55 protein-coding genes and 6 tRNA genes are annotated in these 57,671 nt (G+C 40.8%); 57 read left to right on the plus strand and 4 right to left on the minus strand.

The features are described 5' to 3' along the window. Positions 1 to 161: 161 nt before the first annotated feature. From H4J65_RS03585 to tuf (H4J65_RS03695), 23 genes are all read left to right on the plus strand, one after another. Positions 162 to 671 carry a polysaccharide biosynthesis/export family protein gene (locus H4J65_RS03585; protein ID WP_182195636.1) on the plus strand — a complete coding sequence of 170 codons (510 nt, stop codon included), beginning with the start codon at positions 162 to 164 and terminating at the stop codon, positions 669 to 671. Continuing rightward, on the plus strand, positions 668 to 2,827 hold the full coding sequence (locus tag H4J65_RS03590) for a polysaccharide biosynthesis tyrosine autokinase (protein WP_182195640.1): 2,160 nt from the start codon (positions 668 to 670) through the stop codon (positions 2,825 to 2,827). The genes H4J65_RS03585 and H4J65_RS03590 overlap by 4 nt, the downstream gene beginning before the upstream one ends. A gap of 70 nt (positions 2,828 to 2,897) precedes the next feature. After that, positions 2,898 to 3,932, plus strand: a complete 1,035-nt coding sequence (gene murB, locus H4J65_RS03595) for a UDP-N-acetylmuramate dehydrogenase (RefSeq protein WP_182195643.1) — start codon at positions 2,898 to 2,900, stop codon at positions 3,930 to 3,932. Continuing rightward, positions 3,929 to 4,903 (plus strand): bifunctional biotin--[acetyl-CoA-carboxylase] ligase/biotin operon repressor BirA, encoded by a 975-nt coding sequence (birA, locus tag H4J65_RS03600; protein WP_182186345.1) that lies wholly within the window; start codon positions 3,929 to 3,931, stop codon positions 4,901 to 4,903. The genes murB and birA overlap by 4 nt, the downstream gene beginning before the upstream one ends. After that, complete coding sequence (locus tag H4J65_RS03605; RefSeq protein ID WP_182195646.1) at positions 4,900 to 5,634, plus strand: type III pantothenate kinase; 735 nt, start codon at positions 4,900 to 4,902, stop codon at positions 5,632 to 5,634. Before birA ends, H4J65_RS03605 begins: the two co-directional genes overlap by 4 nt. Positions 5,635 to 5,768: 134 nt before the next feature. Next, positions 5,769 to 5,844, plus strand: a tRNA-Thr gene (locus H4J65_RS03610). Between the two features lie 34 nt (positions 5,845 to 5,878). After that, positions 5,879 to 5,963: transfer RNA gene (locus H4J65_RS03615), tRNA-Tyr, on the plus strand. Between the two features lie 29 nt (positions 5,964 to 5,992). After that, positions 5,993 to 6,067, plus strand: a tRNA-Gly gene (locus tag H4J65_RS03620). A gap of 16 nt (positions 6,068 to 6,083) precedes the next feature. After that, positions 6,084 to 6,159: transfer RNA gene (locus H4J65_RS03625), tRNA-Thr, on the plus strand. Between the two features lie 77 nt (positions 6,160 to 6,236). Next, positions 6,237 to 7,421, plus strand: a complete 1,185-nt coding sequence (gene tuf / locus H4J65_RS03630) for an elongation factor Tu (protein ID WP_182137223.1) — start codon at positions 6,237 to 6,239, stop codon at positions 7,419 to 7,421. A 385-nt stretch (positions 7,422 to 7,806) separates the two neighbouring features. Beyond that, a tRNA-Trp gene (locus tag H4J65_RS03635) sits at positions 7,807 to 7,883 on the plus strand. A 108-nt stretch (positions 7,884 to 7,991) separates the two neighbouring features. Next, positions 7,992 to 8,375 (plus strand): preprotein translocase subunit SecE, encoded by a 384-nt coding sequence (gene secE, locus H4J65_RS03640; protein WP_182137224.1) that lies wholly within the window; start codon positions 7,992 to 7,994, stop codon positions 8,373 to 8,375. Positions 8,376 to 8,384: 9 nt separating this feature from the next. Further along, on the plus strand, positions 8,385 to 8,963 hold the full coding sequence (gene nusG, locus H4J65_RS03645; protein WP_126667296.1) for a transcription termination/antitermination protein NusG: 579 nt from the start codon (positions 8,385 to 8,387) through the stop codon (positions 8,961 to 8,963). A gap of 480 nt (positions 8,964 to 9,443) precedes the next feature. After that, positions 9,444 to 9,872 carry a 50S ribosomal protein L11 gene (gene rplK / locus H4J65_RS03650; RefSeq protein WP_182137225.1) on the plus strand — a complete coding sequence of 143 codons (429 nt, stop codon included), beginning with the start codon at positions 9,444 to 9,446 and terminating at the stop codon, positions 9,870 to 9,872. A 2-nt stretch (positions 9,873 to 9,874) separates the two neighbouring features. Continuing rightward, entirely contained in the window at positions 9,875 to 10,570 is a 696-nt protein-coding gene (gene rplA / locus H4J65_RS03655; protein ID WP_182137226.1) for a 50S ribosomal protein L1, read from the plus strand. A gap of 311 nt (positions 10,571 to 10,881) precedes the next feature. Next, positions 10,882 to 11,376, plus strand: coding sequence for a 50S ribosomal protein L10 (rplJ, locus tag H4J65_RS03660; RefSeq protein ID WP_182137227.1), 495 nt, complete (start codon positions 10,882 to 10,884; stop codon positions 11,374 to 11,376). Between the two features lie 100 nt (positions 11,377 to 11,476). Continuing rightward, a complete protein-coding gene (rplL, locus tag H4J65_RS03665; protein ID WP_146877795.1) occupies positions 11,477 to 11,839 on the plus strand; it encodes a 50S ribosomal protein L7/L12 in 363 nt (120 codons plus the stop codon). A gap of 198 nt (positions 11,840 to 12,037) precedes the next feature. Next, positions 12,038 to 16,066 (plus strand): DNA-directed RNA polymerase subunit beta, encoded by a 4,029-nt coding sequence (gene rpoB, locus H4J65_RS03670; RefSeq protein ID WP_182137228.1) that lies wholly within the window; start codon positions 12,038 to 12,040, stop codon positions 16,064 to 16,066. 105 nt (positions 16,067 to 16,171) lie between these two features. Further along, a complete protein-coding gene (gene rpoC, locus H4J65_RS03675) occupies positions 16,172 to 20,377 on the plus strand; it encodes a DNA-directed RNA polymerase subunit beta' (protein ID WP_182137229.1) in 4,206 nt (1,401 codons plus the stop codon). A 213-nt stretch (positions 20,378 to 20,590) separates the two neighbouring features. Next, positions 20,591 to 20,965, plus strand: a complete 375-nt coding sequence (gene rpsL / locus H4J65_RS03680) for a 30S ribosomal protein S12 (RefSeq protein ID WP_011045492.1) — start codon at positions 20,591 to 20,593, stop codon at positions 20,963 to 20,965. 96 nt (positions 20,966 to 21,061) lie between these two features. Next, a complete protein-coding gene (gene rpsG / locus H4J65_RS03685) occupies positions 21,062 to 21,535 on the plus strand; it encodes a 30S ribosomal protein S7 (RefSeq protein ID WP_182137230.1) in 474 nt (157 codons plus the stop codon). A gap of 141 nt (positions 21,536 to 21,676) precedes the next feature. After that, complete coding sequence (fusA, locus tag H4J65_RS03690) at positions 21,677 to 23,773, plus strand: elongation factor G (RefSeq protein ID WP_182137231.1); 2,097 nt, start codon at positions 21,677 to 21,679, stop codon at positions 23,771 to 23,773. 68 nt (positions 23,774 to 23,841) lie between these two features. Then, positions 23,842 to 25,026, plus strand: coding sequence for an elongation factor Tu (gene tuf, locus H4J65_RS03695; protein ID WP_182137223.1), 1,185 nt, complete (start codon positions 23,842 to 23,844; stop codon positions 25,024 to 25,026). Positions 25,027 to 25,459: 433 nt separating this feature from the next. Here the strand turns inward: tuf (H4J65_RS03695) and H4J65_RS03700 are convergent, their stop codons facing one another. Beyond that, positions 25,460 to 27,463: a methyl-accepting chemotaxis protein gene (locus H4J65_RS03700; protein ID WP_182195651.1), complete on the minus strand. Its 2,004-nt coding sequence runs from the start codon at positions 27,461 to 27,463 to the stop codon at positions 25,460 to 25,462. A gap of 235 nt (positions 27,464 to 27,698) precedes the next feature. Beyond that, a complete protein-coding gene (fusA, locus tag H4J65_RS03710) occupies positions 27,699 to 29,804 on the minus strand; it encodes an elongation factor G (RefSeq protein WP_182137233.1) in 2,106 nt (701 codons plus the stop codon). Positions 29,805 to 31,001: 1,197 nt separating this feature from the next. On the opposite strand from fusA (H4J65_RS03710), the gene rpsJ reads away from it, so the two are divergent. The 29 genes from rpsJ to H4J65_RS03855 all read left to right on the plus strand — a co-directional run bounded on the left by rpsJ (position 31,002) and on the right by H4J65_RS03855 (position 45,888). Next, positions 31,002 to 31,313, plus strand: coding sequence for a 30S ribosomal protein S10 (gene rpsJ, locus H4J65_RS03715; protein ID WP_070375080.1), 312 nt, complete (start codon positions 31,002 to 31,004; stop codon positions 31,311 to 31,313). A gap of 13 nt (positions 31,314 to 31,326) precedes the next feature. Then, on the plus strand, positions 31,327 to 31,965 hold the full coding sequence (gene rplC, locus H4J65_RS03720; protein ID WP_182137234.1) for a 50S ribosomal protein L3: 639 nt from the start codon (positions 31,327 to 31,329) through the stop codon (positions 31,963 to 31,965). Positions 31,966 to 31,980: 15 nt separating this feature from the next. After that, positions 31,981 to 32,586, plus strand: a complete 606-nt coding sequence (gene rplD / locus H4J65_RS03725) for a 50S ribosomal protein L4 (RefSeq protein ID WP_146877787.1) — start codon at positions 31,981 to 31,983, stop codon at positions 32,584 to 32,586. Then, positions 32,583 to 32,885 (plus strand): 50S ribosomal protein L23, encoded by a 303-nt coding sequence (gene rplW / locus H4J65_RS03730; protein ID WP_182131657.1) that lies wholly within the window; start codon positions 32,583 to 32,585, stop codon positions 32,883 to 32,885. The genes rplD and rplW overlap by 4 nt, the downstream gene beginning before the upstream one ends. Positions 32,886 to 32,897: 12 nt before the next feature. Continuing rightward, positions 32,898 to 33,722, plus strand: coding sequence for a 50S ribosomal protein L2 (gene rplB / locus H4J65_RS03735; protein ID WP_182137235.1), 825 nt, complete (start codon positions 32,898 to 32,900; stop codon positions 33,720 to 33,722). Between the two features lie 28 nt (positions 33,723 to 33,750). Then, on the plus strand, positions 33,751 to 34,026 hold the full coding sequence (gene rpsS / locus H4J65_RS03740; protein ID WP_146877784.1) for a 30S ribosomal protein S19: 276 nt from the start codon (positions 33,751 to 33,753) through the stop codon (positions 34,024 to 34,026). A 10-nt stretch (positions 34,027 to 34,036) separates the two neighbouring features. Continuing rightward, positions 34,037 to 34,369, plus strand: a complete 333-nt coding sequence (rplV, locus tag H4J65_RS03745) for a 50S ribosomal protein L22 (protein ID WP_126667308.1) — start codon at positions 34,037 to 34,039, stop codon at positions 34,367 to 34,369. Positions 34,370 to 34,380: 11 nt separating this feature from the next. Then, complete coding sequence (rpsC, locus tag H4J65_RS03750) at positions 34,381 to 35,079, plus strand: 30S ribosomal protein S3 (protein ID WP_146877782.1); 699 nt, start codon at positions 34,381 to 34,383, stop codon at positions 35,077 to 35,079. Between the two features lie 11 nt (positions 35,080 to 35,090). Continuing rightward, on the plus strand, positions 35,091 to 35,504 hold the full coding sequence (rplP, locus tag H4J65_RS03755) for a 50S ribosomal protein L16 (RefSeq protein WP_146877781.1): 414 nt from the start codon (positions 35,091 to 35,093) through the stop codon (positions 35,502 to 35,504). After that, the gene (gene rpmC / locus H4J65_RS03760; RefSeq protein WP_182131655.1) at positions 35,504 to 35,695 is read left to right on the plus strand and encodes a 50S ribosomal protein L29; all 192 of its coding nucleotides are present in this window, start codon (positions 35,504 to 35,506) and stop codon (positions 35,693 to 35,695) included. The genes rplP and rpmC overlap by 1 nt, the downstream gene beginning before the upstream one ends. Next, positions 35,695 to 35,946 (plus strand): 30S ribosomal protein S17, encoded by a 252-nt coding sequence (gene rpsQ / locus H4J65_RS03765; RefSeq protein WP_182137236.1) that lies wholly within the window; start codon positions 35,695 to 35,697, stop codon positions 35,944 to 35,946. The genes rpmC and rpsQ overlap by 1 nt, the downstream gene beginning before the upstream one ends. 363 nt (positions 35,947 to 36,309) lie before the next feature. Further along, positions 36,310 to 36,678, plus strand: a complete 369-nt coding sequence (gene rplN, locus H4J65_RS03770; RefSeq protein WP_182137237.1) for a 50S ribosomal protein L14 — start codon at positions 36,310 to 36,312, stop codon at positions 36,676 to 36,678. 12 nt (positions 36,679 to 36,690) lie between these two features. After that, on the plus strand, positions 36,691 to 37,005 hold the full coding sequence (gene rplX, locus H4J65_RS03775; protein ID WP_182137238.1) for a 50S ribosomal protein L24: 315 nt from the start codon (positions 36,691 to 36,693) through the stop codon (positions 37,003 to 37,005). A gap of 12 nt (positions 37,006 to 37,017) precedes the next feature. Continuing rightward, positions 37,018 to 37,563 (plus strand): 50S ribosomal protein L5, encoded by a 546-nt coding sequence (rplE, locus tag H4J65_RS03780; protein ID WP_182137239.1) that lies wholly within the window; start codon positions 37,018 to 37,020, stop codon positions 37,561 to 37,563. Positions 37,564 to 37,567: 4 nt separating this feature from the next. After that, positions 37,568 to 37,873: a 30S ribosomal protein S14 gene (rpsN, locus tag H4J65_RS03785; protein ID WP_146877776.1), complete on the plus strand. Its 306-nt coding sequence runs from the start codon at positions 37,568 to 37,570 to the stop codon at positions 37,871 to 37,873. A gap of 19 nt (positions 37,874 to 37,892) precedes the next feature. Further along, the gene (gene rpsH, locus H4J65_RS03790; RefSeq protein ID WP_404842454.1) at positions 37,893 to 38,282 is read left to right on the plus strand and encodes a 30S ribosomal protein S8; all 390 of its coding nucleotides are present in this window, start codon (positions 37,893 to 37,895) and stop codon (positions 38,280 to 38,282) included. Between the two features lie 12 nt (positions 38,283 to 38,294). Beyond that, positions 38,295 to 38,828: a 50S ribosomal protein L6 gene (gene rplF, locus H4J65_RS03795; RefSeq protein WP_182137240.1), complete on the plus strand. Its 534-nt coding sequence runs from the start codon at positions 38,295 to 38,297 to the stop codon at positions 38,826 to 38,828. A 9-nt stretch (positions 38,829 to 38,837) separates the two neighbouring features. After that, entirely contained in the window at positions 38,838 to 39,191 is a 354-nt protein-coding gene (rplR, locus tag H4J65_RS03800; RefSeq protein ID WP_182137241.1) for a 50S ribosomal protein L18, read from the plus strand. Between the two features lie 9 nt (positions 39,192 to 39,200). After that, positions 39,201 to 39,710 carry a 30S ribosomal protein S5 gene (gene rpsE, locus H4J65_RS03805; RefSeq protein WP_146877772.1) on the plus strand — a complete coding sequence of 170 codons (510 nt, stop codon included), beginning with the start codon at positions 39,201 to 39,203 and terminating at the stop codon, positions 39,708 to 39,710. A 6-nt stretch (positions 39,711 to 39,716) separates the two neighbouring features. Further along, positions 39,717 to 39,896 (plus strand): 50S ribosomal protein L30, encoded by a 180-nt coding sequence (gene rpmD, locus H4J65_RS03810; protein WP_182137242.1) that lies wholly within the window; start codon positions 39,717 to 39,719, stop codon positions 39,894 to 39,896. Positions 39,897 to 39,898: 2 nt separating this feature from the next. After that, on the plus strand, positions 39,899 to 40,333 hold the full coding sequence (rplO, locus tag H4J65_RS03815; protein ID WP_182131650.1) for a 50S ribosomal protein L15: 435 nt from the start codon (positions 39,899 to 39,901) through the stop codon (positions 40,331 to 40,333). Positions 40,334 to 40,341: 8 nt separating this feature from the next. Then, positions 40,342 to 41,667 carry a preprotein translocase subunit SecY gene (gene secY, locus H4J65_RS03820; RefSeq protein ID WP_182137243.1) on the plus strand — a complete coding sequence of 442 codons (1,326 nt, stop codon included), beginning with the start codon at positions 40,342 to 40,344 and terminating at the stop codon, positions 41,665 to 41,667. A 30-nt stretch (positions 41,668 to 41,697) separates the two neighbouring features. After that, positions 41,698 to 41,811, plus strand: coding sequence for a 50S ribosomal protein L36 (gene rpmJ, locus H4J65_RS03825; RefSeq protein ID WP_182137244.1), 114 nt, complete (start codon positions 41,698 to 41,700; stop codon positions 41,809 to 41,811). 133 nt (positions 41,812 to 41,944) lie between these two features. Beyond that, on the plus strand, positions 41,945 to 42,301 hold the full coding sequence (gene rpsM, locus H4J65_RS03830; protein ID WP_182137391.1) for a 30S ribosomal protein S13: 357 nt from the start codon (positions 41,945 to 41,947) through the stop codon (positions 42,299 to 42,301). Positions 42,302 to 42,314: 13 nt separating this feature from the next. Continuing rightward, complete coding sequence (gene rpsK, locus H4J65_RS03835; RefSeq protein WP_076420861.1) at positions 42,315 to 42,704, plus strand: 30S ribosomal protein S11; 390 nt, start codon at positions 42,315 to 42,317, stop codon at positions 42,702 to 42,704. 33 nt (positions 42,705 to 42,737) lie between these two features. Further along, positions 42,738 to 43,358 carry a 30S ribosomal protein S4 gene (gene rpsD, locus H4J65_RS03840; RefSeq protein ID WP_146877767.1) on the plus strand — a complete coding sequence of 207 codons (621 nt, stop codon included), beginning with the start codon at positions 42,738 to 42,740 and terminating at the stop codon, positions 43,356 to 43,358. A gap of 24 nt (positions 43,359 to 43,382) precedes the next feature. Further along, a complete protein-coding gene (locus H4J65_RS03845) occupies positions 43,383 to 44,372 on the plus strand; it encodes a DNA-directed RNA polymerase subunit alpha (RefSeq protein WP_146877766.1) in 990 nt (329 codons plus the stop codon). 41 nt (positions 44,373 to 44,413) lie between these two features. Then, positions 44,414 to 44,821, plus strand: coding sequence for a 50S ribosomal protein L17 (rplQ, locus tag H4J65_RS03850; RefSeq protein WP_182137245.1), 408 nt, complete (start codon positions 44,414 to 44,416; stop codon positions 44,819 to 44,821). A 167-nt stretch (positions 44,822 to 44,988) separates the two neighbouring features. Continuing rightward, positions 44,989 to 45,888, plus strand: coding sequence for a phosphoribulokinase (locus H4J65_RS03855; protein ID WP_182137246.1), 900 nt, complete (start codon positions 44,989 to 44,991; stop codon positions 45,886 to 45,888). A 325-nt stretch (positions 45,889 to 46,213) separates the two neighbouring features. Here the strand turns inward: H4J65_RS03855 and H4J65_RS03860 are convergent, their stop codons facing one another. Then, positions 46,214 to 46,618: an OsmC family protein gene (locus tag H4J65_RS03860; RefSeq protein ID WP_182137247.1), complete on the minus strand. Its 405-nt coding sequence runs from the start codon at positions 46,616 to 46,618 to the stop codon at positions 46,214 to 46,216. A 287-nt stretch (positions 46,619 to 46,905) separates the two neighbouring features. On the opposite strand from H4J65_RS03860, the gene H4J65_RS03865 reads away from it, so the two are divergent. Continuing rightward, a complete protein-coding gene (locus H4J65_RS03865; RefSeq protein WP_182195657.1) occupies positions 46,906 to 49,449 on the plus strand; it encodes a TonB-dependent receptor domain-containing protein in 2,544 nt (847 codons plus the stop codon). Between the two features lie 153 nt (positions 49,450 to 49,602). On the opposite strand, the gene H4J65_RS03870 is transcribed toward H4J65_RS03865, so the two are convergent. Continuing rightward, a tRNA-Arg gene (locus H4J65_RS03870) sits at positions 49,603 to 49,679 on the minus strand. Positions 49,680 to 50,138: 459 nt separating this feature from the next. Here H4J65_RS03870 and H4J65_RS03875 point away from each other — a divergent pair. The 4 genes from H4J65_RS03875 to prsR are packed head-to-tail and all read left to right on the plus strand — an operon-like array spanning position 50,139 to position 57,605. Then, on the plus strand, positions 50,139 to 51,131 hold the full coding sequence (locus H4J65_RS03875; RefSeq protein ID WP_182195662.1) for an efflux RND transporter periplasmic adaptor subunit: 993 nt from the start codon (positions 50,139 to 50,141) through the stop codon (positions 51,129 to 51,131). Positions 51,132 to 51,136: 5 nt separating this feature from the next. After that, positions 51,137 to 54,181 (plus strand): efflux RND transporter permease subunit, encoded by a 3,045-nt coding sequence (locus H4J65_RS03880; protein WP_182195666.1) that lies wholly within the window; start codon positions 51,137 to 51,139, stop codon positions 54,179 to 54,181. 3 nt (positions 54,182 to 54,184) lie between these two features. Next, entirely contained in the window at positions 54,185 to 56,242 is a 2,058-nt protein-coding gene (prsK, locus tag H4J65_RS03885; protein WP_182195669.1) for an XrtA/PEP-CTERM system histidine kinase PrsK, read from the plus strand. A 13-nt stretch (positions 56,243 to 56,255) separates the two neighbouring features. Beyond that, positions 56,256 to 57,605 (plus strand): PEP-CTERM-box response regulator transcription factor, encoded by a 1,350-nt coding sequence (gene prsR / locus H4J65_RS03890; protein ID WP_182195672.1) that lies wholly within the window; start codon positions 56,256 to 56,258, stop codon positions 57,603 to 57,605. Positions 57,606 to 57,671: the final 66 nt, after the last annotated feature.

A 57,671-nucleotide genomic window follows, 5' to 3' on the forward strand; every position in this document is an offset into this window, starting at 1 on the left:
ATGTTGGTTACTCATTGTTTTGAACTCAGTACTTGTTGAACTCAGTACTTGTTGAACTCAATACTTTTTTAACTCAGTAATAGTAATAACAATGCGAGTTTATCTATCACTAATAAGTAGTTTACCTGTGATGTAATAGTTTTAACCTAGTTGGATGAAATATGCGAATTTTGATGTTTTGTTTGTTGTTTTTTCTCGGCCATGCAACAGGCGATGATTATAAGTTAGGTGCTGGGGATCAAATTCAGATAATGGTTTATGGCGAAGCAGATTTAACCACCCAAGTTAAAGTCAATAAATCAGGTGTTATTTCATTTCCGTTTTTATCTGATCTTGTCGTTACGGGGATCTCATCAAAAAATTTAGCAAATAAAATAACTAACGGCTTACGCGGTGATTATTTAATAGATCCTCAAGTAATGGTGTCTATTGTTCAATACCGGCCCTTTTTTATTCACGGACAAGTTAAGCGCCCGGGTGGTTATCCCTTTCAGGAAGATTTAACCTTAGATAAAGCCATTGCTATTGCTGGTGGATTGGCCGCGCGAGCGTCAAAGTCGTCGTGGAATATCACCAGATTAATTGCAGGCAAAAAAATAGTTCTTGAGGGCAATGTTGCTAGCGTGATCTTGCCTGATGACATCATAGAAATTGAGCAAAGTTTTTTTTGAAAACACTAGAAAATGAACATTTGCTATCAACAAATGATGAAATAGATTTAAAAGAAATTTTAACGCCACTTTGGGTGGGCCGTTGGAAAATTTTATTTTTTACTCTAGTGATCACTTGTTTGACCACCTTTTATACTTCATTACTCAAGCCTTCATATCGTGCTAGCGCTATTTTGCAAATCGGTACCAATAAGCCAGCCAATACATTGTCTATTAACAATGCCTTTAATGAATCAAACGCTAGTAAGGAGCAGATTCAAACACAGTTCGAATTATTACGCTCGCGTAAGTTCGCCGAACGGGTAATATCTCAGTTGGATTTGGTGCAACATCAAGCATTTAATAGTGGGAAATATAATGACAAACTGGCCATTTTTGCTCGAATTGGCCAGCGCAGTGCGACGGCGTCAGTGAGTGATCTTGTTGGCCAATTTCAACAAAACTTAAGTATTGCTCCTATTGTCGGTACTGAGCTAGTGAATATATCTTATGGGTCTTATTCGCCCCAGTTGTCACAAGAAATAGCCAATCAGGTGGGTATTACTTACCTGGAGTATCAAGACGAAATTCATAGTGCCTCAAAAGAAACCACCTCTGATTGGTTGGTTAATCAACTTGAAGAACTGGGAAAAAAGTTGCAAAACTCAGAGCTGTCGTTACAAGCCTATCGAGAAGCTGAGGGTATTGTTGATATCCATGGCGTTGTTGGTCTAGTTGGCGCTAAATTAACCGAGTTAAGCTCTGCAGCACTTAAAGCGACAAAAGTAGCAGACGACCTCGCGATTTCTTATCAAGAGATTCAACAGCACAAGGGGGATATTAAAAAATTAAGCGATTTACCTGAAATTAGTAGTCATTCCACGCTAATGCAATTACGTCAAACTAAAGAAAAAATTGAACGTAAAATGTTTGAACTATCGCAGCGTTACGGCCCCAAGCATCCTAAAAAAATTGCTGTTCATGCCGAATTAATCGCCCTTAACAAAGGCATTGTGGAACAAGTTTTCGATATTGTTATTGCCATAGAAAAAGAATATTTTAGTGCGGTAGAAAGAGTCAATGGCACAAAGCAGCGGTTGGCGACTGCGAAAAAAGATTACTTACGTTTAAGTCGTTTACAAAATAAATTTTCGCAGCTCAGCCGTGAAGTTGACACTAACAAAGAGCTTTATAGCAATTATTTGGTGCGCTTGAAAGCAGCTGATGCTATGGATAACTACAAAGCGAATTTTTATGTGCGCTTTATTGATAAGGCAATTGTGCCCAAAAGCCCGTTTGCTCCTAAGAAGTCTTTGATGATAGTGCTGGCGTTTCTCCTCGCCATTATGTTGAGCTCTATTATTATTATTATGCGTGAATTCTTAATGGATACACTTAACTCTCGACACAAACTGGATAATTTCAATGAAGCACCAATTATTGCGGTTTTACCAAAAATTCAGGCGAGTTCACAGGCACTAAAAGACGACAGTTACAGCACTGACAATCGCTTTACAGAAGCTATTCGCACCTTACGAACCGCCTTACTATTTAACAGTGAAACCACCCCAGCTAAAATAATTGCCGTTACCTCTTCAGTGCCCAGTGAAGGCAAGTCTACTGTTGCTCTTCATCTTGCTCGCTCGTTTAGTGAGATGGAAAAGGTGCTACTTATTGAAGCGGACATGCGCCACCCGACCATAGCTAAAAATATGAATTTGAATGAATATCGTCCAGGTCTTTCAAATTTGTTGGCCAACACACATCAAATTCATGAATGTATTATTCGTGATAAAAACGTCAAATTAGACATTTTGACTTCGGGCATTACCCCGGCTAACCCGCTGGTTTTTCTTTCTATGAAGCGCTTTAATACGCTAATAAAGGTTTTTGGTAATTTTTATGACCGTATTATTATTGAAACTCCGCCGGTTAATGTCGTCAGTGATGCAGTGATTATCTCTAAATTAGTCGACAGTGTCTTATATGTTGTCCATGGTAATAAAACCAAGCGAGAACAAATATCGGCGGGTCTTAAAATGCTGAAACAGGTTAATGCACCTATTGAAGGTGTGGTGATTAACCACAGTGAAAATATTGTTACCGACGAATATCAGAATAAATATTACACTCAAGGTAATAATATCATCAATCTTTCAGCAAGAAAGCGCGGTTAACTGCACCTAATAGAGTTTATGCGAAGGCTATTTTTGCGTACAATAAGACAAATTTTTTATAGTCACTGTTATGAAAACACGCGCTAACTTCCCTCTACAAGCATTAAATAGTTTAAATGTGCCAGCCGTCACCGCTGAGATACTGTTCCCATCTACCGTTAAAGAGCTGTTTGAAATAAGCACAGATAAAGCGCTCAGGTCTTATATTCTTGGTGAAGGTACTAACACCTTATTCTGCCAAGCGAAGGCGCCAACCATTATTAAGCCCAGCTTAATGGGTATTGAGGTCACTGAACACGATGAATATTTTCAGGTCAGTGCCGCTTGTGGTGAAAATTGGCATAACTTGGTTTTGTTTTGCAGTAATAGCGCTATATACGGTTTAGAAAATTTGGCCTTAATCCCTGGCAGTGTGGGGGCCGCGCCAGTACAAAATATCGGTGCTTATGGTATTGAGGTGAGTGACTTTATTGAACGTGTTACTTGGTTTGATTTTGCCACGAAAAAGTTGATAGATTATAGTAACGCCGCCTGTCAATTTGGCTATCGTAACAGTATTTTTAAGCAGGCATTAAACGGCAAAGGTATTATTACCCAGGTGCATTTTTTATTGCCAAAAGCTTGGCAGCCGGTCGACAGTTATCAGGGCTTAAACACTATTATTGCCCCGGTGACTCCGCAGGCTATTATGGCAAAAGTTATCCAGTTACGTCAGGCAAAACTACCTGAGCCTAAACTACTGCCTAATGCCGGCAGCTTTTTTAAAAATCCGCTGGTGAGTGAAGATTTTTTTCATGCTTTACAGCAGCAGTATCCGAAGATGCCTTATTATCGACAACACAGTGGTGAAATAAAGTTAGCCGCAGGTTGGCTGATTGAGCAAGCCGGTCTTAAAGGTTTTCGTGACGGGGGTGTGGGGGTACATGAAAACCAGGCCTTAGTGATCATTAACTATGACAGTAAGCAGGGTGAGCATATTGTCGCCTTGTCAGTCTATATTCAGGAAACAATCATGGCCAAATTTAATCTTCAATTGATACCAGAAGTTAGATTTATTGGCGCTGATGGTGAGCTAAGTCGTATCAACACAGGGTGTCAACAATGAAAGCAATTCGTGAGCAGTTGATTAAAAAATTGGTTAAAGGTGAGTTTTTGTCGGGGCAAGCCATAGGCGAAGAACTCGGCGTCAGCCGCGCGGCTATTTCAAAGCATATTAGTGCATTACAAGAAATGGGCTTTGATATTTTTAGTGTCACCGGCAAAGGCTATCGATTAGCCGAACCCATTGAACTGCTCAACGAAAGTCTCATCGTTGCAGAATTGGCCGAGCAAAATACTAGTGCCAAGGTAGAAGTTCATAACTTAATCGACTCAACTAATAGTTATTTAATGCGCCGTTTGCCCAACCAAAATGTTATCGGGCAAGTGTGTATTGCTGAATATCAAAGTGCTGGTCGAGGACGCAGGGGGCGACAATGGATTTCACCTTTTGGCTCACACATTTACTTGTCAATGTATTGGTATCTAGAACAAGGTATGTCAGCAGCCATGGGGTTAAGCGTTGTGGCGGCATTGGCGGTGAGTGATGCAATAAAAGCACTTTATCAAGTGGAAGTTGAATTGAAGTGGCCAAATGATATTTATTTCAATGGTGTTAAACTTGCTGGCATTTTAATTGATCTTGAAGGTCAAGCGATGGAGCCTTGTCATTGTGTTATTGGCATTGGCCTCAATATTAAAATGCCCGCCAAGAGTGCTGTATTAGTCGATCAACCTTGGATTGATTTGTCGAGCGCTATAGGTGTTGATATTGATAGAAACATGTTAGCGGCCAACATCATTGCAGCCTTACATAGGCGTTTAAAAGTGCATAGCGAAACGGGCATCAATACTATGGTGACTCAGTGGCATGCACAAGATTTCTACATTAACAAACCTGTTGCTTTGATTACGGGTGAGAAAGTCACTCGGGGTATTTGTCGCGGTATTAACGGCCAAGGGGCATTAATGTTGGAGGTAAATGGCCAAGTAAGTCCTGTGTATGGTGGTGAAGTTAGTCTAAGGGCTGGGTTATGAGGCTGTTAATTGATGTCGGTAATACCCAGGTAAAATATGTTTTTCAAGCCTCTGGTGTTTCTGCGCCACTTTCTGACATTGTTTATCTCAACTATCACGCTTTTCAAGCACAGTTATCGCAAGGTAAATTTTCACAGGTGAGCGAAGTTATTCTTGCTAACGTGCATGGTAACCAAGTGCATGATGCGATCGAAAAGTGGGTAACAGACTATAATATTGCTTTTGTACAAGTACAGAGTTCAGCAAGCGCGTTTGGAATATGCTCGTCTTATCAGCAGCCAGAAAGCCTAGGCGTTGATCGTTGGCTGGCTATGATAGGGGCGAAACAGCTTTATCCACAAAATAACTTACTTATTATCGATGCTGGCACTGCGACAACGGTTGATCTGTTAGCGGCGAATGGTCAGCATTTTGGTGGCTGGATCATGCCGGGCGTACAAACCCTATTTGATAGTTTATTAACCCGTACCACTAAAATTATCGCCACACCTAAAGTTACCGCAAGTATATCTTTTGGTCAGGACAGCTCAAATTGTTTGAACCATGGTAGTTGGGCGATGACCATAGGGGCGGTTAAAGAAGCTATTATTCAAGCAAATAGTTTGTTAACACTCGACAAGGTACTGATAACTGGCGGCAATGGTGAACAGATTGCAAAGCTAATGGCTGAGCACTGTCAACTTGAACCCAAGTTAGTTTTTCTTGGTTTAAGCTGTTTTCAAGCGCGTTAAGATCTGTGTTTATAGTTAAAAATTTGTGATTGTGGGTAAAAAACCATCAAACGCATAAAAACATGCTTATTATTTGCATTTTGCTGTTGCAAGCACGAAAACATTACTCTAGAATTCGCACCACTTAATGTAGTGCCGACTTAGCTCAGTTGGTAGAGCAACTGACTTGTAATCAGTAGGTCGCCAGTTCGACTCCGGCAGTCGGCACCATTAATACATTACTTGTAATGTGATATTAAAATTTGGAGGGGTTCCCGAGTGGCCAAAGGGATCAGACTGTAAATCTGACGGCTCAGCCTTCGGTGGTTCGAATCCACCTCCCTCCACCATTTTAACAGAGATAATCTGATAGAATTTAGCGGGTGTCGTATACTGGCTATTACCTCAGCCTTCCAAGCTGATGAAGCGGGTTCGATTCCCGCCACCCGCTCCAGTCTTTATAGAGAAATGCTGATATGGCTCAGTTGGTAGAGCGCACCCTTGGTAAGGGTGAGGTCGGCAGTTCGAATCTGCCTATCAGCACCACTTCTTTAGGCCTTCTATAGATTAATCAATGTTGACTAAGAAATTAATAGATTTAATCTACCCAGAGGTACTTTAAGATGGCTAAAGCAAAATTTGAACGTTTAAAACCGCATGTTAACGTTGGTACTATCGGTCACGTCGATCACGGTAAAACAACTTTAACAGCCGCTATCTCTGCGGTATTAACTAAAGTTCACGGCGGTGAAGTTAAAGACTTCGCACAAATCGATAACGCTCCTGAAGAACGTGAACGTGGTATTACCATTAATACTTCTCACATTGAGTACGATACAGCTGCACGTCACTACGCGCACGTAGATTGTCCTGGTCACGCCGATTACATCAAAAACATGATCACCGGTGCTGCACAAATGGATGGCGCTATCTTAGTAGTTGCTGCTACAGATGGTCCTATGCCACAAACACGTGAGCACATCTTGTTATCACGTCAAGTTGGCGTACCTTTCATCATAGTATTCATGAACAAATGTGATGTTGTTGATGATGATGAATTATTAGAATTAGTAGAAATGGAAGTTCGTGAACTTCTTTCTGAATATGACTTCCCAGGTGATGATTTACCGGTAATTCAAGGTTCAGCACTTGGCGCTCTTCAAGGCGACGAGAAATGGGAAGCGAAAGTAATCGAACTTGCTGATGCATTAGATAACTACATTCCAGAGCCAGAGCGTGCAATCGACGGAGCATTCATCATGCCTATCGAAGATGTATTCTCAATCTCAGGTCGTGGTACGGTTGTAACAGGTCGTGTTGAACGCGGTATTGTTAAAATCGGCGACGCAGTTGAAGTTGTTGGTATTCGTGACACACAAACATCTACTTGTACTGGTGTTGAAATGTTCCGTAAGCTTCTTGACGAAGGTCGTGCTGGCGAGAACTGTGGTGTTCTTCTTCGTGGTCTTAAGCGTGAAGACGTTGAACGTGGTCAAGTACTATGTAAGCCTGGTTCAATTTTACCTCATACTAAGTTTGAGTCAGAAGTTTATGTACTAAGCAAAGATGAAGGTGGTCGTCATACGCCATTCTTTAAAGGCTACCGTCCACAGTTTTACTTCCGTACAACGGATATTACTGGTGCAGTAGAGCTTCCTGAAGGTGTTGAAATGGTAATGCCAGGCGACAACTTGAAGTTTGTTGTAGAGCTTATCAACCCAGTTGCGATGGACGAAGGTTTACGCTTCGCTATCCGTGAAGGTGGTCGTACAGTTGGTGCTGGTGTTGTATCTAAAATTATCGCTTAATTTTAGAAGACATTAACACGATAAAAAAAAGACGCTTAGGCGTCTTTTTTGTTTTCTAGTTGAGCTATAGTGAAGTGGCAATAGGTCAATAGTTGTTGGTCTGGTATCTGCTATTACCTTAACGAATCGTTGCTTGATTTTAGAACGGATTAAGGCGATAAAAAAGCCGCTTAGGTGTCTTTTTTTTGCAGATTGTTGAGTATCAATGTTATTTATAAAAGCCAATAAGCAGGGTGAAAAATCAAGGCTGATACAGCATCTAGTTAAAACTCGAAAATAGTCCTTGAGTAAAATATTTTGATTAGTATAATAGCGCCTCACTTCTAGAGTCTCTCTTAATTCCCAAACAACTAAGAATCACTCGGTAAGTGTAAGTACAGATTGAAGGGGTATAGTTCCAATTGGTAGAACAGCGGTCTCCAAAACCGACGGTTGGGAGTTCGAATCTCTCTACCCCTGCCATTTTTGAGTAAAGTGCTTATTAATAAAATAATAGGGGCTTTAGATTTTAACTCCGATTGTATCGGGGTGCTTTGTCTTAGATTAGACATGTAATTACGGGTAGTAGATATGAATGCAAGTACTGAAGCTGAACCAAGTGGTTCATTTGATTTTTTAAAGTGGAGCGTAATCGTTTTACTTCTAGCTGGCGCTGTTTTTGGTAATTACATTTTTGCTGAACAATCAGTTCTCGTGCGCGCTATAGCGGTAGTTGCTGCTATTGTTATTGCAGGGCTTATTGCTATGCAAACAGTTAAAGGCCGTACAGCTGTAGCATTTGCTAAAGAGTCTCGTACTGAAGTACGCAAAGTGGTTTGGCCAACGCGTCAAGAAGCCGTGCAAACAACGGGTATAGTATTAGTAGCAACATTAATTATGTCTTTATTACTTTGGGGTTTAGATTCAGTTCTGTTCTGGGTTGTTGGATTAATTACTGGATTAAAAGTAGGTTAAGGTACCGTCATGACTGAAGAAATTACAATTACAGATACGCCTGAAAAAAATAACAATCCTAAATTACGTTGGTATGTAGTCCAAGCGTTCTCTGGCTATGAAGGCCGTGTACAAAAAACATTGCTTGAGCATATTGGTATTCATGGTTTAGAAGAAAAGTTTGGTGAAATTCTTGTGCCGACTGAAGAAGTTATTGAAATGCGCGCCGGGCAAAAGCGTAAAAGTTCACGTAAATTCTTTCCAGGCTATGTCTTAGTTCATATGGAATTAGACGATGAATCATGGCATTTAGTTAAAAGTGTGCCGCGTGTGTTAGGTTTTATTGGTGGCACTAAAGAAAGACCAGCACCTATTTCACAAAAAGAGGCGGATCGCATTTTACAGCGCCTTGAAGACACTGACAAACCTAAACCTAAAACATTGTTTGAACCAGGCGAAGTGGTACGTGTTATTGACGGTCCATTTGCTGACTTTAATGGTGTGGTTGAAGAACTTGATTACGAGAAAAATCGTATTAAAGTCTCTGTGCTTATTTTTGGTCGTTCAACACCTGTTGATTTGGAATTTGGGCAAGTCGAAAAAGGCTAGCAATAAATATTCCCAAAAAAGCCAGAGTTTTTACTCTGGCTTTTTTATATCCTCTGATCTATGCCTTCTCCTTCAGTCCTGTCTTTTTTCTTCCTGTGCACTATTTTATTTATGTTTTTACAGGGAGGAAACAATGAGAAGGGAATGAGTAGAGACTGAAAAAATTTAAAGATGCCCTGATTTATACTTTCTCCTTTGTCCTTCTTCTTTTCTTCCTGTTAATTATTTTATTATATTTTTACAGTGAGGAAACAATGAGAAAAGAAGGCGTAGATCCCCCCTTGGCTTACTGATAGCGCATTTCGGTCTTTTTTTATACAAATCAAGCATCATGTCTTGCACTACCACCTTGTAATAATATATAATCCGCTGCCGATTTTATCTGATGATTTTATCTGATGAATAAAAAATCGATTTTTTGTTAACGGGGAGCTGTTTTAAATCATCAGCGTTTGAACCCATACTAAAGGTATTAAAACCATGGCTAAAAAAGTCACAGCTTTAATTAAGCTACAAGTTGCTGCTGGTGCAGCAAATCCGTCACCGCCAGTTGGTCCTGCACTAGGTCAACACGGTGTAAATATCATGGAATTTTGTAAAGCGTTTAACGCAAAAACTGATTCTTTGGAAAAAGGCGCTCCAGTACCAGTAGTTATTACTGTTTATGCTGACCGTTCTTTCACATTTGAAACAAAAACTCCACCCGCTGCTTATTTACTTCTAAAAGCTGCTGGTGTTAAGAGTGGTTCAGGTCGTCCTAACACTGATAAAGTTGGTACTGTTACTACAGCACAACTTGAAGAGATTGTTAAGATGAAAGAAGCCGATCTTACTGCTGGTTCTTTGGAAGCTGCAGTGCGTACCATTGCGGGTTCTGCTCGTTCAATGGGTTTAGTGGTAGAGGATTAATTATGACTAAATTATCAAAACGCACTCGTCTTATCCGTGAAAAAGTAGACGTACTAAAAGAATATGACATCGCTGAAGCACTTTCTTTATTAAAAGAATTAGCTACTGCTAAATTTCGTGAAAGCGTAGATGTTGCTGTTAACCTTGGCATTGATGCTCGTAAATCAGATCAAAACGTACGTGGCGCGACTGTATTACCAAATGGTACAGGCCGTGACGTTCGTGTTGCTGTATTTACGCAAGGCGCTAACGCTGATAAAGCGAGAGAAGCCGGTGCTGACATCGTAGGTATGGAAGATTTAGCAGAACAAGTTAAAGCCGGTGTAATGGACTTTGACGTGGTAATTGCTTCTCCAGATGCTATGCGTGTTGTTGGTCAACTAGGTCAGATTTTAGGTCCACGTGGTCTAATGCCTAACCCGAAAGTTGGCACAGTTACACCTGACGTTGTTACTGCAATAAAGAACGCAAAAGCGGGTCAAGTCCGCTACCGCAATGACAAAAACGGTATCATCCATACTACCATTGGTAAGGCTGATTTCGACGATGCTAAATTGCAGGAAAACCTTGAGTCATTATTGGAAGCGCTTAAAAAAGCAAAACCAGCTAATGCTAAAGGCCAGTACATTAAGAAAATTTCTGTTTCAACTACTATGGGTGCCGGCGTTGCCGTTAACCAAGCTAGCTTGACGCTGTAGTTTTCAATAAAGTGTCGGTAATCGATGCTTTACAGGGGTTAAATTGTAGACTATAATTTCGCCCCTTAAATTTTGGTAGGTGTTGTCTACTTAATTCGCGTAAATTAGCGTTAATTAATTTTAGACAACCCCGTCAAAGACCGTAGGAGCCGAGACGATTCTTCGTTGAAAGCTTAATTTTTCCTACGTAGATGGTGATTACCCAGTATTTCCTAATTCTGGTCCTCGCCGTAACGGCCTAAGCGGATCTTAGTTTGCTTAGGGATAGTAAATACCGGTTTTTTATTACCGGTGAACCAGGAGTAAAGCCAATGGCTATCAATCTTGATAACAAAAAAGCAATAGTTGCTGAAGTTCAAGAAGCTGCTAATGGCGCTCAATCAGCTGTAATCGCGGATTCTCGCGGTGTTGCAGTTGAAGCAATAACGACTTTACGTAAAGAAGCTCGTGCAAATGGTGTATGGATGAAAGTTATCCGTAACACGTTAGCACGTCGTGCTTTACAAGGTACTGACTTTGAATGTGTCGCTGACACATTGGTTGGTCCATCGTTAATTGCATTCTCAAACGAGCATCCAGGTGCAGCAGCGCGTTTATTTACAGACTTTGCGAAGAAAAATCCATCGTTTGAATTAAAAGCCGCCGCATTTGAAGGCAATTCAGTAGACGTAAATATGTTAGCTAAGCTACCAACTTACGACGAAGCAATTGCCCGTTTAATGAGCGCAATGAAAGAAGCATCTGCAGGCAAATTGGTCCGCACGATTGCTGCAGTACGCGATCAGAAAGAACAAGAAGCTGCTTAATAATTGTTTATCTCTTAAATTTAAGAGCACAATTTGCACTTTTTGTATTTATAGTTATTTATAACAGCCAACAGGTTGTTAATTGAACAGGAAATTTAAAATGTCTATTTCTAAAGACGATATCCTAAACGCAGTTGCTGAAATGTCAGTAATGGACGTTGTTGCACTTATTGAAGCAATGGAAGAAAAATTTGGCGTATCTGCATCAGCTGCTGTTGCCGCTGCTGGACCTGCTGAAGCTGTTGAAGAACAAACTGAATTTGATGTAGTGATGACTAGCTTCGGCGAGAAGAAAGTTGCTGTAATCAAAGCAGTTCGTGGCGCTACAGGTCTTGGCTTAAAAGAAGCTAAAGATTTAGTTGAGTCAGCTCCAAAAGCAATTAAAGAAGGCGTTGATAAAGCTGAAGCTGAAGCGCTTAAGAAAACTCTTGAAGAAGCAGGTGCTTCTGTTGAGATCAAATAGTCTGTTTTTAAACAGATTATTTGCCTGAAAAGGCAATGGCTGGTGATTTAAACGTCACCGGCCTTTTTGCGCTAAAGAAAGTGGTTTTTTTTTAAACCAAAACAGTGCATTATTTGATGCTTGATAAAAAAAGTATCACTGCTATATCCTGTCTTTTTTAAGACAGATTCGGCCATAACCAGCAAGCTGAGGAACCCCATGGTTTACTCTTACTCTGAAAAGAAACGTATTCGTAAGGACTTTGGTAAAAGTGTTCAAGTAATGGATTATCCATTCTTGTTATCAATCCAACTCGAATCTTTCCGTAAGTTTATTGATATTGATCCAACAGGTGAAACAGGCCTAGAGGCTGCATTTCATTCTATTTTTCCAATTAAAGCTTATTCTGGTAGCTCAGAATTACAATTTGTAAGCTATCGTTTGGGCGAACCGTTATTTGACGTCAAAGAATGTCAAATCCGCGGTATCACCTACTCTGCGCCATTACGCGTTAAATTGCGTTTAGTCGTTTATGATAAAGAAGCGGCGGCAGGCACAGTAAAAGATATCAAAGAACAAGAAGTATACATGGGTGAAATACCATTAATGACTGACAACGGTACGTTTGTCATCAATGGTACAGAGCGTGTTATTGTTTCACAATTACACCGTTCTCCAGGTGTGTTTTTCGATCACGATAAAGGAAAAACGCATTCATCAGGTAAAGTGTTATATAACGCTCGTGTTATACCTTACCGTGGTTCATGGTTAGATTTCGAATTTGATCCAAAAGATAACTTATTTGTTCGTATTGACCGTCGTCGTAAATTACCTGCGTCGATAATTTTGCGTGCTTTAGAGTATTCAACGGAAGAAATTTTAGATATCTTCTACGATACAACAGAATTTTCTATTAAAGGCGATAAGCTAGTAATGGATTTAATTCCAGAACGCTTACGTGGTGAAACGGCTACTTTCGACATAAAATTACCTAAAGGTGATGTTTTAGTTGAGCAAGGCCGACGTATCACTGCTCGTCATATTAAATCGCTAGAAAAAGCTAAGCTTGAAAAATTAGAAGTACCTGCTGAATATATCGTTGGTAAAGTACTGTCTAAAGCTTACATTGACAAATCTACGGGTGAAGTCATTGCTGAAGCGAATGCTGAAATCACGCTAGAAATGTTAGCTGAGTTAAGCCAAGCTGGCCATAAAGTACTTTCTACTTTATATATGAACGAATTTGATGTTGGTTCATATATGTCAGACACACTACGTGTTGACAATTCAACTAACCGCTTAGAAGCGTTAGTGGAAATTTATCGTATGATGCGTCCAGGCGAGCCGCCAACAAAAGACGCAGCCGATACGCTATTTAACAACCTATTTTTTGCATTAGAGCGTTATGACCTGTCAACAGTAGGTCGTATGAAGTTCAACCGTCGTGTTGGCAATGCTGATGATATTGGTACTGGTGTTTTATCTAAAGAAGACATCATTTCAGTGATGAAAACCTTAATCGGCATACGTGACGGTAAAGGTGAAGTTGATGATATTGATCACTTAGGTAACCGTCGTATTCGCTCTGTAGGCGAAATGGCAGAAAACCAATTCCGTGTTGGTTTAGTTCGTGTTGAACGTGCTGTTCGTGAACGTTTAAGTCTTGGTGACTTAGATGCGATCATGCCACAAGATTTAATTAACGCTAAGCCGATTTCTGCTGCCGTTAAAGAATTCTTTGGTTCATCACAATTGTCACAATTTATGGATCAAAACAACCCGTTATCAGAAGTGACGCATAAGCGTCGTATTTCTGCTTTAGGGCCAGGTGGTTTGACACGTGAACGTGCTGGTTTTGAAGTACGTGATGTACATCCAACTCACTATGGTCGTGTTTGTCCAATTGAAACACCGGAAGGTCCAAACATTGGTTTGATCAACTCGTTATCGTGTTATGCACGTACTAACGATTTCGGTTTCTTGGAAACACCTTACCGTAAAATTGTTGATGGTTTAATCACTGACGACATAGATTACCTTTCTGCTATTGAAGAAGGTAACTTTGTTATTGCACAAACCACTGCTGAAGTTGATGCAGAAGGTAAATTAGTTGCAGGCTTAGTGGCTTGTCGTCATAAAAACGAATTTACTTTGATGTCTGCTGAACAAGTTCAGTATATGGATGTTTCTCCACAGCAGATCGTTTCTGTTGCAGCGTCACTTATCCCATTCCTAGAGCACGATGATGCGAACAGAGCCTTGATGGGCTCGAACATGCAACGTCAAGCAGTACCGACACTAAGAGTGGATAAACCACTTGTGGGTACCGGCATGGAGAAAATTGTTGCTGTTGACTCTGGTGTAACTGTTGTTGCTAAACGTGGTGGTGTTGTTGCTTACGTTGATGCCTCACGTATTGTCGTTAAAGTTAATGAAAATGAAATGCACGCTGGTGAAGCGGGTATTGATATTTATAACCTAACTAAATACACCCGTTCAAACCAAAACACTTGTATCAACCAACGTCCAATTTGTCGTATGGCTGAGCCTGTAGTTCGTGGTGATGTGCTAGCCGATGGTCCTTCAACGGACATGGGTGAACTAGCCCTTGGTCAGAACATGCGTATTGCATTTATGCCTTGGAATGGTTACAACTTCGAAGATTCAATGTTGTTATCTGAGCGTGTAGCTACTGAAGATCGTTTTACGACGATTCATATTCAAGAGCTAACTTGTATCGCTCGTGACACTAAGCTAGGCAGCGAAGAAATAACGGCTGATATTCCAAATGTTGGCGAGTCTGCATTATCTAAACTAGATGAAGCGGGTGTTGTTTATATTGGCGCTGAAGTTAATGGTGGCGACATCTTAGTGGGTAAAGTTACTCCTAAAGGTGAAACACAGTTAACGCCAGAAGAAAAACTATTACGTGCCATCTTTGGTGAAAAAGCGGCTGACGTTAAAGACAGCTCTTTACGTGTACCTAACTCAGTGTCTGGTACCATCATCGATGTACAAATCTTCACCCGTGACGGTGTAGAAAAAGATGCTCGTGCTGTTGAAATCGAAGAAATGCAACTTAAACAAGTTAAGAAAGACTTGGGTGATGAGTTTAGTATTTTAGAAGATGGTATTTATGCACGTGCGAAAAAATTATTGCTAGGCTCAGGTTTAAATGAATCTGATCTTAACAGCATGTCTCGTGATAAGTGGTTAGTTCAAAACTTAGCTGATGAAGGTCAACAGTCAGAGCTTGAGCAAATTGCTGAACAATACGACAACATTAAAGCAGACTTTGATAAAAAGTATGAAGTTAAGCGTCGTAAAATCACTCAAGGTGCTGATTTAGCGCCAGGCGTGTTAAAAATTATTAAAGTGTATTTAGCGGTTAAGCGTCGTATCCAGCCAGGTGATAAAATGGCCGGTCGTCATGGTAACAAAGGTGTTATTTCAAACGTAGTACCAGTTGAAGACATGCCTTATGACCAATACGGTGTTCCTGTTGATGTAGTACTTAACCCGTTGGGTGTACCATCACGAATGAACATTGGTCAGATCCTAGAAACACATTTAGGTATGGCTGCACGTGGTATCGGTGAAAAAATTAACCGTATGTTGGAAGCTCAATTAGAAATTCACAAATTACGTGAATTCTTAAAGGAAGTTTACAACCTAGGTGAATCTCGCCAAGAAGTTGATATTGATTCATTCTCAGATGATGAAATCATGCGCTTAGCGGGTAACTTACGAGCAGGTCTTCCGATTGCGACACCAGTATTTGATGGTGCCAGCGAGAAAGAAATTAAAGACTTATTTAAACTTGCTGATATGCCTGAAAGTGGTCAGTTTACGCTGACAGATGGCCGTACTGGTCGTAACTTTGAGCGTCCTGTGACGGTTGGTTACATGTATATGTTAAAACTAAACCATTTAGTTGATGACAAAATGCATGCACGTTCTACGGGTTCATACTCGCTAGTAACGCAACAGCCTCTAGGTGGTAAAGCACAGTTTGGTGGTCAGCGTTTCGGTGAGATGGAAGTATGGGCACTTGAAGCATACGGTGCTGCTTACACCTTGCAAGAAATGTTAACGGTTAAATCTGATGATGTTAACGGTCGTACTAAGATGTATAAAAACTTAGTTGACGGTGATCATCGCATGGAGCCGGGTATCCCTGAATCATTCAACGTATTGTTGAAAGAAATTCGTTCGTTGGGTATCAACATCGAATTAGATCAGGACTAAGCTACCTCAAGCTACATTGCTGACTTTTAGCATCAGCTGAAGTCAGTACAGGGAGAGAACAGATAACTGTTCTCTCCGGTATTTAACTCCGACAGGAGAGAGTGTGTGAAAGATTTACTTAAGTTTCTTAAGCAACAAAATCAAACAGAAGAGTTCGATGGTATTCGCATCGGACTAGCTTCACCTGACATGATTCGTTCATGGTCATTTGGTGAAGTAAAGAAACCTGAGACGATTAACTATCGTACTTTTAAGCCGGAACGTGATGGTTTGTTCTGTGCGCGTATTTTTGGCCCAGTTAAAGACTACGAATGTCTTTGTGGCAAATACAAACGCCTTAAGCACCGTGGTGTAATTTGTGAAAAATGTGGCGTTGAAGTTACATTAACTAAAGTTCGTCGTGACCGCATGGGTCATATCGAACTAGCAAGTCCAGTTGCCCATATTTGGTTCTTAAAGTCATTACCATCTCGTATCGGTCTATTATTAGACATGACGTTACGTGATATTGAGCGTGTGCTTTATTTTGAATCTTACGTTGTTACCGAACCTGGTATGACAACATTAGAGAAAAGCCAAATTCTAACCGAAGAAGAATATCTTGATGCGTTAGAAGAGCACGGTGACGAATTTGACGCCCTAATGGGTGCTGAAGCGGTACTTGCGTTATTACAACAGATTGATCTTGATGGTGAAGTAGCGCAAATGCGTGAAGAGTTACCTGAAATTGGTTCTGAAACAAAGCGTAAGAAAATCACTAAACGTTTGAAATTAATGGAAGCATTCGCGGCATCAGGTAATAAGCCTGAGTGGATGATCATGAACGTTTTACCAATTTTGCCACCAGATTTACGTCCGTTGGTACCATTGGATGGCGGTCGTTTCGCGACGTCTGATCTAAACGATTTATACCGTCGTGTTATTAACCGTAACAACCGTTTAAAACGTCTTCTAGATCTAGTAGCACCAGATATTATCGTACGTAACGAAAAGCGTATGTTGCAAGAATCTGTTGATGCATTATTAGATAACGGTCGTCGTGGTCGCGCTATTACTGGTTCTAACAAACGTCCTCTTAAATCTCTTGCCGATATGATCAAAGGTAAGCAAGGTCGTTTCCGTCAGAATTTATTGGGTAAACGTGTTGATTATTCTGGTCGTTCAGTAATCACTGTTGGTCCAACGCTACGCTTACATCAGTGTGGTTTACCTAAGAAAATGGCACTTGAATTATTCAAACCATTTATTTACGGTAAATTAGAAGCACGTGGTTTAGCAACAACAATTAAAGCCGCTAAGAAATTAGTTGAACGTGAAGGCGCTGAAGTTTGGGATGTACTTGACGAAGTAATTCGTGAACATCCGGTTATGCTTAACCGTGCACCAACACTTCATAGATTGGGTATCCAAGCGTTTGAACCTGTATTAATTGAAGGTAAAGCGATTCATTTGCATCCATTAGTTTGTGCGGCCTATAACGCCGATTTCGATGGTGACCAAATGGCGGTACACGTACCGTTGACAATCGAAGCACAAATGGAAGCACGTACGTTGATGATGTCAACGAACAACGTACTTTCTCCAGCGAACGGTGATCCAATCATCGTACCATCACAGGATGTTGTATTAGGTCTATATTACCTAACGCGCGATCGTGTGAATGGTTTAGGTGAAGGTATGGTTTTTACCGACATCAAAGAAGTTGAAAAAGCTTACCGTACAGGTTTTACTGAACTTCATGCCCGCGTGAAAGTTCGTATTACTGAACATGTTCGTAACAGTGATGGTGTTTTTGAACCGGTAACTAAGCTGCGCGATACCACTGTTGGTCGTGCAATCTTATGGCAAGTATGTCCAGATGGCATGCCTTATGATCTTATTGATCAGCCACTAGGTAAAAAGCCAATTTCAAAACTGATTAACCATGCGTACCGTAACTTAGGTCTTAAAGATACCGTTATCTTTGCTGACCAAATTATGTACACAGGTTTCCACTACGCGATGATCGCGGGTGCTTCAGTTGGTATCGACGACATGGTTATTCCAGAAGCGAAATACACCATCATCGAAGATTCAGAAGAAGAAGTTAAAGAAATTCAAACTCAGTTCGAGCAAGGTCTTGTAACTCAGGGTGAAAAATACAACAAAGTTATTGATATCTGGTCATCTGCCAACGAGAAAATCTCGAAAGCTATGATGGACAACTTATCAAAAGAAACTGTTATTAACCGTCATGGTGAGCCAGAAGAGCAAGACTCTTTCAACTCAATCTACATGATGGCCGATTCAGGTGCTCGTGGTAGTGCTGCGCAGATTCGTCAGCTTGCAGGTATGCGTGGTTTGATGGCTAAGCCAGATGGTTCAATCATCGAAACACCAATTACCGCTAACTTCCGTGAAGGTTTGAACGTATTACAATACTTCATCTCTACTCATGGTGCGCGTAAAGGTTTGGCCGATACGGCATTGAAAACAGCTAACTCGGGTTACTTAACTCGTCGTTTAGTTGATGTTGCACAAGATTTGGTCGTAACCGAACATGACTGTGGAACATTAGACGGTTTACAAATGACGCCATTGATTGAAGGTGGTGATGTTGTTGAGCCGTTACGCGAACGTGTGCTCGGTCGTGTTGTAGCTGAAGATGTTGTCAAGCCAGGTACTGACGAAGTTCTATTACCTCGTAATACGCTAATTGACGAAGCTTTATGTGATTTCATTGAAGAAAATTCAATTGATCAAATGAAAGTACGTTCAATCATTACCTGTAAAACCGATTTTGGTATTTGTGCTCATTGTTACGGCCGTGATTTGGCTCGTGGACATATGATCAACCAAGGTGAAGCGATTGGCGTTGTGGCAGCACAATCTATCGGTGAACCAGGTACACAGTTAACTATGCGTACGTTCCATATTGGTGGTGCGGCATCTCGTGCATCAGCAGAGAACAACGTACAGGTTAAGAATACAGGTACACTGAAATTACAAAATGCTAAATTTGTAACTAACTCTGAAGATCACTTAGTGATTACCTCTCGTTCATCTGAGCTAACCGTAATTGATGAGCTTGGTCGTGAGAAAGAGCGTTATAAAGTACCTTACGGTACCATTCTTAATAAGAAAGATGGCGAAGTACTAAACTCAGGCGATATCATTGCCAACTGGGACCCGCATACGCATCCTATTATCACAGAAGTAGCCGGTAAGGTGCAGTTTGTTGAGCTTATTGATGGCGTAACTATGGTTCGCCAAACTGATGATCTTACGGGTTTATCAAGTATCGTAGTCACAGATGTTGGTCAACGTAATACTGCGGGTAAAGAAATGCGCCCAGCAGTTAAATTGGTTGATGCTAAAGGCAACGATGTGATGATCGCGGGTACTGAAATTCCAGCACAATACTTCTTACCAGGTAATGCAATTGTTAACCTAGAAGATGGTGCAGAAGTTGGTATTGGTGATGCGTTAGCGCGTATTCCTCAAGCGTCGTCGAAAACGCGTGATATTACGGGTGGTTTGCCACGTGTAGCTGATTTATTTGAAGCGCGTAAGCCAAAACTTCCAGCGATATTAGCTGAGAAGACAGGTATCATCGCCTTTGGTAAAGAAACTAAAGGTAAAGTGCGTTTATTAATCACACAACCCAGTGGTGAAGTATACGAAGAGATGATCCCTAAAATGCGTCAATTAAACGTGTTTGAAGGTGAATCTGTACTTAAAGGTGAAGTTATTGCCGATGGTCCAGAGTCTCCACATGACATCTTACGTTTACGTGGTGTAGCGCCAGTCGCTAACTATATTGTTAACGAAGTACAAGAAGTGTACCGTTTGCAAGGTGTTAAGATTAACGATAAGCATATTGAAGTTATCGTGCGTCAAATGATCCGCAAGTGTGAGATCTTAGATGCCGGTGATAGTACCTTCCTTAAAGGCGAAATCCTGGAAGTTGCCCGTGTCAATATCTCTAATCGTGAATTAGAAGCTGCAGGTAAACAACCGGCTGAATACGAAATGCAAATGATGGGTATTACTAAAGCATCATTAGCTACTGAGTCATTCATCTCGGCAGCCTCTTTCCAAGAAACGACGCGTGTACTGACTGAAGCAGCGGTAGCTGGTAAGAAAGATAAACTTCGTGGCTTAAAAGAGAATGTTATTGTTGGTCGCTTAATCCCAGCAGGTACAGGTTATTCTTATCATCAGGAACGAGCGCGTGCTAAAAACGCCGTTCCTGTAGAAGAAGTAACAGTATCAGCTGACGACGCAGCGCAAGCATTAACGGATGCTTTGAATGCAGATTTGTCTTCTTAGGCAATCGTATTGAAAAAGTGGTTAAAGCAGATGATTAACCTGTCTATTGCGAGTAAAGCTTGACAGGTTAAAGCTTGACCTATAGAATTCCGCGACCCTGTATTCCCTACTTTTAAGTATTGAATATGAGGTCGCGGATTTTCACGTTTATAAGGGTGTAAATTTCCCCATTGATTGGAATTTACACAAATTTAACTAATCGGGAGCTATTTAATGGCAACTATTAACCAATTAGTACGTAAACCACGTGTAAGACAAGTAACTAAAAGTAACGTACCAGCGTTACAAGCTTGTCCACAACGTCGTGGCGTATGTACTCGTGTGTATACAACTACACCAAAAAAACCTAACTCAGCATTACGTAAAGTAGCTCGTGTTCGTTTAACTAACGGCTTCGAAGTAACTTCATACATCGGTGGTGAAGGTCATAACTTACAAGAGCATAGTGTTATCTTGATTCGTGGTGGTCGTGTTAAAGATTTACCAGGTGTGCGTTACCACACCGTTCGTGGTGCACTTGATTGTTCAGGTGTAAGCGACAGAAGACAAGGCCGTTCTAAATACGGTGCTAAACGACCTAAATCTTAAGCTATTTTATTTCTTTAATTAGAGATAGAAAGCGTTAAGTAAGGCCAAATAAAATATTAAATTTTGGGTTATACCTGAAAACAACGGAGAATTAAGATGCCAAGAAGACGCGTCGTAGGGCAACGTAAGATATTGCCAGATCCTAAGTTCCATAACGAACTTTTAGCAAAATTCATCAACATCCTTATGGTTGATGGTAAAAAATCTACTGCAGAAAAAATTGTTTACGGTGCATTAGACATTTTAACTGAGAAAGACACTGAGAAGACTCACCTTGAGTTATTCGAAACAGCGTTAGACAACATCCGCCCACAAGTGGAAGTAAAGTCTCGTCGTGTTGGTGGTTCTACTTACCAAGTTCCAGTTGAAGTTCGTCCTGTGCGTCGTAATGCACTAGCCATGCGTTGGTTAGTTGAAGCATCTCGTAAACGTGGTGAAAAATCAATGGCTCAGCGCCTAGCTAACGAAATGTTAGATGCGTCTGACAGCAAAGGTTCAGCGGTTAAGAAACGTGAAGACGTTCACCGTATGGCCGAAGCTAACAAAGCATTCGCTCACTACCGTTGGTAGGCACTATGAATTAGCAAGCTTTGCTAATTTTATAGTAACAAGCGTAATGCCGTGGTTATCACCGTGTATCAACATTGATATAAAGTGATAACCACAACTGTTTTATAATCTGAGATAAAGTCTCAGAAAGAGGAAGTAATTGTGGCACGTATAACCCCTATTGAGCGTTACCGAAACATTGGTATTTGTGCTCATGTCGATGCCGGTAAAACGACAACAACAGAAAGGGTACTTTTCTACACTGGTCTTTCACATAAGATCGGCGAAGTTCATGATGGCGCAGCCACTATGGACTGGATGGAGCAAGAGCAAGAGCGTGGTATAACCATAACTTCTGCGGCAACAACTTGTTTCTGGAAAGGCATGCAAGCCCAGTTTGAAGACCATCGCATTAATATCATCGACACCCCTGGTCACGTAGATTTTACGATTGAAGTAGAACGCTCATTACGTGTATTAGACGGTGCGGTATTAGTATTATGTGCTTCTTCAGGAGTTCAACCACAAACAGAAACTGTTTGGCGTCAAATGGAGAAATACTCTGTTCCACGGCTAGTTTTTGTTAATAAGATGGACCGCACAGGTGCAGACTTCTTATTAGTAGTTGAGCAACTTAATTCTCGCTTGAAAGCTAATGCAGTGCCTATTCATTTAGCAATCGGCGCTGAAGATGACTTTACTGGTGTTGTCGACTTAATCAAGATGAAAGCCATTAACTGGAACGAAAGTGACCAGGGTATGACTTTTACTTATGAAGATATCCCAGCAGAGATGCTAGAGCAAGCCGAACATTGGCATGAACATCTGGTCTCTGAAGCTGCAGAAGCCTCTGAAGAATTAATGGATAAATACCTTGAAGAAGGTGACTTATCCGAAGCAGAAATAAAATCTGCGCTGCGTACCCGTACGCTAAACAATGAAATTGTCCTTTGTGCTTGTGGCTCAGCTTTCAAAAACAAAGGCGTTCAAGCAGTACTTGATGCTGTTGTAGAATTTTTACCTTCGCCAACTGATGTTGAAGCGATAAAAGGTATTAATAACGACAAAAACGAAACTGAAGGTTTTCGCGAAGCTGATGATAAAGCGCCATTTGCTGCTTTAGCATTTAAAATCGCCACTGACCCATTTGTCGGTACGTTAACGTTCTTTCGCGTCTATTCAGGTGTAGTAAAAACTGGTGACAGTATATACAATCCTGTGAAAGGTAAAAAAGAACGTTTAGGTCGTATTGTGCAAATGCATGCAAATGACCGTCAGGAAATTAAAGAAGTAAGAGCGGGCGATATAGCTGCGGCTATTGGTCTTAAAGATGTCACTACAGGTGATACTTTATGTGATGTAAATCATGTGATCACGCTCGAACGAATGGAGTTTCCTGAACCAGTAATTTCTGTAGCAGTTGAGCCAAAAACTGTCGCTTCCCAAGAGAAAATGGGCATAGCGTTAGGTAAATTGGCCGCAGAAGATCCGTCATTTAGAGTAGTCTCTGATGAAGAAACGGGTCAAACCATCATTTCAGGTATGGGGGAATTACACCTCGATATTCTAGTTGAACGTATGAAACGTGAATTTGGCGTTGAATGTAATGTCGGTAATCCACAAGTGGCTTATCGCGAAACCATTCGTTCAGCAGTTGAAGTGGAAGGTAAATTTGTTCGTCAATCAGGTGGTCGTGGTCAATTTGGTCATGTTTGGTTGAAAATGGAGCCCTTGCCAAAAGGTGAAGGCTTCGAGTTTGTCAATGAAATTGTCGGTGGTAGTGTTCCAAAAGAATTTATCCCCTCAGTTGAACAGGGTTGTAGAGAGCAAATGGACAGTGGTGTGTTGGCGGGTTACCCGTTATTAGACATCAAAGTCACACTCTTCGATGGCTCTTTTCATGAAGTTGACTCAAACGAAATGGCGTTTAAAGTCGCTGCATCGATTGGTTTTAGACAAGGGGCGCTAAAAGCGTCACCGGTAATTCTTGAGCCTATGATGAAAGTCGAAGTTATTACGCCAGACGCAAACATGGGTGATGTTGTTGGTGACTTAAACCGTCGCCGTGGCATGATCGATGGCATGGACGAAGGTCCAGCTGGTTCGAAGATAGTGAATGCATTTGTACCGCTATCTGAAATGTTTGGTTACGCTACTGCATTGCGTAGTGCAACTCAAGGTCGCGCATCATATTCAATGGAGTTTCACGAATACAGTGAAGCACCAAAGGCTGTTGCCGACAAAATAATTGAATCTTAGTAAGGCTTTTTGAAAGTCTGGCTCGGTCTTTTGGCCGGGCTTTTAATAAACTTTAAGGTAATTGAAAAATGGCTAAAGCAAAATTTGAACGTTTAAAACCGCATGTTAACGTTGGTACTATTGGTCACGTCGATCACGGTAAAACAACTTTAACAGCTGCTATCTCTGCAGTATTAACTAAAGTTCACGGTGGTGAAGTTAAAGATTTCGCACAAATCGATAACGCTCCTGAAGAACGTGAACGTGGTATTACGATTAATACTTCTCACATTGAGTACGATACAGCTGCACGTCACTATGCACACGTAGATTGTCCTGGTCACGCCGATTACATCAAAAACATGATCACCGGTGCTGCACAAATGGATGGCGCTATCTTAGTAGTTGCTGCTACAGATGGTCCTATGCCACAAACACGTGAGCACATCTTGTTATCACGTCAAGTTGGCGTACCTTTCATCATAGTATTCATGAACAAATGTGATGTTGTTGATGATGATGAATTATTAGAATTAGTAGAAATGGAAGTTCGTGAACTTCTTTCTGAATATGACTTCCCAGGTGATGATTTACCGGTAATTCAAGGTTCAGCACTTGGCGCTCTTCAAGGCGACGAGAAATGGGAAGCGAAAGTAATCGAACTTGCTGATGCATTAGATAACTACATTCCAGAGCCAGAGCGTGCAATCGACGGAGCATTCATCATGCCTATCGAAGATGTATTCTCAATCTCAGGTCGTGGTACGGTTGTAACAGGTCGTGTTGAACGCGGTATTGTTAAAATCGGCGACGCAGTTGAAGTTGTTGGTATTCGTGACACACAAACATCTACTTGTACTGGTGTTGAAATGTTCCGTAAGCTTCTTGACGAAGGTCGTGCTGGCGAGAACTGTGGTGTTCTTCTTCGTGGTCTTAAGCGTGAAGACGTTGAACGTGGTCAAGTACTATGTAAGCCTGGTTCAATTTTACCTCATACTAAGTTTGAGTCAGAAGTTTATGTACTAAGCAAAGATGAAGGTGGTCGTCATACGCCATTCTTTAAAGGCTACCGTCCACAGTTTTACTTCCGTACAACGGATATTACTGGTGCAGTAGAGCTTCCTGAAGGTGTTGAAATGGTAATGCCAGGCGACAACTTGAAGTTTGTTGTAGAGCTTATCAACCCAGTTGCGATGGACGAAGGTTTACGCTTCGCTATCCGTGAAGGTGGTCGTACAGTTGGTGCTGGTGTTGTATCTAAAATTATCGCTTAATTTTAGAAGACATTAACACGATAAAAAAGACGCTTAGGCGTCTTTTTTGTTTTCTAGTTGAGCTATAGTGAAGTGGCAATAGGTCAATAGTTGTTGGTCTGGTATCTGCTATTACCTTAACGTATCGTTGCTTGATTGTAGAACACGTTAACACGATAAAAAAAAGACGCTTAGGCGTCTTTTTTGTTTTGTAGCTGAGTATAGTTAAGTGCGAATAGCTCAATAGTGGCTAGTATGGTATCTACAATTGCCTGCACAAATCATAGATAGGTATTGACCTATCAGCGTTACTTTCATCACAAGTCTAAAGCGGTGATGACGATAATGCTGAAGCAAGTAACTGTAGCAGAAAGTTAGCGTCTTAGTAGTGTGTTAACCGCAGCATGAATTCACACCACGGCGGTTTTCTGTCTGTAAGAGGTTTCCGCTTAGGCTAAACGTTAAATTGGTTGACGACTTTTGACAATGAATTAGCTTGATCAGATAAATTGGCCAGACTAGTTTTCATCGTTGTGGAGACATCAACAGTATCGTCAGTTAACACTCTAACGTTCTCAATGTTTTTCGATACTTCTTCGGCGACATTGGCTTGTTGTTCTACTGCATGGGCTACTTCAAACGTTTGGCTTTGAAACTGACCAATAACCTCTGCAATATCAGCTAATACTTGCTGTACTTGCTGTGTTAGCTGGACACTATTTTCTGCCTGCAAGCAACTAGACTCCATCACTCCTACGGCATTTACCGCGGTTGCTTGTAGCTCTTCAATTATGCGTTGGATATTAGCGGTAGATTCTTGGGTACGTGACGCAAGGGTGCGAACCTCGTCAGCAACAACAGCAAAGCCTCGGCCTTGTTCTCCGGCTCTAGCCGCTTCAATGGCTGCGTTTAACGCCAATAAATTTGTTTGTTCTGCGATACTGCGTATTACGGTGACAACATCACCAATGGTTTGCGTGCCTGTTTTTAGCTGATGCACAACCTGTGATGCGTCATCAACATTATTTGAAAGTTGTTGAATGCCAATGGTAGCTTGGTTAACAACATCAGAGCCTAAGGCCACTTTCTCTTCAGCTTTCGTCACCAATTGTTTTGAATAATTTGTGTTGTTAGATATCTCGATGCTGGTTTGAGCTAATTCGGTGGCTGCGGTGGCGACAAGATCTATTTCTCGTTTTTGCGCTTCAACAATATGAACTGTTTTTTTGCCGATTTTCTCTGCGGCACCACTTGAAGCTGACACTTCTCTAGTAATAACGATAGTTTGACTGACCAGTTGTTGAATTGAATCAACAAAGAGATTGAATTCATCAACCAACTTGCCAATTTCATCATTCTTTAACGGCGCTATTCTTTGGGTTAAATCACCATCGCCATCGGCAATGTCTTTCATGGCATTTCTAAGGCTTGTTATGCGCTTAACAAAAGGTAATACGCTTAGCCACACAACAATAGCAATCATAATAATAATCGCGATAACAATAGCCACAGAAGACCTAAAAGCTGCTTCAACCGGCTTTGCTATTAGTTGCTCAGGGACCAGAAAGCCAAGTTTCCAATTCATTAGCGGATAGTCACTTTTGACTTGATTAAAAATGACTTGATAGTCTATGCCACGCAGAGATACCTGGGTAATGCCACTATCGTTCTGAGCAAGAGTCGTTTGCAATTGTGAAAAGCCCGATGTGTTTGAGAATTGGCTATCTACACTGGCCATAGTATCTCCAGGTTTGAAATTATCATCAAAGCCAGGGAAGAAGACTAATTTTCCTGTGTCTGTCATTAAGAAGGCTTCTCCTTCGTTTTTATATTTAATAGGGGCGAGTAAATCATGTCCTATGGTGGTAATTAGAATGTCCATACCACCAATACCTAATAATTGTCCATCGGGTAAATAGTAGGGTGAAGTAATAGTGGCTGAAATTGAACCGTCGTTATTGTCTACTGCGGGTTCAGTGACATACATTGTTGCTGCGCTAAGACTGCTCGACCACCAAGGTCGCTTATTGGTGTAATATTTATCATCGTCATAACGACCATTTAAGTCGAAATATTCATGGGTATTTTCGCTACCAAAAAATACACTTTTTATCGCAGGGTCTTTTTCTGAAAAGAATTTAAAATACCGGGTTACATCTTGGTATTGCTTATTATCACTGATATCGGAAAGTCGTTTATCGTAGTTGTTAAACCAATCAATAACCAAGGGGTTAGCAAATACACTATGATTTATTTGGCCTTTTGCGACAAAAAATTCTTTCACTTTGGTTGATTGCAAAGTAACAATATTCTCTATATCAGAGATAAGTTGCTCTCTGGTATTATCACTCACATTGGATAAAATAAAGAATGAGGTAATGACCAGTAGTATGGCAACTGCGCTTGATATGGTAATCACCAATTTTCGCATTATTGATTGACTAAAAAAAATGAACATACTATTTAATACCTATTTGAGAAATCTTATTATTAAGAGGGTAAATCGTACTAACATCAGTAATAACGTCAGTAATAACAAATGGATGAAACATTCATAAAACATCAGCACTTAAAGAAAATAGTATCACGTGCTTTATCTCATGGCTATATTTTGCGCGCGCTTGCTGAGGATGTTTTAGGTAATAAAAAAGGATGCCGAAGCATCCTTTTATTAAAAGACTAAAGTAAGTGAATTACTTTTTAGCTTTAGCTTTAGCTTCTTTCATTTCTTTTACTTCAGCAATAACGGCTTCTGCCACGTTGCTTGGACATGGAGAGTAGTGAGAGAATTCCATAGAGAATTGACCACGACCTGATGTCATTGTACGTAAAGTTCCGATGTAACCAAACATTTCTGAAAGTGGTACATCAGCTTTAATACGAACACCAGAAACACCAGCATCTTGACCTGCGATCATGCCACGACGACGGTTTAAATCACCAATAACATCACCAACGTGATCATCAGGCGTAAACACATCAACTTTCATGATAGGTTCGATTAACTGGGCACCAGCTTTTGGAATTGATTGACGGAAAGCACCACGAGCAGCGAGTTCAAATGCAACAGCAGATGAATCGACAGCATGGAAGCCACCATCGTATAATTCAATTTCAACGTCAAGTACAGGGAAACCAGCAAGAACACCAGTATCCATCATGCCTTTGAAGCCTTTTTCAATAGCTGGGAAGAATTCTTTTGGTACATTACCACCAACAACTTTTGATGAGAATGTAAAACCAGAATTTGGTTCACCTGGACGGATGATATAATCAATTTTACCAAATTGACCAGAACCACCCGATTGTTTCTTATGCGTATAGCTATCATCAATTTCTTGAGTAATAGTTTCACGGTAAGCAACTTGTGGTTTACCAACAGCTAATTCAACACCGTAAGTACGTTTTAGAATATCTACTTTGATATCTAAGTGAAGTTCACCCATACCAGATAAGATTGTTTCACCTGAATCTATGTCAGTTTCAACTTGGAATGTTGGATCTTCAGCAACCATTTTACCGATAGCAATACCCATTTTTTCCGTTGAACCTTTATCTTTTGGTGTCACAGAAATTGAAATTACAGGCTTAGGGAATACCATAGCTTCTAGGATGATTGGGTGCTTTGGATCACATAATGTGTGACCTGTCTGAACGTTACTTTTCATACCAACAATCGCGATGATATCACCGGCTTGTGCTGAAGTAAGTTCGTTACGGTCATCGGCTTGCATTTCACACATGCGACCAACACGCTCAGTTTTTCCTGTTGCAGCATTAAGAATGCTATCGCCTTTCTTCAACGTACCTGAATAGATACGTACGAAAGTTAATGTACCAAAACGGTCATCAGTGATTTTGAATGCTAACGCTTTGAATGTTTCATCTGCAGAAACGATTGCGTATTTACCATTAGGCTCACCTTCTTCATCAGTAAGTGGTTGTGGATCAACATCCACTGGTGATGGTAAGTAATCAACAACGGCATCAAGAATGTTTTGAACACCTTTGTTTTTAAACGCAGAACCACAGTAAGTAGGGAAGAAGTCCATAGTACGTGTGCCTTTACGGATACAACGTTTGATGTCTTCCATAGATGGCTCTGTGCCTTCTTCTAGATAGGCTTCGAAAAGATCATCATCTTGCTCAAGAGCAGTTTCAAGAAGCATTTCGCGGTATTCTTCTACTTTATCAACCATGTCTGCAGGTACATCAGTGATTTCGAAGTTTTCTGGAAGACCGGTTGCATCCCATATCCATGCTTTGCGGGTAAGTAGGTCAACAACACCAACAAACTCATCTTCTTCACCAATTGGCAACACCATGATAAGTGGGTTAGCACCAAGTACTGTCTCAGTTTGTTTAACAACACGATAAAAATCAGCACCTAAACGGTCTAATTTGTTTACAAAGATAATACGGGCAACTTTTGAGTCATTCGCATAACGCCAGTTAGTTTCTGATTGTGGCTCAACACCACCAGAGCCACAAAATACACCAATACCGCCATCAAGTACTTTAAGTGAACGGTAAACTTCAACGGTGAAATCAACGTGACCAGGAGTATCGATTACGTTAAAACGGTGATCGTCCCAAAAACAGCTTACCGCAGCAGACTGGATGGTAATACCGCGCTCAGCTTCTTGTTCCATGAAGTCAGTCGTAGATTCACCATCATGTACTTCACCTGTTTTATGGATCTGACCGGTAAGTTTAAGGATACGTTCAGTTGTTGTGGTTTTACCAGCATCAACGTGAGCGAAGATACCAATGTTTCTGTATTTAGATAAATCTGCCATTACTTTACTCTATTTAAGTCGCTACTAAAAAAGCGGAATTGTTGAAAATTTGCGCGCGAGTATACCATTACTCAAGACGAATCGACATAAAAAATCATTTAAGTTTGCTAATTTTTGCTCAGCGCAGTTAAAAAGCTCAGTTGTGAAACATATTTGGTGGTATTGAGATAATAAATAAAAAAATAACAAACCAATAGCTCTGCTTATATATGGCTATTAAATATAGCGATTGAAAACTGCAATGAAATTGGAATCAAGGCCATATGGCTTTAAATATTGTTTTGACATTGTGTTGATAGTGTTTTGACATTATCTATACCGCTTGAGTGAATATTTTTAGCCTAGTTTAAACCATCTAATATTAGTCTCTATTGAGCAAACACCATCATAATGTCATAAGACTATACCCGACATACTGCAATATACTATTTTAGCACTAAACTAGGCAATCAGATTAAAGGACAATTCGAAGGTAAGTGCCATTTTCAGTAATTAGGTTCAGTGCTGCTTTAATAGCAACAGTGGCGAGACAGCTTAATTGATGAAGAAATAAATCATCGACGCGAGCAGAAAACCATTCCTCTTGTTTATTAAAGCTATTTATAGAAGGTTTTGCTTGCTGGCCCAAGCTTATTGAGTGTTGTTCAGACTCAACATTTATACACCCTTACAGACTAAATTCACTTGCCTGCAGGGAATATAAGACGCCTGATAGCATTATCTCTATCAGCATTTGATTAAGTATGATGGTAAGAGGCGATTTTGCTAGCGTTAAGATCAACTTCTTACAGACAAGTTATTAAAGGCTCATTTGTTATATTATTGATTGCAAGAAAAGCACAATTATTGCTGATGAGGATAGCCTACTTTACACAGCACTTATCATCGATAGTCTACTCTTCAATCCATATATAGCTAAGCCTTTCTAGACTTGCAAGCCTGTATTTAAAAGCGAAAAGGTTATAGGTGTTAAAGCGGTTAAATAAATAGTTGAAATTATCATCGCTCTCTGTATAATACGCCTCCACGTCGAGCTAGTCTCAACGTGTTTATCAGTTAACGTATTAGTTTAAATTATTAATAGTTAACACACAGCAATTCCGATATGGAGTTGAATGTTATAGCGATACTCCCCCCTTTTATATAAAAAGGTGATGGGCAGTATTTTGTTGTTCTTTAAAATGGGGATTTGTCTTAATGTCAAATCAAAGAATTCGCATTCGTTTGAAAGCGTTCGATCATCGCTTGATTGATCAATCAACAGCTGAAATCGTTGATACTGCTAAACGTACTGGCGCACAGGTTCGTGGTCCAATTCCACTTCCTACACGCAAAGAACGTTTCACTATCTTGACTTCACCACACGTTAACAAAGATGCACGTGATCAGTACGAAATTCGTACTCACAAACGCATGATTGATATCGTAGAACCAACTGAGAAGACTGTAGATGCATTAATGCGTTTAGATCTTGCAGCTGGTGTTGACGTTCAAATCAGCTTGGGTTAATAGGAGTTTTAACATGACTATAGGTCTAGTTGGACGTAAAGTGGGCATGACTCGCATCTTCTCTGAAGATGGCGTATCTACTCCTGTCACCGTCCTAGAAGTTGAAGCGAACCGTGTTGCTCAGGTTAAAACTGTTGACAACGATGGTTATTCGGCGCTTCAAGTTACTACGGGAAGCAAAAAAGCTAACCGTGTTAACAAGCCAACAGCTGGTCATTTTGCGAAAGCTGGTATCGAAGCAGGCCGTGGCCTGTGGGAATTCCGCTTAAATGCAAATGAAGGCGAAGGTCTTGTAGCTGGCAGTGAAATCACTGTTGAGCTATTTAATGACACGAAATTAGTAGATGTTACTGGCACCTCAAAAGGTAAAGGTTTCCAAGGTGGTATTAAGCGTTGGAATTTTTCAATGCAAGATGCAACTCATGGTAACTCACTATCTCACCGTTCAAACGGTTCGATAGGTATGTGTCAAACACCAGGTCGTGTTTTCAAAGGCAAAAAAATGTCTGGTCACATGGGTGCTGCAAAAGTTACAACGCAAAACCTTGAATTGGTTCGTGTTGATGTAGAACGTAACTTGCTCCTTATTAAAGGTGCGGTTCCGGGTGCAATCAACGGTAGCGTAATCATCAAACCAGCTGTTAAAGCCTAGTCCAGGAGATTTGTGATGGAATTAGCATTAAAAGACGCTTCAGGCGCTCTTGAAGTTTCTGAAACAACTTTTGGACTTGAGTTTAATGAAGCTCTTGTACACCAAGTAGTAGTTGCTTATGCAGCTGGTGCTCGTGCAGGTACTCGTGCTCAAAAAACTCGTTCAGAAGTTAGTGGTGGTGGCGCAAAACCATGGCGTCAAAAAGGTACTGGCCGTGCACGTGCTGGTACTAGTCGTGGTCCAATCTGGCGTACAGGTGGCGTAACATTCGCTGCTAAGCCACAGGATCACAGCCAAAAAGTAAACCGTAAAATGTACCGTGGTGCGATTAAAAGCATCCTTTCTGAGCTTGTTCGTCAAGAACGCTTGATCGTGGTAGAAAATTTTACAGTTGAAACACCAAAAACTAAAGAGTTAGTAGCTAAACTAAACGCATTGGAGCTAAAAGACGTATTAATCGTTACTCCAGATGTTGATGAGAACTTGTTCTTATCAGCGCGCAACTTGTATAAAGTTGACGTGCGTGACGTAGACGGTATTGACCCAGTTAGCTTGGTAGGTTTCGAAAAAGTTTTGATGACTGCATCAGCAGTTAAGCAACTTGAGGAGATGTTAGGATGATAAACGAAGAACGTTTACTGAAAGTGCTTTTAGCACCGAACATTTCTGAGAAAAGCACAATGGCTGCTGAAGTTAACAACACAGTTGTTTTCAAAGTTGCCACTACTGCTACTAAAGCTGAAATCAAAGCTGCTGTTGAGAAACTTTTTGAAGTTTCAGTTGATGGTGTTCGTACATTAAATGTCAAAGGTAAAGTGAAACGTACTGGTGCTCGTTTTGGTCGCAGAAGCGATTGGAAAAAAGCATACGTTACACTTGCTGAAGGCAGCGACATCAACTTCGTTGGCGCGGAATCATAGGAGTTTACGAAAATGGCTATAGTTAAATGTAAACCTACTTCTCCGGGTCGTCGCCACGTTGTTAAAGTGGTAAACACGGAGTTGCATAAAGGTAAGCCTTACGCACCATTGTTAGACACTAAGTCTAAATCTGGTGGTCGTAACAATAATGGTCGCATTACTGTTCGTCACATTGGTGGTGGACACAAGCAACATTATCGTATGGTTGACTTTAAACGTAATAAAGATGGTATCCCTGCTAAAGTAGAACGTTTGGAATATGATCCAAACCGTAGTGCAAATATTGCACTAGTACTTTACGCTGATGGTGAACGTCGTTACATCCTAGCCCCTAAAGGCTTAAGCGCTGGAGATTCAATCCAGTCTGGTGTCGATGCTCCTATTAAGCCAGGTAACACTTTACCACTTCGCAACACACCATTAGGTAGTGTTGTTCACGCAATCGAACTTAAACCAGGTAAAGGTGCTCAAATCGCACGTGCTGCTGGTACTTACGCTCAATTAGTTGCGAAAGACGGTGCTTATGTCACTTTACGTCTTCGCTCTGGTGAAATGCGTAAAATAGAGTCAGATTGTCGTGCTACTTTAGGTGAAATCGGCAACGCTGAACACATGCTTCGCTCTTTGGGTAAAGCTGGTGCTTCACGCTGGCGTGGTGTTCGCCCAACTGTTCGTGGTGTTGCCATGAACCCAGTTGATCACCCACACGGTGGTGGTGAAGGTAAAACATCAGGCGGTCGTCACCCGGTATCACCTTGGGGTGTACCAACTAAAGGTTACAAGACTCGTTCTAACAAGCGTACCGATAAATTTATCGTACGTCGTCGTGCTAAATAATAGTACTTTTAATTAAAGAGGAATCACCATGCCACGTTCTCTCAAGAAAGGTCCATTCATAGACCTACACTTGTTGACGAAGGTAGAGACAGCGGTGGAAAGCGGGATTAAAAAGCCAATTAAGACTTGGTCTCGTCGTTCAATGATCATCCCTACGATGATCGGATTGACCATTGCCGTCCATAATGGCCGTCAACACGTACCTGTATTTGTAACTGATGAAATGATCGGTCACAAATTAGGTGAATTTGCACCAACTCGTACTTACCGTGGCCATGTCGCGGATAAGAAAGCGAAGAGATAGGGGAAATTAGATGGAAGCTATTGCTACACATAAATTTGCCCGTGGCTCTGCACAAAAAGCACGCTTAGTTGTGGATCAGATCCGCGGCTTGCACGTTGAAAAAGCACTTGAGATCTTAACATTCAGCAATAAATCTGCTGCTGTTTTGGTTAAAAAAGTACTTGATTCAGCTATTGCTAACGCAGAGCACAACGAAGGTGCAGACATTGACGAGCTTATCGTAAAAACTATTATGGTTGACGATGGTCCAACAATGAAACGTATTAAGCCTCGTGCGAAAGGTCGCGCGGATCGAATCCTTAAGCGTACAAGTCACATTACTGTGATTGTATCTGATAGCTAGGAGATATTAGAATGGGTCAAAAAGTCCATCCAAATGGTATTCGCTTAGGTATCACGAAACCTTTCGCGTCTACTTGGTTTGCAAGTACTAAAGATTTCGCAGCTAATTTACACGGTGACCATTTGGTTCGTGAATATTTAACTGAAAAGCTTAAGCGTGCTTCATTATCAAAAATTGTAATTGAACGTCCAGCTAAATCTATCCGCGTTACAATCCACACGGCTCGTCCGGGTGTTGTAATCGGTAAGAAAGGCGAAGATGTTGAGAAACTACGTTTAGCGGTTTCTAAAATTGCTGGTGTTCCTGCTCAAATCAACATTGCTGAAGTACGTAAACCAGAAATGGATTCGCAGCTTGTTGCTGATAGCATCGCTAGTCAATTAGAACGTCGTGTAATGTTCCGTCGTGCGATGAAACGTGCTGTACAAAATGCTATGCGTTTAGGCGCAAAAGGCATCAAAGTACAAGTAAGTGGTCGTTTAGGCGGTGCAGATATTGCACGTGCTGAATGGTATCGTGAAGGTCGTGTTCCATTACACACTTTACGTGCTGACATTGATTACTCAATTGCGCGTGCTGATACCACTTACGGTGTTATCGGTATCAAAGTATGGATCTTTAAAGGCGAAGTAATTGGCAACATGCCATTACAAGTAGAGCAACCAGCTGCTAAGCCTAAAAGAAAACCTAACCGCAAGACCAGTAAGTAGGGGAATAAGTAATGTTACAACCAAAACGTACTAAGTTCCGCAAGCAATTTAAAATGCGTAACCGCGGTCTTGCACATGTAGGTAGTTCAGTAAGCTTCGGTACTTTCGGGTTAAAATCAATGGAACGTGGTCGTATGACTGCGCGTCAAATTGAAGCGGCTCGTCGAGCAATGACTCGTCACGTGAAGCGTCAAGGTAAAATCTGGATCCGTGTATTCCCTGATAAGCCAATTACTAAAAAACCTCTTGAAGTTCGTATGGGTAAAGGTAAAGGTTCAGTGGAATATTGGGTATGCCAAATTCTACCTGGTCGTGTTCTTTATGAAATGGAAGGTGTTTCGGAAGAGATTGCTCGTGAAGCATTTGCTTTAGCAGCAGCTAAACTTCCGTTCAAAACAACTTTCGTAACTAGAACGGTGATGTAATGAAAGCTAGTGAATTGAAAGAAAAAAGCATTGAAGAGCTAAACGCTGAATTGCTTGAGTTGTTACGCGAACAGTTTAACTATCGCATGCAAGCAAGCACAGGTCAGTTAACGCAAACTCATTTGCAAAGAAATGTACGCCGTAACATCGCGCGTGTTAAGACTATCATAACTGAGAAGGCAGGTAAGTAATGAGCGAAGCAAAAATTCGTACACTACAAGGTCGTGTCGTCAGTGACAAAATGGATAAGTCTATCACTGTCCTGATCGAACGACGTGTTAAGCACCCTATGTACGGTAAGTACATGACGCGTTCAACTAAGTTGAAAGCGCATGATGAAACTAACCAATGTGCAGCTGGTGATTTAGTATCTATTCGTGAATGTGCACCAATTTCTAAGACTAAGTCTTGGACTTTGGTAGCCGTATTAGAGAAAGCTTAATCGCCTGATCTAATTCACAATAAGAACTTTGAAAAGGCTCTGCTTCGGCAGGGCCTTTTTTTTCAACAAAAAATTATAGATAGATTTTAAACGTCATTTTTTAAATGTGATATTAATACGGGATAATTAAGTGAATTATACCCTTGGTATAGTGCATTTTTCGGAGACTGTGGCAGCAATCCTCCTACAGACCCCTCCTAGCATAGTGGTTACTTTTTAGCTAAATAAAGTATCACTTTTAAATCACCGGTGTTATAATCTCGCGCCCGCTCGTTGTGAGTGGGATTTAGAAGGCAGTGACGGGTCAAATTTCTGGCCTTGAATTTAATCTTTTATAAAGATAATTTAGCGGAGACATATTAAATGATCCAAATGCAATCACAACTGAACGTAGCTGATAACAGCGGCGCTCGACGTGTACAATGTATAAAGGTTCTTGGTGGTTCGCACCGTCGCTACGCACGCATTGGTGACATCATTAAAATTGCAGTGAAGGAATCAACTCCTCGCGGCAAAGTTAAAAAAGGTGATGTCCTAACTGCAGTAGTGGTGCGCACTAAGAAAGGTGTTCGTCGTTCAGATGGTTCTACCATCCGTTTTGATGAAAATGCGGCTGTAATGTTAAATGCTAACTTACAACCAATTGGTACTCGTATTTTCGGTCCTGTGACTCGTGAACTTCGTAATGAAAAATTCATGAAAATTGTTTCACTTGCACCAGAAGTACTATAAGGAGTCACGATAATGGCATCTAAGATTCGTCGTGATGATGAAGTAATCGTACTTGCAGGTAAAGACAAGGGCAAAACTGGTAAAGTGACCAAAGTTCTTGTTGAAGACGGCAAAGTATTTGTTGAAGGTATTAACTTAATCAAGAAGCACACTAAGCCTGTACCTCAGTTACAGCAGCCTGGTGGGATTGTTGAAAAAGAAGCACCTTTAAATGTATCCAACGTTGCGATTGTTAACCCAGCTACTGGCAAAGCAGATCGTGTTGGTTTTAGAGATGAAGACGGCAAAAAAGCCCGTTTTTTCAAATCTAATAACGAATTAATTTAATTGGAGTAAACGATGGCGAAACTGCATGATTTATATAAAGATACAGTTGTAGCTGAATTGCAAAAGCAATTTGGTTATAAAAGTGTCATGCAAGTCCCTCGGATTGAAAAGATCACCCTTAACATGGGCGTTGGCGAAGCTATTTCTGATAAAAAAGTTTTAGAACACGCCACAAATGATCTTACTGCAATCTCAGGTCAAAAGCCGGTCACGACAGTAGCACGCAAATCAGTTGCGGGCTTCAAAATTCGTGAAGGCTATCCTATAGGCACAAAAGTAACTCTACGTGGCGAACGTATGTGGGAATTTTTAGAGCGTTTAATCTCTATTTCTATTCCTCGTATCCGCGATTTCCGTGGCTTAAATCCTAAGTCATTCGATGGTCGTGGTAACTACAGCATGGGCGTACGTGAGCAAATCATTTTCCCTGAAATCGAGTACGATAGAATCGATAAAATTCGCGGAATGGATATCACTATCACTACAAGTGCGAAGAACAATGAAGAAGGTCATGCATTATTGACTGCCTTCAACTTCCCATTTAAGAAGAAGGTGTAGAGTTATGGCAAAAACGTCAATGAAAGCTCGTGAAGCTAAAAGAACCAAGTTAGTTGCACAATATGCTGAAAAGCGTAGTGCACTAAAAGCTATCATCTCTGGTGCTGATTCTTCTGAAGAAGATCGCTGGGATGCTGTATTGAAACTTCAAAGTTTACCTCGTGATTCGAGTAGTAGTCGTCAACGTAACCGTTGTAATATTACTGGCCGTCCACATGGTTTCTTACGTAAATTTGGTTTAAGCCGTATTAAATTACGCGAAACTATGATGCGCGGTGAAGTTCCAGGTCTTAAGAAAGCTAGTTGGTAATTCACGGGAGTAAATGGTTATGATGACTGATCCTATCGCGGACATGTTTACACGCATCCGCAACGGTCAATCTGCAGCAAAAACTGCAGTAAAAATGCCATCTTCTAAGGTAAAAGTTGCACTTGCCAACTTGCTTAAAGAAGAAGGTTACATTTCAGAGTTTACAGTTTCAAGCGATGCAAAGCCTGAATTAACTGTTGAATTGAAATATTTTGAAGGTAAAGAAGTAATTGAAGTGATCAAACGTGTTTCACGTCCAGGTCTTCGCGTATACAAAGGTGCTCAAGAGCTTCCTAAAGTATTAGCGGGCATGGGTATCGCAATTATTTCTACTTCTAAAGGTCTAATGACTGATCGCGCCGCTCGCAATGCGGGTCTTGGCGGTGAAGTTCTTGGTTTCGTAGAGTAAAGGAGCAGAATTATGTCTCGTGTTGCAAAAGCACATGTCGCAATCCCTGCTGGCGTTACTATTACGTTATCAGGTCAAGACATCAAAGTTAAAGGTCCAATTGGCGAATTATCGCATACGATCCATAGCGCTGTTGTTGTTTCTCAAGAAGAGAGCAAGATCATCACTAATATCGTCGCTGATACTAAAGGCGCCTGGGCTCAAGCCGGAACTGTACGCTCTTTAATCAATAATATGGTTGAAGGTGTTAGTAAAGGTTTTGAAAGGAAATTATTGTTAAACGGTGTTGGTTACCGTGCTAAAGCTGCAGGTAAGGTTTTAAACTTATCTTTAGGTTTTTCGCATCCGGTTGAGCACGCAATCCCTGAAGGGATTACCGTTGAAACTCCTACCCAAACTGAAATCATACTGAAAGGTGCTGATAAACAGTTGGTCGGTCAAACTGCAGCGAACATTCGCGCATACCGTAAACCTGAGCCTTATAAAGGTAAAGGGATTCGTTATAGCGATGAGAATGTCCGTCGTAAAGAAGCTAAGAAGAAGTAGGGTAATACTATGGATAAGAAAACATCTCGTTTGCGCAGAGCTAAACGCTCTCGTGCAAAAATTAGCGAGTTGGGTGCGAATCGTTTAGTTGTATTCCGTACTCCTCGTCATATTTACGCGCAATTGATTGCACCAACAGGTTCTGAAGTAATCGCATCAGCGTCTACTTTAGATAAAGAAGTTAGTGCTCAGTTAGAAAAAACAGGCAACGTTGAAGCAGCTACGGCTGTAGGTAAGGCTCTTGCAGAACGTGCAGTAGCTAAAGGCATCACAAGTGTTGCTTTTGACCGTTCAGGTTTCCGTTACCATGGTCGCGTGAAAGCGTTAGCAGATGCAGCTCGCGAAGCTGGTCTTCAGTTTTAGGGGTTGATAATGGCTAATCATAATCAAGAAAACTCACAACAAAGTGATATGGCTGAAAAGCTAATCGCAGTTAACCGCGTTTCAAAAGTGGTTAAAGGTGGTCGTATTTTCAGTTTCACAGCATTAACCGTAGTTGGTGATGGTGCTGGTCGCGTTGGTTTTGGTTACGGTAAAGCACGTGAAGTGCCTGCTGCAATCCAAAAAGCAATGGAAAAAGCGCGTCGTAACTTAGTAACCGTAGATTTGAAGGGTACTACTCTTCAGCATGTCATCATTGGCAAGCATTCTGGTTCTAAAGTTTACATGCAACCAGCTTCTGAAGGTACGGGTATTATCGCCGGTGGCGCTATGCGTGCAGTACTTGAAGTTGCAGGCGTACAGAACGTATTGTCAAAAGCATACGGTTCTACTAACCCAATCAACGTAGTTCGCGCTACTGTATCTGCTCTTGCGAATATGCATTCGCCTGAAGCTGTTGCAGCAAAGCGTGGCAAAAGCGTTTCAGATATCTTGGGGTAATTGAGCATGGCTAAAACAGTTAAAATAACTCAGTTAAAAAGTTCTATCGGTCGTTTACCGAAGCATAGAGCTACATTAAAGGGTCTTGGTTTACGTCGTATCCGTCATACAGTAGAGTTAGAAGATACTCCCGCTGTACGTGGTATGATCAATCAAGTATCTTATATGATTAAGGTGGAGGATTAATAATGCATTTAAATACTTTATCTCCTGCACCAGGTGCTAAGAAAGCCAAGAAACGCTGTGGGCGTGGTATTGGTTCTGGCATAGGTAAAACAGGCGGTCGTGGTCACAAAGGTCAGAAATCTCGTTCTGGCGGTAGTGTACGTCCTGGTTTCGAAGGTGGTCAAATGCCATTGAAACAACGTTTACCTAAGTTTGGTTTCACGTCACGTAAATCTTTAGTTCGCGCTGAAGTACGTTTACATGAACTAAACAACATCACAGGTGATGTTGTCGATATCTTTGCCCTGAAAGATGCTAACCTAATCACACGTAACATTGTCGCGGTGAAAATCATGCTTTCTGGTGATATCACTCGTCCAATTACTGTACGTGGTTTAGGTGTTACTAAAGGCGCACGTGCAGCTATTGAAGCGGCAGGCGGAAAAATCGAGGAATAGTACAGGTTATGGCTACACCAGGAATTGATAATAAAGCAAAGGGCGGCTTGTCTGAGCTTAAACAAAGATTATGGTTTGTATTCGGTGCACTTATTGTGCTTCGTTTGGGAACATTTGTGCCAATCCCTGGTATTGACGCCGCTGTATTAGCTCAGTTGTTTGATCAACAAAAGGGCACCATTGTAGAGATGTTTAACATGTTCTCTGGTGGTGCACTTGAGCGAGCCTCTGTATTGGCACTGGGTATTATGCCGTACATCTCAGCTTCAATCATTATGCAATTGCTTACGGTCATGCACCCGGCAATGGCAGAATTGAAAAAAGAAGGTGAAGCTGGACGACGTAAAATCAGTCAATACACCCGCTACGGCACTTTAGTTCTAGCGACTGTACAATCAATTGCAATAGCAAGAAGTTTACCGGGAATGATGCCAGGTCTAGTAATGGACGCAGGTTTCGGATTCTACTTTGCTGCGGTAGTAAGTTTGGTTACTGGTACCATGTTTCTAATGTGGTTAGGTGAACAAATTACTGAACGCGGTATTGGTAACGGTATTTCTGTCTTGATATTTGCAGGTATAGTTGCTGGTATGCCGTCAGCTGTTGCTCAAACAGCAGAGGCGGCGCGTCAAGGTGAATTGCACTTATTAGTATTATTGCTAATTGGCGTAATTATATTTGCTACTACTTTCTTTGTAGTATTTGTGGAACGTGGTCAACGACGTATTGTTGTTAACTATGCTAAACGTCAGCAAGGCCGTAAGGTTTTCGCTGCTCAAAGCACGCATTTACCGCTCAAAGTCAATATGGCAGGTGTTATTCCACCAATTTTCGCTTCAAGTATTATCTTGTTTCCAGGCACGCTTGCGAGCTGGTTTGGCCAAGGTGAAGGTATGGTTGCTGATTTCCTACAAGAAGTATCAATTGCTATTTCTCCAGGACAGCCGTTGTATGTCATGTTACTTGCCGCTGCGATAATATTTTTCTGTTTCTTTTACACGGCGCTTGTTTTCAATCCGCGTGAAACGGCAGATAACCTGAAAAAATCCGGTGCGTTTATTCCTGGGATCCGTCCTGGTGAGCAAACGTCAAAATATATCGATAAAGTTATGACTCGCTTAACCTTAGCTGGTGCGATGTATATTACCTTTATCTGTTTGGTACCTCAGTTTATTATCATGGCATGGGACGTCAATTTTTACTTTGGCGGCACATCACTACTTATTATTGTAGTTGTGATAATGGATTTTATGGCACAAGTACAGACCCATTTGATGTCACATCAATATGACAATGTACTTAAGAAAGCAAACCTTAAGGGCTACGGTCGTTAGACTGAGTCGTTAGGTAACGGAGTATATAGAATGAAAGTACGTGCATCCGTAAAAAAGATTTGTCGTAACTGTAAAATTGTTAAACGTGCTGGTGTTATTCGTGTAATTTGCGAAGAGCCAAAGCATAAACAACGTCAAGGCTAAATCTTTAAGCAGTAGCATTATGCAGATAAGTCTGTATAATGCCGCTTCGATTTACAAAGAAATGCGGCTGGTTGAGTATCCTAACGGGCTTTTCAACTGGTAAATTTTAATTTAAAAATAGGAGATGTGTTTAGTGGCCCGTATCGCTGGCATTAACATCCCTGATCGTAAGCATGCAGTAATCGCCATTACTGCGATCTTCGGTATCGGAGCAACACGTGCGAAAGCAATTTGTGTTGCAACTGGTATTGCAGAGTCAACTAAGATCAGTGAATTGGACGAAGCTCAAATTGATTTGCTTCGTACAGAAGTGGATAAATACACCGTAGAAGGTGATTTACGCCGTGAAGTTTCAATGAACATTAAACGTCTTATGGATTTAGGTTGTTACCGTGGTATTCGCCACCGTCGCAGTCTTCCTCTACGTGGTCAACGCACTAAAACTAATGCGCGCACCCGTAAAGGTCCTCGTAAGCCAATTAAGAAGTAAGAGGAACTAGATAATGGCTAAAACACCTGTACGTACGCGTAAACGCGTTAAAAAACAAGTTGCTGATGGCATGGCTCATATCCATGCATCTTTCAACAACACAATCGTAACTCTTACAGATCGTCAAGGTAACGCCTTATCATGGGCGACTGCTGGTGGTTCAGGTTTTCGTGGTTCACGTAAATCTACTCCATTTGCTGCGCAAGTAGCTGCAGATCGTGCTGGTAAAGCTGCACAAGAGTTTGGCTTGAAGAATATTGAAGTGTTCGTTAAAGGTCCGGGTCCAGGTCGTGAATCTGCTATCCGTGCTCTAAATGCTGCTGGTTTTAAAATCACCAACATTACAGACGTAACACCGATTCCTCATAATGGTTGTCGTCCTCCTAAGAAACGTCGCGTTTAATCGTACTTTTTTTAGGATTGTTGGAGAAAGAAAATGGCTAGATATTTAGGTCCTAAGTTAAAGCTTAGTCGCCGCGAAGGTACAGATTTGTTCCTTAAAAGCGGTGTTAGAGCAATTGACACTAAATGTAAAATCGAAACAATACCAGGTCAACATGGCGCCCGTCGCGGTCGTTTATCTGATTACGGTATTCAGCTTCGTGAAAAACAAAAAGTTCGTCGTATTTATGGCGTACTAGAAAAACAATTCCGCAACTACTATAAAGAAGCGGCTCGTCTAAAAGGCAATACAGGTGAGAACTTGTTGCAACTTTTAGAGAAACGTCTTGATAACGTAGTATACCGTATGGGCTATGCCAGCACTCGTGCTGAAGCTCGTCAACTTGTTAGCCATAAAGCTATCGTAGTTAACGGTGTTGTTGTTAATATTCCATCTTTCACTGTTAAAGCTGAAGATGCAGTTTCTGTACGTGAAAAGTCTAAAACTCAAGCGCGTATCATCGCTGCTTTAGAATTAGCTGAACAACGTGAGAAGCCAGTTTGGATTGAAGTAGATAACAAGAAACTTGAAGGCGTTTTCAAACGTGTTCCTGATCGTTCTGACTTGTCTGCCGAAATTAATGAACAGTTGATTGTTGAACTTTACTCTAAGTAAAGTTGCACTTTAAGAGAGGACATAATGCAGGGTTCTGTAACCGAATTCCTTAGACCACGATTGGTTGGTATCGAAACTATTAGCCCTACTCGTGCTAAAGTAACTTTAGAGCCATTAGAACGTGGTTTTGGTCACACTTTAGGTAATGCGTTACGCCGCATTCTTTTATCTTCAATGCCAGGTTGTGCTGTAACTGAAGTTGAAATTGACGGTGTACTTCATGAGTACAGTAGTAAAGAAGGTGTGCAAGAAGACATCATCGAAATACTGTTAAACCTTAAAGGATTAGCTATAAGTTTAGAAGGTAAAAATGAAGCTGTTCTTACCTTAACTAAATCTGGTGAAGGCCCTGTAACGGCAGCCGATATCCAACATGATGGTGATGTAGAAATTGCAAATCCAACTCATGTAATCTGTCATTTGACAGGTGATGGCTCTATCAGTATGCGTATAAAGGTTGAAATGGGACGTGGTTATGTTCCTGCTTCAACTCGACGTGATGCCGAGGAAGAAGATCGTGCAATTGGACGTTTGTTAGTTGATGCTTCATTCAGTCCTGTTGTAAGAATTGCCTATGACGTTGATTCTGCACGTGTTGAACAACGTACAGATTTGGACAAATTAGTCTTAGACATGGAAACTAACGGTACGTTAGACCCTGAAGAAGCAATTCGTCGCGCTTCAACTATTCTAGCTGAACAGCTAGATGCGTTTGTAGAGCTTCGTGATGTAACTGAAGTAGAGCCAAAAGAGGAAAAACCACTGTTTGATCCTATTTTGCTTCGTCCTGTTGATGACCTTGAACTTACTGTTCGTTCAGCAAACTGCTTAAAAGCAGAAGCAATTCAATATATTGGCGACTTAGTACAGCGTGCTGAGGTTGAACTTCTTAAAACACCTAATTTAGGTAAGAAGTCTTTAACCGAAATCAAAGACGTTTTGGCGTCTCGTGGTTTGTCTCTGGGCATGCGCCTAGAAAACTGGCCACCAGAAAGCATAGCTGATAACGACTAAGTCGATCATCGTTTTTTAATAGTTGAGATAAGGATTAACTTATGCGCCATCGTAAAAGCGGTCGCCAGTTAAACCGTAATAGCAGTCATCGTAAAGCGATGTTCCGCAATATGGCAAGCTCTTTAGTGAAGCACGGTTTGATTAAAACGACTGTAGCTAAAGCTAAAGAACTACGTATGGTCGTAGAGCCATTGATTACATTGGCTAAGACCGACAGTGTTGCAAATCGCCGTTTAGCGTTTGCTCGTACACAAGATAAAGAAGTAGTAGGTATTTTATTCAACGAACTTGGTGCTCGTTACCAAGATCGTCCAGGTGGTTACACTCGCATTTTAAAATGTGGTTTCCGTACTGGTGATAAAGCCCCTATGGCTTATGTTGAACTTGTTGACCGCCCAGCAGTAGAAGATGCAGCTGAAGTAGTTGAAGAAGTCAGCGCAGAAGCATAATTTAGTACTTGTACTAAATTTATTCTGACGATATTAAAAGCGGAGCTTAGGCTCCGCTTTTTTGTGCGCTAAAATTACTTACCCTAAGATAAGAACATTAGCTAAAGCTTGACCCGCCTAGTAATACCTCGTATAACAATTGTCCATTAATAATAAGGTCAGCCATTATGTCGTCACGAAATCCTATCATCGCTGTTACCGGTTCTTCGGGTGCAGGCACTTCTACGACAACAGAATCGTTTGAGCATATTTTTCGTTCATTGGGCATTACATCAGCAAACGTTGAGGGAGATAGTTTCCATCGCTACTCTCGCCAAGAAATGGATTTAGAAAAGCGCAAAGCGAAAGAACAGCAACTTAAATTAAGTTACTTTGGCGCTGCGGCCAATGATTTTGACGCCTTAGAAAAATTATTTAAAGACTACTCAGAAACAGGTAAAGGCAAAATGCGCCGTTATCTGCATACATTCGATGAAGCTGTGCCTTATAACCAAATGCCGGGTACTTTTACACCGTGGGAAGCTCTGGGCGAGGGTACGGATCTACTTTACTACGAGGGGTTACATGGCGGAGTTGTTACCGAAAATAATGACGTAGCCAAGCATGTTGATCTACTCATTGGTATGGTACCGATTGTAAACTTAGAATGGATACAAAAGATAATACGTGACACTGACAAGCGCGGTCATAGTCGTGAGGCTGTAACGCAAAGCATTGTAAGAAGTATGGAAGATTACATTTCATTTATCACACCCCAGTTTTCGCGTACCCATATTAACTTTCAAAGAGTCCCCACTGTTGATACCTCAAACCCTTTTAGTGCTAAAGCGATTCCAACGTTAGATGAGAGTTTTGTGGTGATTCGTTGCCGTGAATCAAGTCAACTTGATTTTCCCTATTACCTCAGCATGATCGATGGATCATTTATGTCTCGTATGAACACCTTAGTTGTGCCTGGTGGAAAAATGGGTTTAGCGATGGAATTATTATTAACCCCGTTGATTAAAGACTTAATGCTTAAAAAGAGTGAAGCAAACAAACAACTTGATTGGATGAGTGACTTGTAACCCAAGGCTAATACTTTTTAAGCCTGTAACAAATTGTTTGATTTAACCTTTACTGTTCATGTCGCTCTGCTTCTTTTCCCCTTGTGAAACATTTCTTATTTTTACAGGGAGGAAACAATGGGAAAACAATGAGTAGCGACTGAAAGGAGCTCAGGCCAAGCGGTATTTATTACAAGTCGATTAATGCCGGCTAGTATCTAAGCCTTGGTATCTTGATGTTGCCTATTTAATCAGCAAGCTGACTTTAGCATTCAATATAAACAGCTTAAAGCGTTGCTAGGGTAAAAAGAAGGTTACCCTAGCAGCCACAATGATGGCAAATGCGTTACCGGCTAATAACCTCGAAGTCGTGAGTAATATTAACCGACTTATTAAGCATCAATGCTACCGAGCAATATTTATCGGCAGATAAACTGACCGCACGCTCAACATGCTTAGTACCCACATCGTCACCTTGAATAACGAAATGTAAGTGGATATCAGAAAATAATTTTGGCACAGAATCAACACGCTGAGCTGATATTTCAACTTTACAGCTAGTAATAGTTTGTCGTGCTTTTTCCAATATACTCACCACATCAACGGAAGAACAAGCGCCTAGAGATATTAATACACTTTCTAATGGGCTTGGCGCAAGAGCACCTGCGTTCGCATCTAATACAATCGTGTGGCCACTTTCAGAGGTGCCGATAAACATTTCTTCGCCGATCCATTTTACTTGTGCTTTCATTTATATCTTCCTGAGTGTTAAATTCAGCTGAATCTTAACTATTTATAATAACATTAGCTACTAACTCCAATGACATTTGTTGCTGAAATCATATCAATGGCGGCTAGGCAAATCTAAGTCTATTTATATTGTTATCAATGAAACTTTTGTTGATCGCAGGATAAATCAGGCAAATATTGGATCGCCTGTTAATTGTCAATAAAATGATGGAAAAATGTTTAGTTTCACTGTAAATTTATCGCCACAAATTTGTGGTTTTTTCTATTTCTAAATTAAAGGTGAAAAAGTTGTTCTTTAATAAATACTTTCGTTTACACACCCTAGCTATCGCTATAGGTACATCATTTTCTTGCTCATCATCTTTTGCGGCTGCTACAGCCTCTGTTGATGAAAGTTTAGAAACCATTGCAATACTTGGCTCTCGTGTTTCAAGTAGAACAGCAACTGAGTCAAGTTCCCCCATTGATATTATTTCCAGTGAGTCACTAACTAAAGGTGGTTTTAGCGAATTAGGTCAAAGTCTTCAGGCGATGGCTCCGTCATTTAACTTTAGTAGAACACAAGTATCAGATGGCTCTGATTTATTTAGACCGGCAACGCTTCGAGGTCTACAACCTGATCAGACCTTAGTGCTAGTCAACGGCAAGCGACGTCATAATCAAGCCATTTTTGGTTTAAATGGTACCGTTGGTGCCGGTGCTGCCGGCACTGATATGAATGCAATCCCCATGACCGCGTTAAAAAATGTGCAAATACTTCGCGATGGCGCCGCTGCTCAGTACGGCTCTGATGCCATCGCCGGTGTGATAAACCTTGAGCTTAAAGACAGCACAAATGTGACATCGGGCTTTATCCAAACAGGTGCTACAGGAGAGGGCGACGGTGATGTTTTAGTTGCAGGCTTAAATACGGGATTTGACTTAGGCAACGAGGGCGGGTTTATTAATTTAACCGCTGAATATAGAGATTACGACGGCACTAATCGCGCGCAAAAAGATACCGGCGGCAGTTCAACCACGCCACCAGGTACTTTATCTGAAAAGGTACGATGGGGCCAAGGTAATGCTGAATCAAGCTTTAAGTCATTTTTCTATAACGCCATGCTACCCTTAGAAAATATGGAGCTTTATGCTTTTGGCGGATACTCAAATAGAACCGCTTTAGGTAATGGCTTTTACCGTAGCTTTAATGAAGCCGAAAAGAATGTACCCCAAATCTATCCAGATGGCTTTTTACCTAGAATTGATAATGAAGCACAAGATATATCAACAGCATTGGGTCTAAGGGGTGAGCTAAGTGATGATTGGAGTTTTGATGTTTCCGCTACCTATGGCGAAAATGAATATGACTTTTATTCAAACAATACTATCAACGCTTCTTATGCTGCAGAATATCTAGCACTGAACCCTACCGCAAGCGATCAAGACATTGCTAATAATGCCGGCCCAACATCAGGTTACTCTGGTGGCTTTAGGTATGATCAATTAACCTTTAACGCTGATATTTCAGGTCTTATTGAAATGAATAGTGGCGAAACGCTGTTTGTTGCTTTTGGTGCTGAATATCGCCAAGAAAATTATGAAATTGTTGCCGGTGAAGTAGCCTCTTATGCTTGTGGTGCAAATAATAGTTCAACCTCTTCTGCGTCTGTGATCGACAGTAATGTTTTTGCAGGTTGTGGTTTTCAAGCTTATCCAGGCTTAAGACCAGATGCAGCAAATGATGCAGACCGTCACAGCTATGCCTTATATCTTGATCTTGAACAGCAAATAACAGAGCAATGGAACTTAGGCGCAGCATTGCGTTATGAAGATTTCTCTGAAGCTGGCAGCAAGCTCATCGGTAAGTTATCAACGCGTTATGAACTTACAGATAGTTTAGCCGTTAGGGGAGCAGTATCAACAGGTTTTAGAGCACCATCTCTTCAGCAAAGTGCATATACTGCCTATACCACTAATTTAGGTGCAGGTGGCGTGTTATTGTCATCATTCACCGCAACAGCGGGTTCAGCCTTTCCCTCAGCATTAGGTGTAGACAGTTTACAGCTTGAAACATCTAAAAATTTAAGCTTAGGGCTGGTTTATGATGTTAACAGTGCACTGTCGGTATCTTTAGATGCCTATCGAGTAAAGATCGATGACCGTATTACCTTAGGCAGTTTGTTAAATGCTAATGACGTGTCATTTAACACTGAGGCAGTGACGGCGCTAAACGCTACAGGGGCAGTACAAGGTAATTACTTCTCAAATGCAGTGAACTCAACTACCCAAGGGCTTGACCTTGTTATTACTTATCAGACAGAGCTATTAGCAGGTAATTTAGACGTAACGCTCGCGGGTAATTTAAATGAGACTACAATTGATAGTGTAAACTCGCCAGAAGGTATTCCAGAAACTGTCGCGTTAGACGATTTACAACGTAGCTTCTTAACGGATGGACAACCGAAACAACGTGCTACTTTGACCTTTGACTATAGTAACCAAGCATGGAGTGGCGTTATTCGAGCCAATTACTATGGTGAAACTGACATTATGTATTTTGGTAATGATCATATCGGACTACCGGGATTTTTATCACCAACAGGCAGTTTTAAACCGACCAGTGTCGTAGAGTCAGCAGTATTAATTGACGTTAATTTAGCGTATCAGCTTAGCGATACTTTACAATTATCTGCCGGTATAAATAACTTATTTGATAAGACACCCGATGAGCTTGGTGAAGATGAAGTGTTAAACTTCATTACTAATGGCGCCTTTAAATACCCAGTCAGAGCGCTACCTTATGGCTTCGATGGCATGAGCTATTACGCACGAGTAAACTTTAGTTTCTAGTTTCTAGAGTCTAGTTTAGAAAATTACATTAAATTTTATTATTATTAGAGCACTACACAGTAGTGCTCTTTTTATTCAATAACAGCCATAATTTGATGTTTGAATAAGCGCTTGGTAAATAACGGAAATTAATCTAGGCATCTCTTGAGAAAGTGGCCCACCCGACAGGAATCGAACCTGTGACCACACGCTTCGGAGGCGTGTACTCTATCCAGCTGAGCTACGGGTGGTTTTTGACTTGTGTTACATAGATATAACAAACAATAAATTATCATTCAATAAGAATAAAATCATCTAATGATCAAATTGATTGTTAACGCTTTATTAATCAACTTCCCTTTTAGAGACAGTGCTGTATCTAGCTGAAGCATAGGAGCATATTGAAAAGATTTAAGCGCGGCAAATACTATAGATTATCGTCGTTTATGTCTAGAAGATTGCGACATTTATTATGTAAAAACTTCACTTGTGAGTTATTTATGTAAATTAGCTTTAAATACGCTATTAATCTGGCGGCATAACAAGCTGTTTACGCGGTTTTCACTAGGCGAAGAATAGGCCATTACATTAACATAAGATTAATATATTGTTAATGTAATGGGGAAAAAGATGTACTTTCGTCATGAAGATGCCTAAAGTAAAGACCATAATATCTTTTATCTCAAGACCCTATAAGTAAACACTTGGCTATGAAACGACTCTTAATTGTATTTACCTTATCACTTATCTTAATAGCGAAACCGTTATTGGCTCAGTCATATGATACAGAAGTTATCAGCGCTGAACTTTACCGTGACACCATTGAACGTACTGGCAAGCTTGATTACAAGAGAACATTGAGCCTGTCATTTAAAACTAGTGGCTACTTAACGTTACTCAGTATTGACGAGGGCGAGCAATTTAAGAAAGGGCAATTGTTGGCGTCGCTTGATATTACTGAGTTAACAGAACAGAAAAATTCCAACTATGCACAAATGACACAAGCAAAGCGTGAAGTGAAACGCATTAGTGGTTTAATGGATAATCAACTGGCTTCTGAGCGCGATATGGACGCCGCTATCACTCGAGTAGAAATTACTCAGGCGGCTTATCAAGTAGCTTATTATAATTTAGTCAAAGCCAAAATATACGCACCGTTTTCAGGCGTTGTTTTAGCCCGCGATACAGAGCTTGGTGAGTTTCAAAGCCCAGGCCATCAAGCACTGAAAGTTGCCAAGCTAGACTGGGTGGTAAAAGTGGCACTAACGGGCCAAGAAATTAGCCAAGTTCGATTAGGTCAAAAAGCCAGCGTCGCTTTAAGTCAAACCGGTATTGTTGAAGGCATTATTAGTAAAATCCCTGCCATGGCTAATGAAAGCAGCCACTTATTCATTATTGAGGTTTTGTTACCGAAAATAAAAATAACCTCAGGTATGATCGCGGGACAACTTGCCAAAGTTAGCATCGCTTTTGAAAGTGACAAGTTTGTTTATCAGCTGCCAATCGCAGCACTTGTTGCTGTTGATGACGAAGATAAAGCCATTTTTATTGTACAGTCATCAGATAATTCAGTTTTTAAAGAGCAGAGTTTCCAAGTCTTCCAGATAGACAATGATTATGTCTACTTAAAAGCAGTGCGTAATAGCCAACCTTTAAAAATAGTCACTAAAGGTTGGCAAAATATCGTCGTGGCTGGAAATTAGTTATTATGCAGCTCCCTCGTATTGCCATAAAAAATGCTCAGTTTACCTTCACTATTGTTGTGCTGATGGTACTTGTTGGCATTGTTTCCTATTTTCATATGCCTCGTTCTGAAGACCCTCAATTTGATATTCCAATTACCTTGCTGGAAATTATCTACCCAGGCGCGTCACCTACTGATATTGAAACCTTAGTGGTTGACCCGCTTGAAGAAGAATTTTCTGATATTGAAGGCATTAAAAAAATTGAGTCACAAATTAAAAATGGTGGTGCCCGCATCGAGGTAACTTTTTTATATGGTAGCGATCCAAATACCGCTTATAACGAAGTTAAACAAGCGGTATCAACGGTCAAGCCAAGCTTACCTCAAGGTGTACAAGATCTCTTAGTGTTAAAAGCAACACCCACTAGTGTGGCTATTATTCAGTTGGCGCTTTGGAGTGAAACCACTGACTATAAAAGTATGGAATTTCACGCAAAACAGCTTGAAAAACGTTTAGAAGCTATTGAAGCGGTAAAAAAAGCCGATATATGGGGTTATCCCACACAAGTGGTTGCCGTAGATTTAAACCTTGAAATGTTAAAACACTACGGCATTAGTATGCTCACCATTAATAGTTTGCTACAAAAACGGGCTATTAACATCACACCCGGTTTTGTTGACGCTAATACACGGCGATTTAACGTTAAAACCAGTGGTAACTTTCAACATATTGACGAGCTTAACAACACAGTGGTATTTTCGAATGACACGGGCGTTATTCGTTTGAAAGATGTCGCCAGTGTCGGTTTTTCTAGTAGAGAGCCGAGCTATTTGGCGTACTATGATACCAAGCCTGTGATATTTTTGACGGTAGAGCAAAGATCAAATACCAATATATTTGCGCTCACTGAAGCCATCGATGAAGAAATATTGGCGTTTAAACAAACCCTGCCTGACACCATTAAAACAGCCATGCTGTTTAAACAATCTGACGGTGTAGAAAATCGCGTTAACGGCTTTTTTGATAATTTATGGCAAGGTTTAGTACTGGTCGGGCTAATGTCATTAATATTTTTAGGGTTACGCGAAGCTATTGTGGTCATCATTGCCATCCCATTGTCTTTCTTAATTGCTATTGGTTGGCTCGATTTTGCCGGTTTTGGCCTGCAACAAATGTCTATCGTGGGGTTAATTATTGCCTTAGGTTTGTTAGTTGATAATGCCATTGTCGTCACAGAGAGTATTCACCGGGAAAAGAAAAATGCACCAACGTTGGCGCAAGCCTCGGCAGTAGGCACCAGTAAAGTCGGTTGGGCCATTACAAGTGGCACAGTAACGACCATGTTGGCTTTTTTACCCATGCTTATGCTGGCGAGCGACACAGGTGATTTTGTGCGTTCGATGCCAGTGACTGTGGTATTGGTACTGTTGGCGTCTTTGCTGATTGCCCTAACACTTACCCCCTTACTGGCCAGTAAATTTTTTAGTCAAAAACCCAGTAAAGTTAAAGCGCTACAACATTATGCCAACCTATTTGCTGAGCGCTATTATGTTGGGTGGCTAGGTCGTTTAATGAATATAAAAATTATCATGTTAGTGCTCGCCTTCGTCGCCTTATTTGCTATGGCATCTCTCTTTGGGCAAGTAGGTGTGAGCTTATTTCCGAAAGCTGAAAAAGCAATGTTGTTAATTGACGTTGAAACACCGGCTAATTCATCATTAGATTATACCAACGATGTTATGCACTCGATGACCGCATTTATTAAAACTCAACCCTATGTTGATAAAGTTGCCCTTAATGTTGGTAGCTCTAATCCCCGTATTTATTACAACGAAATTCCTAAACGTGGTGTAGCAAGTTATGGTCAAGTGCTATTGGTATTGCAGTCATATGATGAAACAGCAGTAAATACTTTGGTCAAAGCGTTACGAGCAGAATTTTCACAATGGCATCAAGCAAAAATTACTGTGAAAGAATTTACTCAAGGCCCGGTGACTGATCAGCCGATTACCGTTAGATTGATCAGCGAATCCTTATCTGATCTTGAAGAGGTTGCCGATGATTTACAAAGCCAAATGGCTGCAATTGAAGGTGTGATTAATATAGATAACCCTATTGGTATTGCCAATACTGAATTAGCCTTAGCGATAGATTATGATAAAGCGGCACTGTCAGGCATTGACATAAATCAGTTGGATAATAGTATTCAAACCGCGCTCTCAGGCACATTTATTGGACAATTTAATGATGTTAATGGTGAAAACTATCCTATTTTAGTACGTCGGCCTAAAAGTGGTTTAACTGGGCTTTCTGATATAACGATTGTTAATCAACAAGGAGAGAGTATTCCTTTAGGCCAGTTTGTTGAGATAAAATTGCAGAAAGGCCGGACAGATTTTTTTCATTATCAAAAGTTACGTATGGCACGTGTATCAGCTGATGCAGCCCAAGGTTATTCTGTGCAAGCAATCACCAGTGAAGTGGTTAACTACCTAGACAAGTATACATTGCCAGCAGGTATGTATTACCGCTTAGGCGGAGAAGAAGAGTCTCGACAAGAGTCTTTTTCCGGCCTATCACAAATTATGTTAATAACCGCTATCGGTATTTTTGCTATTCTAGTGTTGCAGTTTAAATCATTTTCACAGCCACTGATCATTTTTACTTCAATACCTTTTGCTATGGCAGGCGCAGTATTTGGCTTGTATTTAACTAACCTGTCATTTTCTATGATGGCTTTTATTGGCTTGATAAGCCTCTTTGGTATTGTGGTTAATAATGCCATTATTTTAATCGACACAACCAACCGAAATTTATCAACAGGTTTAGATAAAAAACAAGCTATTTTATCTGCCAGTGCCACGCGTTTTACGCCGATATTATTAACAACAATGACGACTATTGGCGGTTTATTACCCTTAACACTTTTTGGTGGCAGTTTGTGGCAACCCTTGGGTGTCGTTATTATTTCTGGCTTATGTGTCTCGGCTATTGCGAGTTTTATCATTGTGCCCATACTCACCGAGTTATTTACAAAAACAGGCCCTTCAAGAAAGATCAAAGCATAATTTATGGATTTTATTGGTTTATTAGGCTTCTCTTTAGCCGTCGTGGTCTATGTATTACTCGCACTGCTGATTATTGCTGCCCGTAACCGCAGCTTAATTGCACAGGCGGTATTATTTTGTACCTTAGTCACGTTAAGCAGTAATCTAGTGGCTGCCCTACAAATTAAATTAGGTTATGGCCTGCAATGGGCTATGTTAGCAGATGGCATTAAAATAGCCTGTTGGTCGTTATTAATTATTTTATTTAATACTGAACATCGTGACTTTAAAGCACTGATGAGCAATTACACCGTTCGCCAATACCTTGGTGTTTGGCTACTGTTGATGTTGGGCTGTTGGCTAGCAAGCTACTGGTTAGATTCCGCCTACAAATATATATTCTTGCTGTTTATCGTGCTTAATTTGTGGATATTGGTGTTGCTTGAACAGCTTTATCGCAATGCTAGCCGACAAGTGCGTTGGGCTATTTGGCCCTTGGTCGTCGCTCTTGCCAGTGTTGCTATATTTGACTTTGTGCTATATGCACAAGCCGCCATGGTTGATGGCATTGATTTTAACTTTTGGTTTAGCCGAGGTTTCTTAGCGCTACTTGTTGCACCACTTTTATTGATCAGCATTCGCCGTATTAACAATGGCGAAGTGCGTATTTTTGTCTCTCGTCACGTTGTTTTTTACAGCTCAATGCTAATGATAGCAGGCGCTTACTTACTGCTAATGTCATTTACTGGTTATGTTATAAATTACCTAGGCGGACAATGGGGTGATTTAGTTAGCATTGGCTTTTTAATGCTCAGTGGTATTGTCCTTGTTGCTTTGCTGATTACAGAGTCTTTGCGCCGTCGCGTTAAAGTTTTTATTGCCAAAAACTTTTTTGCCAATAAATATGAATATCGCGACGAGTGGTTAAATCTGATTGAAAAAATCGAAACGGCTAGCGGCGAAAGTCATTATCAAATGGCAACACACATTATGATGTCTAAAGTAGATGCTTCACGTGGGGCGATCATTAAAAAGTTTACCAACCAACAATATCAAATTCAATACAGCGATGGGCTTGAAATCAATGAAGAGATAGAAAAACAGCTTTTGGAGGTTGGGCTATTCTGCCACCAAAAAGGTTGGATAGTTGACGTAAATGAATACGAAAACTCTCCTTTGCTTTATCCTGAGTTAACCTTAGATGTTGCGCTATGTCGGTCTAACAAGATTCAAATTATAGTGCCAATATTTATTGGCAAAGCATTTTATGGCTTATTTTTACTTGCTGATGAAAATGAACTCAAAGGATTAAATTGGGAGGACAGAGATTTATTATTTGCCATATCTAAACAACTTGGCAATTTTATTTCACTCTATGAAGCCACCGATAAACTCAGTGAATCAAAGCAATTTGATGCCTTTAATCGTATGTCAGCATTTTTGGTACATGATCTGAAAAATGTTCAGGCGCAATTAGCCTTAATTACGTCAAATGCCGAAAAGCATCGCAATAATCCTGAATTTATTGATGACGTTTTTGAAACGGTCGAGTCAGCAACACAAAGGCTAGAAAAAGTATTGTCTCAACTGCGAAAAAAACAGATTGAGCAGTCTTCTCATAGCCAGACAGATTTAGCTACAATCGTTAAAAAAGTTGTTTCGCAATGTAATCAAAGCTTACCAAGGATTGAATTTGAGCAACAAGGTAGTTGTGTGACTTATATAGATAGTGAATCTTTTCAATCTGTTATGCATCATTTGATACAAAACGCACAAGAAGCAACAACAAAGGATGGTTGGATAAAAGTATCCCTTATTGAAAAAAAACGTACCATTAGAATTATCATTGCAGATAATGGCTGTGGCATGAGTGAAGAGTTTATTAAAAGTCGATTGTTTCGACCTTTTGACTCAACCAAAGGTAATGCTGGCATGGGCATCGGAGTATTCGAAGCAAAGCAGTTTTTTGAAAATATGGCAGGTATTATCAAAGTAGCAAGTACGCCTAAACAGGGAACAGTTTTTACTATCGATCTGCCATTAAAATTAGCGGGCGCAATAAGCGGTCAAGATTTACTATAAGGATCCAACTAGCATGGAAAAGTTGTTAATCGTAGACGATGATAAAGGCATCCAAAAGCAATTAAAATGGAGTTTATCTGATTACGATGTTGTACTCGCAGGCGATCGTGAAAGCGCGATTGCTGCGGTTCGCCGTCATGAACCTAAAGTTATCACCTTAGATTTGGGCTTACCACCCGATGCAGCTAACGCGTCAGAAGGTCTAGCTGCATTGCAAGAAATTTTGACTATTGCACCTCATAGTAAAGTTATTGTCATCACCGGCAATGATGATCGAACTCATGCGTTAGCAGCGATTTCTGCTGGCGCGTATGACTTTTATCAAAAGCCGATTGAAACTGACGTGATTAATGTCATTGTTTCTCGTGCATTTAGTTTGGCAGCCATTGAAGAAGAAAACCGGAAAATGCGTGCGGTTGCCGGCAGTGACATGGGTATTATTGGCAATAGTGAGAGTATTGAACGTTTGCGCATGATGGTAAAACGTATTGCTCCAACCAGCATAACGGCTTTACTGTTAGGCGAAAGTGGCACCGGTAAAGAGGTAGCGGCTAATGCTGTGCACTTAGCGAGTGATCGTAAAAAAAAGCCTTTTATTGCGATAAATTGTGCCTCTATTCCAGAGACTTTATTAGAAAGCGAATTATTTGGTTTTGAAAAAGGCGCTTTTACTGGCGCGCATCGGACCACCAAAGGAAAAATTGAATGTGCAGAAGGCGGGACATTATTTCTCGATGAAATTGGTGATATGCCCTATAGTTTACAAGCCAAATTGTTACGCTTTTTGCAGGAAAAAAATATAGAGCGTCTTGGCGGCCGACAAGAAATTTCAGTTGATGTCAGAGTTGTTTGCGCGACAAATCAAAATCTTGAACAGATGGTTGCTGATAAGACCTTTCGAGAAGATTTGTTTTATCGTGTGAGTGAAATTACATTAAATATTCCGCCGTTACGTGATCGAGATGAAGACGTCATCATCCTTGCACAGTACTTTCTTCAACATTATGCTATCGAATATAAGCGTAACGTTAAAAGTTTCTCTGAAGATGCATTAAGCGCGATTAAAGCGCACAAGTGGCCAGGTAATATCCGTGAGTTACAAAACAAGGTGAAAAGTTCGGTTATTATGACGACGGGCACACAGGTAACCGCCATGGACTTAGGTTTCTTTGATCATCAAGATAAAAGTTTTGCACTCTCACTTAATTTACGTGTAGTACGTGAGCAAGCTGAATCAATCGCCATTCAAAAAGCCTATACACTCTCTGACGGCAACATGTCCAAAGCAGCTGATTTGCTTGGTGTAACTCGGCCAACACTTTATTCATTAATAGAAAAGTATGGGTTAAAAGTTAATGGTTAAATGTCATTTAACTTGATGGACTAAAATTCAACCTACATTGACCCCAGGGGTGATAATCTCCCTTGG

The organism is Colwellia sp. MB02u-9, from assembly GCF_014077085.1.
Taxonomy (GTDB): domain Bacteria; phylum Pseudomonadota; class Gammaproteobacteria; order Enterobacterales; family Alteromonadaceae; genus Cognaticolwellia.

Coding starts and splice junctions, on each gene's coding strand:
- H4J65_RS03875 (WP_182195662.1), top strand. CDS start 50,139: ATGAAACGACTCTTAATTGTATTTACCTTATCACTTATCTTAATAGCG.
- H4J65_RS03585 (WP_182195636.1), top strand. CDS start 162: ATGCGAATTTTGATGTTTTGTTTGTTGTTTTTTCTCGGCCATGCAACA.
- tuf (WP_182137223.1), top strand. CDS start 23,842: ATGGCTAAAGCAAAATTTGAACGTTTAAAACCGCATGTTAACGTTGGT.
- rpmC (WP_182131655.1), top strand. CDS start 35,504: ATGAAAGCTAGTGAATTGAAAGAAAAAAGCATTGAAGAGCTAAACGCT.
- H4J65_RS03880 (WP_182195666.1), top strand. CDS start 51,137: ATGCAGCTCCCTCGTATTGCCATAAAAAATGCTCAGTTTACCTTCACT.
- rplV (WP_126667308.1), top strand. CDS start 34,037: ATGGAAGCTATTGCTACACATAAATTTGCCCGTGGCTCTGCACAAAAA.
- prsR (WP_182195672.1), top strand. CDS start 56,256: ATGGAAAAGTTGTTAATCGTAGACGATGATAAAGGCATCCAAAAGCAA.
- rpsH (WP_404842454.1), top strand. CDS start 37,893: ATGATGACTGATCCTATCGCGGACATGTTTACACGCATCCGCAACGGT.
- H4J65_RS03605 (WP_182195646.1), top strand. CDS start 4,900: ATGAGGCTGTTAATTGATGTCGGTAATACCCAGGTAAAATATGTTTTT.
- prsK (WP_182195669.1), top strand. CDS start 54,185: ATGGATTTTATTGGTTTATTAGGCTTCTCTTTAGCCGTCGTGGTCTAT.
- rpsS (WP_146877784.1), top strand. CDS start 33,751: ATGCCACGTTCTCTCAAGAAAGGTCCATTCATAGACCTACACTTGTTG.
- rplP (WP_146877781.1), top strand. CDS start 35,091: ATGTTACAACCAAAACGTACTAAGTTCCGCAAGCAATTTAAAATGCGT.
- rpsN (WP_146877776.1), top strand. CDS start 37,568: ATGGCAAAAACGTCAATGAAAGCTCGTGAAGCTAAAAGAACCAAGTTA.
- rpsC (WP_146877782.1), top strand. CDS start 34,381: ATGGGTCAAAAAGTCCATCCAAATGGTATTCGCTTAGGTATCACGAAA.
- rplL (WP_146877795.1), top strand. CDS start 11,477: ATGTCTATTTCTAAAGACGATATCCTAAACGCAGTTGCTGAAATGTCA.
- rplE (WP_182137239.1), top strand. CDS start 37,018: ATGGCGAAACTGCATGATTTATATAAAGATACAGTTGTAGCTGAATTG.
- H4J65_RS03860 (WP_182137247.1), bottom strand. CDS start 46,618: ATGAAAGCACAAGTAAAATGGATCGGCGAAGAAATGTTTATCGGCACC.
- murB (WP_182195643.1), top strand. CDS start 2,898: ATGAAAACACGCGCTAACTTCCCTCTACAAGCATTAAATAGTTTAAAT.
- rplJ (WP_182137227.1), top strand. CDS start 10,882: ATGGCTATCAATCTTGATAACAAAAAAGCAATAGTTGCTGAAGTTCAA.
- rplD (WP_146877787.1), top strand. CDS start 31,981: ATGGAATTAGCATTAAAAGACGCTTCAGGCGCTCTTGAAGTTTCTGAA.
- nusG (WP_126667296.1), top strand. CDS start 8,385: ATGACTGAAGAAATTACAATTACAGATACGCCTGAAAAAAATAACAAT.
- rpsQ (WP_182137236.1), top strand. CDS start 35,695: ATGAGCGAAGCAAAAATTCGTACACTACAAGGTCGTGTCGTCAGTGAC.
- rpmJ (WP_182137244.1), top strand. CDS start 41,698: ATGAAAGTACGTGCATCCGTAAAAAAGATTTGTCGTAACTGTAAAATT.
- H4J65_RS03855 (WP_182137246.1), top strand. CDS start 44,989: ATGTCGTCACGAAATCCTATCATCGCTGTTACCGGTTCTTCGGGTGCA.
- rplC (WP_182137234.1), top strand. CDS start 31,327: ATGACTATAGGTCTAGTTGGACGTAAAGTGGGCATGACTCGCATCTTC.
- rpsD (WP_146877767.1), top strand. CDS start 42,738: ATGGCTAGATATTTAGGTCCTAAGTTAAAGCTTAGTCGCCGCGAAGGT.
- secE (WP_182137224.1), top strand. CDS start 7,992: ATGAATGCAAGTACTGAAGCTGAACCAAGTGGTTCATTTGATTTTTTA.
- rplX (WP_182137238.1), top strand. CDS start 36,691: ATGGCATCTAAGATTCGTCGTGATGATGAAGTAATCGTACTTGCAGGT.
- rplQ (WP_182137245.1), top strand. CDS start 44,414: ATGCGCCATCGTAAAAGCGGTCGCCAGTTAAACCGTAATAGCAGTCAT.
- rpsE (WP_146877772.1), top strand. CDS start 39,201: ATGGCTAATCATAATCAAGAAAACTCACAACAAAGTGATATGGCTGAA.
- rpsL (WP_011045492.1), top strand. CDS start 20,591: ATGGCAACTATTAACCAATTAGTACGTAAACCACGTGTAAGACAAGTA.
- rplF (WP_182137240.1), top strand. CDS start 38,295: ATGTCTCGTGTTGCAAAAGCACATGTCGCAATCCCTGCTGGCGTTACT.
- rplR (WP_182137241.1), top strand. CDS start 38,838: ATGGATAAGAAAACATCTCGTTTGCGCAGAGCTAAACGCTCTCGTGCA.
- rplN (WP_182137237.1), top strand. CDS start 36,310: ATGATCCAAATGCAATCACAACTGAACGTAGCTGATAACAGCGGCGCT.
- rplA (WP_182137226.1), top strand. CDS start 9,875: ATGACTAAATTATCAAAACGCACTCGTCTTATCCGTGAAAAAGTAGAC.
- rpmD (WP_182137242.1), top strand. CDS start 39,717: ATGGCTAAAACAGTTAAAATAACTCAGTTAAAAAGTTCTATCGGTCGT.
- rplK (WP_182137225.1), top strand. CDS start 9,444: ATGGCTAAAAAAGTCACAGCTTTAATTAAGCTACAAGTTGCTGCTGGT.
- rpsK (WP_076420861.1), top strand. CDS start 42,315: ATGGCTAAAACACCTGTACGTACGCGTAAACGCGTTAAAAAACAAGTT.
- secY (WP_182137243.1), top strand. CDS start 40,342: ATGGCTACACCAGGAATTGATAATAAAGCAAAGGGCGGCTTGTCTGAG.
- rplB (WP_182137235.1), top strand. CDS start 32,898: ATGGCTATAGTTAAATGTAAACCTACTTCTCCGGGTCGTCGCCACGTT.
- fusA (WP_182137233.1), bottom strand. CDS start 29,804: ATGGCAGATTTATCTAAATACAGAAACATTGGTATCTTCGCTCACGTT.
- rpsG (WP_182137230.1), top strand. CDS start 21,062: ATGCCAAGAAGACGCGTCGTAGGGCAACGTAAGATATTGCCAGATCCT.
- H4J65_RS03845 (WP_146877766.1), top strand. CDS start 43,383: ATGCAGGGTTCTGTAACCGAATTCCTTAGACCACGATTGGTTGGTATC.
- rpsJ (WP_070375080.1), top strand. CDS start 31,002: ATGTCAAATCAAAGAATTCGCATTCGTTTGAAAGCGTTCGATCATCGC.
- H4J65_RS03700 (WP_182195651.1), bottom strand. CDS start 27,463: ATGTTCATTTTTTTTAGTCAATCAATAATGCGAAAATTGGTGATTACC.
- birA (WP_182186345.1), top strand. CDS start 3,929: ATGAAAGCAATTCGTGAGCAGTTGATTAAAAAATTGGTTAAAGGTGAG.
- rpoB (WP_182137228.1), top strand. CDS start 12,038: ATGGTTTACTCTTACTCTGAAAAGAAACGTATTCGTAAGGACTTTGGT.
- tuf (WP_182137223.1), top strand. CDS start 6,237: ATGGCTAAAGCAAAATTTGAACGTTTAAAACCGCATGTTAACGTTGGT.
- rplO (WP_182131650.1), top strand. CDS start 39,899: ATGCATTTAAATACTTTATCTCCTGCACCAGGTGCTAAGAAAGCCAAG.
- rplW (WP_182131657.1), top strand. CDS start 32,583: ATGATAAACGAAGAACGTTTACTGAAAGTGCTTTTAGCACCGAACATT.